The organism is Cytobacillus mangrovibacter, from assembly GCF_042865275.1.
Taxonomy (GTDB): Bacteria; Bacillota; Bacilli; order Bacillales; family Cytobacillaceae; genus Cytobacillus; species Cytobacillus mangrovibacter.
Map to the genome: position 1 here is coordinate 1 of NZ_JBIACJ010000012.1, position 57,671 is coordinate 57,671.

Below are 57,671 nucleotides of genomic sequence, written 5' to 3' on the forward strand. Positions count from 1 at the left end.
GCGTACCCATGTGTTGGAATAGATTCACATAATATGAAAGTAATGTTAGGAAGCGTGTCGAAAAATATTTTTTTGACACCCCACCAACGGGTCAAACCGTTGATAAATCAATATTTATAGAGGGAGGGAAAATAATGGATTTCGGTTTATGGTCTTATTAAGGGAGAACTCAGTTAAGAAGTATGCCCAATATCGTCAATCGTTAGAAAAAAGTTTAAGTGGAAATAAAAGTTACCAAGTTTCTCTTTATGATTCTTTTTACTTTGAAGAAAAAGATGGAGAGGTATATGTAAAGTTTAAAGACTATGGAAAGGTATTTCATGAAAATCAATTTGAGCGAGTCTACATTATTGATTTAGATAAAGATATTCTATTAATAAAGAATACTAATAATAGAACACAACAGGAAATAAAAAGAGCTTAGGGCAAAGCGGGACAAGTGTTTGAGGGAGATTGGGCAGAGAAGTGAGGAGATATCAACCTAAATTCGAACAGGTATATTAGGGGAATAAGGTTATAAGAAAGAGCGGTTGGAAAATGACTGATTTAAAGAAATAAGGTAAAATGTAAATAGTGTTGAAATATCAATCGTCAATACAATAATATGATCTCTCCTCGGAGAGAAGTTAGCACCATAGGGCAAAAATAAGTCATCTGATTGACGCTAATCATTCAAAGGAACTTATTGTAACTAACCAAAATTTCTCACCGACAACATAAAAAACCTTTCCGATTTCTCCTTCGAGTGAGAAAAAAGATTTCGTAAAAAAGCGTGAGAAAACCAGGCTTATCCCTTGCGGGATAAGCCTTTCTTCTTTTTGTAGACTCGGAAAACTTTCTTCTAATTGGAGTAAAAGAGTGAATAAAAGCGTGAAAAAAGAGCGGGGAATAATGAGAAAACGAGAAGAAAAGTGGGTAAAAGCGGGAGATTTCGGAAAACTTTATTATCACAGCGAACGAAGGAATGCGGGTTTGGGTGTGGTAAATCGGTGGGCTTTTTTAGCGAAGTACATAGTAGAACAGAAAAAAGAGAAAAAATTAAAGTTTTTCTCTTTTTTGCTAAGGAATAAGGGCTTAGGAAATACTTGGAATTATCATATGATCGGCCTATAATACAATTACAATTTAATTTTTTTGGAGTAAAAAAATGAACTTAGATAATAATGAAAAAGATACTATAATAAGTGCTTTAACCGAAAGCCATCCCATACTTAGGAAACAACTTGATTTAAGCCAGCAAGATTTAGCAAAAACTCTTTGATTGCAGAAGACCTGTTAAGAGATAATCCTATATTAAATGATATGTTAGCCTTGTTTTCATGTCATCAAAGAAAAAAATAATGAAGGTCAAGGAGGATATATTTTGGATAAAATAGTAAACTTAAAAGACATAAGGGATAAAAAAAAAGCCATAGATAAAAGAAAAATCCATTATCAAGGAACAGAGAATGATATGTTAGATTACTTAAAAGAAGAGTTTGACCTAACTTTATCAGAAATACAGAAACCAAAAAAAGGAGTGGATAAGAATGGGGTTACCAAATAAAGGTTTAAATCAAGGGCAACAACTACTTAAAGGAATGATAGAATTTGGAGAACATATTGTAAAACCTTTTATTTCTCTTGGAGGAAAGCAATTACAAAGAGGCGGTAAAGGCTCAAACGAACTAATGAAACTTAGTGTAGATACTTTAAAAGCATTAAAGAAGATGAAAGATGGGCTAAAATAATATCAAGTACATAATAGAGGTTACAAAATAACCCTCTTATTATTTGTCTTTTCTTATTACAAGTCACAGATTAATTTCTGTGGCTTTTCTTTTATGTGACAGTTGTTCGCAAATTGTTTATATATTGTAATTTACCCAAAATTCCCATAACTGAAATTACCGACTTTTACAAAATAATATCAACCTTAAATAATAAGAATATTGCTAAACCGAAGGTTTCCTGATTGATTTCAGTAGATCTTCGGCCTTTTTTTGCCTGAAAAAGATAGGAAGAAAAAGGCGAGAAAAGCAAGAGAAAGAACATGAAGAAAAGCGTGAGAAGGCAATGACATCATGGATTCACAAAGAAAAGGAAGGAGATTAAGCAGGAGCAAAAGTGGGAAAGAAAGATGGAAAACCAGTCTTCCATCCTTAAACCTTGATCCTATTATACTTGTTATTATTATGTCGATTTCAGTGAAAAATCGTTACACAAATGCTGAAAAAGGGTGAAAAAAGCGGGAACGTTATTAGTATTTAAGAAAGTGTAGAAGTAAGGTTTAAGGAGGAAGGGAGTGGGAAGGGTATTAAAATTTGGGGACATAGTAGAGGGTAAGTAATAAGGAATGTAAGATAAGTGGTAATTTTGCCCACCAATATAGATTGGCTAAACACTTTATTGAGTAACCAGATATAAATCATGAAAAGGTGTCACTTTATATGTTTAGAGGAGAGGTTATTTTCAAGAACTATGTCATAGACAACAGTAGGGGGATTAAAGAATGAAAGAGAATATATACTTTGTATCTATAGTTATAAAAAGATTAGATTTTTCATACGAAATTGAAACGCAATTTAAAGGATTATCTGGACACATTACACACGATGTTTATGTACTCCCAAAAGGAAAAAGACTGCTTTTAGAAGAGTTTGAGGAAAAAGTCGTTAGAGATCTTTATAATTCATTTCTTTGTACGATGTTCGATGGGCAAGAACGATACTTAGAAAATATTAATGAAAATATAATAGATAACTGGTTTGGGAGTGATGGAATACCCAAAATGGTCATGACAACAGAACAGTAAGAGAAGTTTTTGATCAAATTTGAATGTATAAGGAAGAATATAAAAAAATAAAAATGGAAGTTATTTCGGAATATGATCAGATACAAAAATCGTTTGAAAATGGTTTCAAGGATGCATTTTCAGTTGCCAAAACAATAACCATTCCTACTAAAGAAGAATATGAACAAAGTTTCGAAATGGGGATTGAACCATTAGAGTTTAAAATAAATCAAATAAATGATAAATGTATTTTACAAAAATACAATGAGCATTTTGCACAAAAGTCTTATTAAGTAGAAATTTGAAGGTAAATTCCAGGGTAAATATTGTGGAGCGATATTAATATCGACTCTTACACAATAACAACGTTCCTTAAATAAAAAGAACGTGTTCCCACCTAAAATTCTTTAGGATTAAAGAAAAAAGTCTGGTCAAGACTGAGGGGGACAGGGGCGATTATGTATCTCATTATTCAACCGAATCAGAATCGGGAACGTACCATTGATACGTCTCGGTTCTTTTTTATTTGAAAAAACGATGATTTGTCATGGTGGATGTGGGATGCATGTAAGGATAAGGAAAACTTTATTTATCTTGCTTTACATTTGGAGAGAGAAAATGTATGGGGAAAAGATGTTGATACTATTGAAAAGCTCTTTTCTGAGACGGAACAGGCATAAATGATTTGTATATTGACAGTTTAAAGAAGCAAGCAATCCTTCTGAAAAAGTTTACAAATTTTGAATTACAGTTAAAAGAGGAAGGAATTGAGCAGTTTGCTAAAATGGCCCATCTACTTAGTAGAGAATATTTGGAACATCATATGACATCAAAGGAAATTAATCAGTTCATTTCGTAATAGATTAGGAGTATCTAATTAGATGTTTATTGGAATCGTTAGGTATAATAAATATTTTTTCTATCTTAACATAGTGATATAATACCAATTAGGGGTAATTGTTACTTAATACCCAAAATTTATTATATTTATTTACAAGATAGGAGAAGAATACCATGAAGAAACTATCAGCAGTACTTCTTGTATTTTCGTTACTAATTAGTGCCTTTTTAGCAGTTCCAGTTGCCGAAGCACAATCCAAATTTAAGGATGTAACGGACAAACATTGGGCAGTAAAAGAAATTGAATTTTTATCAGGGAAAAAAGTTATTCAAGGATATCCAGACGGTACATTCAAGCCAAATGATAATTTAACCCGCATGCAAATCGCTTTAATGGTTTCAAGAGAAAAGAATTATAATTTAACAGACCGCTCGGATCCTAAATTGAAAGATATTAATAAGGGACAAACCAATTATAATGTCGTTTCTGCAGTTATGGCAGAAGGGATTTTTAAAGATGTTGTAAATAATAATCAGTTTAAGCCAAATGCGTATGTAACAAGAGCGGAAATGGCTTCTATTATGGCAAGAGCCTATAATTTAACTGGGGGATCATCCTATCAGTTTAAAGACGTAACATCGAAGCATTGGGCATACTCATATGTTCAGGCAGTAGCTACAAATCAAATTACTATTGGATATAATGATGGAACTTTTAAACCCGATAATTTATTAACCCGTTCACAATTTTCAGCAATGATGGCAAGGATTTTAGATAAATCTTTTCGTTCGCCATCAAAGATCAATAGAGAAACGGTTATCAATTCAATGGTAAGCAACTATGAATATGCAAAATTAAGCAATACAAGTGCAAGTTTTAACGCTTGGAATCCAGGTAGTATTCATAGTTATCAAGTATTAATGGATTTACAAAACCCTTCAAATATGGTATTTACTATCAAAGCATGGAGTGACCCAAGCGTACCAAACTCTGATCGAATTCCTACAAGCGTAAACAAAGCATTGCAAATGATGATTCCATCAGGTGCATCAACCATCTATGGAATTGTTAATAGCGTTGCGAAAACTGGTTCATCCAGTGATCTCAACAAAGACTATTCATTCGATGGATACAGCGTTAAGGTTAAGTTTAATGGATCAGCAATCTTGATATATTTCACCAATTAATCTATTAATTTAGAGATAGCTTTTCAGGCTATCTCTTTGTTTTTCTTCAAAAGGATTGAATAACGGCTAATTTTAAAGAAAGAAAGTCGAGAAAAGAGGGAATTTGTCGAAAGAAGGAAGTGAAACATAGGCATCCAATTATCAACAATCAGACAATATCGAGGGAAATTAATCAGTCCATTTCTTTTAGGATTAGAAGTGTCTAATTAGATTTATAGTTGAAATCATTAGATAGACAATAGATAGTGTTTTGTTAAAAGGTAACGCAAGATTATCTGTTAATCAATAATTTTATTGATGTTTATTAGATGGACTTGTTATTGTGTATATGCCGAAAATGCTTAGTGTTTGCGAATGTTTGTTTCTGTTGTTATCTTTCTCATTAACTTGGTGATCTACCAAAAACCACAAGTCAAGCTCTTCTAATTGTTTAATCTGCTTTGTTAGATCATTCCCCAAATCAAATCTTTGACCAATCTCAACCATATTCCAGATATCTAATATATCTGCAACTACTGTTAAAAATCCTTGGGTTGTTTCAATTTATGTCTTTCGGTATCCAAGTTCTCCCCTATGTAATTCAAGTTCGTACCAAATGTAAATAAATAGAATCCGAACGGAGAGAAAGCGGGGGCTGACAACTATGTATGTAGACTCCATAAGGATCGGGAAACATACCTGTTGGTATGTCTCGGTTCCTTTTTATTTGAACAAATATTGAATAGAAAGCAAAAAGTCCACCCCATATCTTCGTGCTATTTTTCTGATATTCCCTCCTCCTGCTCCTTTACTCCATATTCTTTTGCTCTGTTCAGTTCCCTTTTCTTCAAACATGAATCCAGAAACGTTTCAAAATCATCTTCTTCTGTTATTCAAACTTAGACTCTTACGTACCGTTTGGTACAAATTTAGTTATCAATGGCTAAGGAGGAATAAGGAGTAGCAGAAATAGTAAGTGAAAAATTGGTATAATGTTTAAAAAGGTGGGTGAGGAAATGAAAGCAGATAAAAAACTGATTAAGGAAATTGGGGGATTTGATACTGCCTTTGCTGATGGCATCTATGCTGTTCCTCCTAATCCGAAAGAACCGAGAGTAAAAGTAAGAGCTTTGTGGGATTACTGTAAACAAAAAGGAGTAGAACCCAAAGATTTAAGTCGAGAAGAAATAGAAGAATTTCTTGAATACTAAAAACGAGAGTGTATAAGCGTTATTGTCAACATTGGATCGGGTAGCGTACCATCGGTACGCCATTCGGTTCTTTTTTTGCATAATAAAAAAGTGTGAAAGGAAAAAGCGTGATAGGAAGGTTTGGGTTGAATGGGGAATAAGTTGTGAATAACGGAAATGAAGCGGGAAAAAGGGAATGGGAAAATGTGAGATATCAACAAGTTATACACAAAATAGGGCGATCAAAGAGAAAAAGCGGAAGAAAAGGCTGGACAAACTATATTCAATTACAAAGGATGGTAAAAGGGCGTGAGGATAAGCGGGAGAAGGGATGGAGTGGGGAAAGGGATTGCCCAAGGATTTTTATGGCAGAACAAAGTAGAAGGTAAGGGTGAAGGGAAAACATAATTGGTAATTTTATCTACATATTTAATAAACTAATCACTATAAAAATTCATCCGATATTAACAATAATAAAGAAAAATTTAATGTTGAATGAATGCAAAAATATTTAATCATTCCAAGAAAAAGACATTGAAATTTGGAAGCTCACTAAGTAAAAAGGAAGGATTTTTATGACAATAATAAATTTTAAAATACCATATAAAAAAACAATTCTTACCTTATTAGAAGAAAACCCTGAGTTATACCGAGCATTTAGGTGGACAATTGTTTATGGATTAGCAACACAGAAACACATTAAAGACTATATTATTAAGAATTATGAAGAAAATAGAGTAGCATTTTTTCAGTCTTATAAGGAAAGTGATTTCGGTTCAAAATCACACGACTTTTCATTTTTTACTTCTGAAACGCATGATATGATTATAAAAACCGCAGGCATATTGGCTTGGGCAGAAAAAAATAACCAGTATTCACTGGTATTATCCATGATTCAAAAGGGATATAAAGTGTCCTGGAATTATGTCAAACGTACTAAAGAAATAAATGTTATTAATTTTGATGCAGAATTAAGGAGTTCAAAATCAAAGCCTCTAACAGAAGATGAAATTAGAATGAGAATAGCCATGGGGTATTCGTTTGTATTAAGAGAAACCAGGATTGTTTTCTTCATGGAGAAAACATAAAGTATGTTCCTATGGATTATGTTTCGATTATTATTTCAAATTTTCTTGACTATATATCAAGAATTTATGATTTATTTCATTGGGAGAAACCAGAATTGGATATTTCACCTAATTCATCAAAAATAACGGAATTGAAGCAGAATTTGAAAGTACACAAGGGAACTCAAAGCAGTTTACGCCAACACATACTCTATATACAAACTTTAGAAATGGAAGAGATAGCAGGAAGGAATCCACCAGATAAATTTAATAAAGAAGAATATGAAAACTATGCGATAAGCAGATCAGATCAAATATTATTTAATGGAAAAACACGAACAACATTTCCTTTAAGGGAATGGTTAGAAGTATCGGGTATTGAATCAGATGATTTATTGGAGCAGTTTTGTCCTACCAATACTAACTATTTGAAATTGTTTAGTGCAGTGGATTATTATCTTGAAGAATCTTACATTAAAGATGAAGAAGTAGACCTATTAGTGAATACTTTGCTAATTATTTCTGCTTTAGCAGAGGAATATAAAAAAACTAAGGTTAAATACTTTTCAGAGCATAGTGAGGAATGGGAATATTTATTGCAAGAAAAGGAGAAGAACTGGAAGTTAGTTCTGCAACAAAAAGAAGTAGGGTGGAAGGAAAAGGAAATAAAGTTTAAACATCATCAGCAAAGAGTGGAAGAGGAATTAAATCGCTTTAAAAATGAACAAAAGGAGTTAGAATGGTTAAAACTCCAATTAGAAGATTGATTGAAAAACTTTCAGCAAAATAAAAAAGAGTTGGAAGCGTTAAGGACATTTGTAAATCATCAAAACATTGAGGCTGGTTCAGATAATTGCTCATTTGAAGAGAGAGTCCTATTCTTAAAGGAAAAAAATATAGTTATAATTGGTGGTCATCCAAACTGGCAAATAAAATTAAAGGAAATTTTCCCCAACTATATTATTGTAGACGTAGAAAATCTTAATCGGGATTTAAGTTTTATTGGTCATGCTGATGCCGTATTTATTAATACAAATTTCTTATCCCATTCACTATATTGGAAGGTAATGAACCAAATGAGTAAAAATGAAGTTCCGCTACATTTCATGGAACGCACGACAAATATCGAAAGGATTGTAATGCATTTATATGAAATGCTAAACCCAGTTGTCACTTCATATCGGAGCGTTTAAAATTAAGGACATCGCTTCCTTATACAAGAGTTGTAGTAATTCTAATGATATAATTCAACTTGAAATAAGATTTTAGTTTTATGGATATAAGTTGTACATATCTTATTTAATGACAATAAAAAGGAAAATGGTACAATAAAATAAAATAAAATAGTAGAGATGTTAAGTGCGGGTAACACTAACTATCTTTACATTGGTTTCTTCTCAGTAAGAAATCAGCACCAAGGGAACTAAGTCACCCAAAATGGGCCGCTCAGTAATGAGTGGTCTATTTTTTATTGGAGGATCGAATTTAAGAGCAAGGTGTAGAAATCAACAGAAAATCCACAGAAAACAAATATAGCCATATTGCTGAAATAATAACTGGTAAAAAATAATTTACATAGAAACCATATAAATTGGAAAAATAATAAGTTGGAAAATCGGGCATTCTAACAGTGCAGTAGTGGTACTACATTGCAAATGATTAGTTTAGGAGATGACATAAAATGCCTGAATCAAATCAAATAATTCGAATAGATGGAAAAGATGTGTTTTTGGAAGTGCTAAATAATGCATTCCAAATTGGAAAAATTCGAATTAATCTTTTTGAATATGACGTGACTAAGGATAAGGGTGAACGAATAAAGAAGGAAATTTCTGTTTACGTAAACATTGATAAGTTCTTGCTCCTTGCCAATGACACTTTAAATGGAAGAATTAATGCCTTAGCTACTAAGGCAAGGGAAGAACAGCAGAAAGGTAATTATAAATACTGTAAGGAAATTTAGAGTGATATGGGTGGCAGACCATCACATGTATTAAAAGAAAAAGGCGAGGAGCGACCTGATGGAAAAAGTCTATTTCGACAAATGAAAATAACTCCTGGTGATAAATTCCATGGATTGTTTCCACAGAATCAGGCCCAGGTGAGTTGACCGAAACAGGACTAATTGTGCCGAGATACACTGGAAATAAACCAGAAGTGGTGGTACGAGTACCAATGACAAACGATGACTTAAAAAGGATGGTTCTCATTGTAAAGGCTCATATAGAAGGTTATTTGGGTTCGCAATATTAATTAAAAGCATAGCATGTAACTTTATGATCCATTATATTATTGCCTTTTTCGCATATAACATAGAAATTCACAAAAGCAGGAGGAGATTTCTATGTTTATAGGTCAAGAACATAAGGGAAGGTTTGACTGTCTTTTAAAGCAAGATGGTACTTACCACATGGATGTTGAGAGAAAAGCAATGTTTCACATTTTTGCAGGGATTAGCGAATTGATGGACAAACTTGATTTTTTCTATGACTTCTCGGATAGAATGATTCGGATTGAGGGCTTTGATGAAGTAAGTCTGTCCAGTAGTGCAAAATCGTTAGTAAAATTGGGATTTAATCTATACAATAATTACCCTTGTGGTACGGTGGTTGATTTGTTTGGAAATTTGGATGAAAAGAATCGGAAGTTGGCATTAAATGCAATTCAACTTAGATTTAAAATGGAGTAACATGGTTTATTGACGTAATAGGAGAAGTTAGTTTATGATGAAATAAATACCAATTGTTAAATAGGAGAAAAATAATGGGGATATTAATTGAAATGCCTCACAATTTTATAAATGGAAAATTAAGGCTCAGACACAATCGTGTCTGAGCTTTTCTATTTTTTAATGATGTTATCTTGGCAACGATATTGCATTTTATGAAAGGGAGGATTCGATATGAAGAGGATTATTGCTAAATTAGACTCAAAGGAATATATGCAAAATATGGTGATAGGTATTTCCAGTAATATATTAATTTTAATTCTTGGGCTTGCTATTGGATACATATTTAAAAATTGTTTATTTTAATGTGACTAAAAGGAGGGGATTTCAAATGTTACTTTATCATCCATTACACAAGACTTTCGATGATTTTAAAGAGGTGTTTGAATATTATTTCGATAATGAAAGTGGTGAACTGATTGAAACCGATAAGGAACTTTTACCTGGGCATCTAATCTTTATTCGGGATATTGCAGACTACGCAATTATTGTTACAAAAGTATGGGAAGAAGATGGAAAAAGGTACTTTTCTCACGATACTGCTGAGAGACTTATAGTTCGAGCAAGAACGCCAAGGGGTCGATAGGTACTGAATGGCTTATAAAATTTCCCTTCTTAATGCTTACCGAAGGATATGTACGTTAGCCGTTTGTTTCCCAATCAGCATTTTTAGCCCTTTGAAAAAGAACATAAATCAAAATCATACAGGTGGAGGTGTGAGTTTGTGGATTCCTTGGATGGAAAATTCATGAAGGAGAAATGGGAAAGAGAAAACAAAGAATTTTATAAGGAGGTTTTGCTTGATTTTTTGCGGGAAGGTACAGAACTCGATTCTTCTTTTGTACATTACATTGTTCAAAAAGTGGAGTTTACACAAGAGGAAATCCATGACATTTGGAAAGAGGCTAATGTTGATATTACAGGAAAGAGTAGGAAAATTGACGGGCTTTTGTGTGATTACAAAGATTATATCACTGACCTCGAAGTGTCTGCATTCGAAACGATGGTTTTGTTTCATATTCGAACTTACTTGCAGAAATTTATGTATTTGCTGAATGAAGAACAAAAAATTGAGTTAGAGAAGTGTGACGAGATGCTAAAAGAAAACGCTGATCAATTAAGAGAACACGTAAGGGAAATTTATAATTTTTCCGAATCAAAAGAACCCGTTGATCAATGGTGGTGGCATCTCAATCGCTTTCGAAAAGGTGGAAAAAGTGCTAAGTGAATAAGGATATGGATATTTCTTTATTTGAACAAAAAGAAACAGAACAACAGTTCATTTTTACAATTAGTGATTCAATTGTGTTAGAGCAATTGTATGGGTTCTTGAAGTACCAGTTCTTACTTTATAATCAAGAAGAACCATATAAGGAATGCTTTGACTCTGTATTAAAGCGGATTTCTGAATGTGTCTCATTTAAAGATATAGAGGAAATAGCGGAAGAAAAAAGTTATCCATGTTTTCAAAGGAGTGTTATCGATGATGAAATAGAGGAAAATGATTGGCATTGGTTAAAGGTGGAATATTCGATATGGCTAATGTTTGCGGAAGGAAAGATATTTATGGAAGCCTACAATAATTTTTTAAGATTTATTGAACATCAAGTAAGAGTTTCAGGTTATAAGTGGTCAATCTCTGGGGCGTTTCGGTGCTTTATACATTAAATTTCAAGTTCCGTTCTTTATGTAAATCTAAACGGGGGGATGAATGTATATGAGAATATTATCGTTTTACACTACCAAAACCTTTAAGCTAATAATGGAATTTGATAATCAAGAATATCGATTATTAGACATGAAAGAATTATTGCATGACGAACAAGGTTTATTGAAAGACCTATGTAATGATATAAATTTGTTCTTGACGGCAGAACTGGATCAAGTATCGGGAAGTATTCGTTGGAAGAATGATGTGGACTTTGAGAGCAGTCTCTTGTATGAGGAAAGCCAGGATTTGGATGAAATGTTGATAAAAAATAGGAGACTCCCCAATCCAAGAAATCCTCGAAAAATTACAAGAGTCCCAGAAGATTTCCAAAGTAACATCTCAAAAGAGAACGAGAGACTAATCAAATTTTTAAAGGAAAACAAATGATACAAATGGTGAAATTGATTTTTAATTACACCCAGAGACAACAAAATAATAATCAAAACAAGATAATCCTCCCACATAGTTCAGGAGGATTTTTATTTATTAAGCATTTATTTAATATATTACACCAAAATTTTCACTGGCACAGCCATGGCAAGTATTTGGGTCAAAGCGGTGTTCAATTGCAATTTTTCCCCCGCAGTATTGGCACTTCCAATATTGCCTTTTTCGAGAACTGATTGTTTTCATTAGTAGATTGAGAATTGCTTCTTGTTGTTCCCCTTTGCTTAATTTTTCTAAATCCGCCCATTTCAATGTATGTTTTTTATACATATAAGGAAAAGGGGTATGCCCATCTAACCACTTGGTAGCTTCGAATCCAAATTCCAGACCTTCATGAGTTGCTCTAATATAAACCACTGGTTCATCAGCAAATCCTTCTAATTTAAAATATAGGGGGCAGTCCATTATTATCTTCTCTTTATCGTTTATTGAACATTGATCGTATAGGAGATAAATCCATTCATTAGCCTTAGTTTTCAATGGTTTCATATAGTTCAATCCTCTTATCGTGATCATCTCTGTTATTATAACATCCCCATATAATTATTTCCTTATGGATATTTATTCCTATCATAGTACAAGGGTTTTGTATATTCTTGTCGAATAACTTTAAAAGGATAGGTAGATTAGGACTTTAGGAGTTGTTATTTAGATGGCGAAACATGGAGACAGTGGCTTGGGTTATGAAATTGTAAAAGCCGTAATAAGTGGTGAAATAACGGAGCCAATTACATATGAGAAAATAAAACTTTTTTGCAAGAAAAATAACATAGATGCAACTGAAAAACATATGCGAGTAATTCTGCCTAATGCAAGTGAGAATAACCATAGTCCGACATACAAGAAATATTTTGAAAGAGTAGGGTGAGGGCAATACGTGGTTCTTCCTGAATTTAAAAGTCAAAGGCAATTCTATTGGCTAAATGTTGATTTAACAGGATATGAATGGACATTTTCGGATATCAAGGTTGGCAAGACCCAAACGTATTCAAATTTCAATCCTGATGGGAACAAACGCAAAAATCCAAGGTGCTTTTAAGAAATTAAAGAGGGAGATTTGGTAGTCGCCTATGAAACGGGTGAGGTAAGGGCAATTACTACTCTGTGCAAAGTGGCCGATAAGTACGAAGAGGAAGATGAAATCTTTGTAAAGTTTCAAAAAATAAGGGACTATGATAATTTTTTAGGATTGGATATTTTAAGAGAATCAGAGGCATTAGAAAACTGTGAAGTAATTCGGTTTCACAGAGGAACATTATCTCAGCTTGAAAAAGAGCATTATGAGATTATTGTACAAATGCTCGAAGAGTTAAACTCAACTGTAGATACTGAAGAAGAACTGTATCATGCAGTTAAAAAAGCAATGATGGATGACAAAAAAGAGAGAAAAGCACGTTTAGAAAGCAGGAACTCTATTTATCCAGATATTTTTGAGGTGAAAACTAAGGCTTTCAGACGTAATGCTGTTGTCATTGCTGAGGTTTTAATTCGAGCAAATGGAGTTTGTGAGAAATGTGGAAAGGAAGCCCCGTTTAAAAGGGCATCAGACGGTAGTCCATATTTAGAAGTTCATCATAAAGAAAGATTGGCAGATGGTGGGGAAGATACAGTTGAAAATGCAATGGCAGTCTGCCCAAATTGCCACCGAGAGTTACACTTCGGTTGAGACAAACACATGGTTTTTTATGATCAGAAAAGGTGGAGTTAAAATATGATTGGAATAGAGTTTTTCACAAAAATAAAGTTGCTTGGCATTGAATCGGGTGTTGTAGAATTCAGTTATGCTTCATCTGATTTTGTACCAGTCATTCTCATTGAATTTTATGATGAAGATACAGGTTTTAATTACGTTTTAGAATCAATTATTTTGGGAGAGTTTTGTCCTACTAAAGAATCCTATATAATAGGCGATTTTAATTTAAGTCGTATAAAAAATAGTGACGGAGCAAAAATGGCAAAAAAGCTACTTGTTGAAAAAGGAAAAACTATGGAAATTGAATTAGTATCTAAAGCAAAAAAATTTGCCCAAGAAATTAGAGAACGCTCAGGCATTCCTGTAGAGGTTATCCCTAAGCTAAAAGGAAGCCCAGAAGTTGCTACAGAGTACGACCAAAATATGTGTAATGCAGGTCAAGTCTTGGGAGGCATATTTGATGATTATTAATAGATTATATCGTGGGAGCTGATGAATTATGAACAGGGTAATAGGCAAGAAATACATCCCTCTACATAATTATTTAAAGAAGTCAGCATTAGAGCATATTGTATTGCCTTTCAGTGAGATTGAACATATTATAAATGCTCCATTACCCCAATCTGCATATAACTATTAAGCATGGTGGGTAAACAGTGAAAAGGCCCATTCCCATGCTTCGACGTGACTTGATTCGGGTTACTTGGTGAGAAGTGTTAAATTCGGTGATTATGTAGAGTTTATTCGAAAAGGAAATATAGTTGTGCAAATTCAAACGGAAGTCGAAAAAATTCAGATAGAAAACAGTAACGAATTATTTAATGAAGAGATAGATTATATCAAAAGTTTATCTAATAAATTAGAAAAAATCAGGGTATCTCTAACAGATGATATACCATCTGACTTTGCCAATAAAGGTGTAATTGAACAATTTGAGGCGATGAAAGGCTTTAGAAGAATCATAGGTAATATAGATAATGATTTGAGCTTTTTAGGTTGCTTGTTAATTAAAGGGTTTTTTATTCAAAGACATTCATGATCTGGTTTAAATATGGCAATGAAAGCCCAAGGTTCACCAGGATTGGATGTTGATGAAACAACAAGTGATGGAAAAAGTATAATTGGCGAATTGAAAACAACGTATCCTTATAAAGAAAGTGATCTCGGTGCTAATCAAAAAAACAATTTCATCAAGGATTTTGAGAAGTTAAAACAAAATGAAGCTGATTATAAATACTTTTTTGTAACTGAATCCAAGACATTTGAAATTGTTCGGAGTAAATATATTCAATACCTTAAAGGTGTCAATCTTGTTTTATTGCCACAAGCCCTTTCAAATGACGAGTTTGTTATCACTTACTCTTAATAAAGCAGATAATAGGTTGGAGATGGTGTTTCTACTATATATCCAACCTATTTTTGTGACCCATGTTTAGCTTGCTATGATTAGAAGCCACTGTTAGCCATTCAATTGCTAAATAATACTGCAAATTTTTCCTTTATAATAAGTATACATAGATTAAGAGGGAGAGATTACTCATGAAAATTGAGATAGGAGAATCATTAATGCTGTCGTGGCTACGTCATGTGAAAAAGTGTCAGTCTGTTCAATTGAATTGGAAGCCTTCTATTAATCATTGGGAATTATCAAACGAAAGAGAAATTGAATTAATTATGCAGACGGTTAATGCTCATTACGAGGAGAGGTATTCATTCAATGTTTTCAAGAACAATAAGTCCTATATGCAACTGCTTCAACAAGGAGAATTAGATGCCCTTGGTTTGCATATACAAAATGGTGTCATAAAGGATATATATGGGGTAGACGTGGCATTTCATGAAGCAGGATTAAATTATGGTAGCAAAATTGAAACGTTAGAAAGAGTTATAAAGAAGATTGTTCGAACAGCTATGCTTTTATTTGGTTACTTCAATATGAGAAAAGGAACAATTATTTTTGCATCACCGAAAATCAATAATGCTGTATATGAACCGTTACAATCCTCTGTAAAGGAATTGGAAGGACTTTTTAAGTCAATGGAGCTCGATTTTGAAATTGAGTTATTAGCAAATGTGAACTTTAAAAGTCAGGTATTAGATCCAGTGCTTCAACTATCTTCATCGGTAGCTGATACATCAGAATTATTTCTGAGAAGTATTCAAATGTACAATATGTTTTTAGCTTCTGAAACTACTTCACTTTCAGAAAATCATAACATTGTAAAACCAAATACGAAGGAATTTACGAATGGATCTAATGAAATTCCGATAGCTGTATTTGTTCGTGATACCTTCACAAAACTAATTAGTCAGAACAAACTGTCTAAAGAAAAGATCTATCATCTATGTGATACCCGATATAGTAAGGAAACTTTTATGCTTCCGTACCCATTGTTGAAAAAAGTGATGGATGGGACTGGAGTTTCGGCTCAACGGAAGATAAATGGGAGAGATCGCTATTATGCAAATCCAATAAAGATACATGAAGAAAAGTATCTGCTGTGTAATCATTGGGTTGAGAAAAGCAGGCAACCATATAAGTTATGGATTGATAAATTAAATTAACATATAAAGCTGTTCTTCATGTTGCCCGTATTATTAACAGATTAATAGAAAGCTAATGAGGTGACTTGAATGAGACAGTTTATCATCGATGGTTCATGCAAGGAAATTGCCATGGGAGCGAGAAGAGTAGAAGTTGATGGATTAGGGTTTATTAAAACTCATCAATACTTTTCATGTAAGAGCTGATTCTGTATTGGCTGAAATATATGCCTTTGACTGTACGTTGCAGTTGATTCAGGACAAGGGAAATACAGAACGTCATTTTGAAATATATATGGATAACCCGTTGGTTCATAAACTATTTGTTGAAGAATTGTATGATTCTGCTAATGATTTGTTTAAAGAAGCAAGCGATCCTTCTGAAAAAGTTCACAATGTTTGAATTACAGTTGATAGAGGAAGGAATTGAGCAGTTTGCTAAAATGGCCCATCTACTTAGTAGAGAATATTTGGATCATCATGCGACACCAAAGGTAATTAATCAGTCCATTTCGTTATAGATTAGGAGTATCTAATTAGGTGTTTATTGGAATCGGTAGGTATAATAAATATTTTTCCCATCTTAATATAGTGATATAATACCAATTAGGGGAATTGTTACTTAATACCCAAAATTTATTATATCTATTTACAAGATAAGGAGAAGAACACCATGAAGAAACTATCAGCAGTACTTCTTGTATTTTCGTTACTAATTAGTGCCTTTTTAGCTGTTCCAGTTGCCGATGCACAATCCAAATTTAAGGATGTAACGGACAAACATTGGGCAGTAAAAGAAATTGAATTTTTATCAGGAAAAAAGGTTATCCAAGGATATCCAGACGGTACATTCAAGCCAAATGATAATTTAACCCGCATGCAAATCGCTTTAATGGTTTCAAGAGAAAAGAATTATAATTTAACAGACCGAACAGATCCTAAATTGAAAGATATTAATAAGGGACAAACCAATTATAATGTTGTTTCTGCAGTTATGGCAGAAGGGATTTTTAAAGATGTTGTAAATAATAATCAGTTTAAGCCAAATGCGTTTGTAACAAGGGCGGAAATGGCTTCTATTATGGCAAGAGCCTATAATTTAACTGGGGGATCATCCTATCAGTTTAAAGACGTAACATTGAAGCATTGGGCATACTCATATGTTCAGGCAGTAGCTACAAATCAAATTACAATTGGATATAATGATGGAACTTTTAAACCCGATAATTTATTAACCCGTTCACAATTTTCAACCATGATGGCAAGAATATTAGATAAATCCTTCCAAGTATCATTAAAGCCTACTCCACAACCATCAGGTGTGGATAGAGAGGCAGTTATCAGTAGTCTTGCTTCCAATTACAGTTACTTGAAGATTAATAGCACAAGTGCAATCTATAACCCTTGGAATCCGCAAGATCGTAGTATGTATTCTGTAGCGGTGGACTTAAACAATCCAAACAGCATGAACTTTACGATTAAGGGATGGTCAGATTCTGCTTATCCACAAACGAATAATGTCGCTCCAAGTGTGAAATACGCATTGCAACAAATTATTCCATCTGGTGCTTCAACTATTTTTAATATAGTAAATGGAACAGCGATTAATGGTAGTCATAATGGATTAAACAAATCATACTCTTACAATGGTTACAATGTGAAAGTAACTTTTTCAGGAAGTGCAATTCGAGTGTTTTTCACAAAATAATAATTAGAACAAAGAGGTCGTCTTAAAGCGATCTCTTTGTTTTTCCACCTACATAGAACTTGTTCTTAATATAAATTCCATTTTTTTATATAAGATATAGAATTTGATTCATCCACCAAAGGATTGAATAACGGCTGAATTTTCAAGAAAGCAAGACGAGAACTGAGGGAATTTATCGAAAGAAGGAAGGGAAACACAGCCATCCAATTACTAACAACCAGACAATATCGATGGAAATTAATCAGTCCATTTATTTAAGGTTTAGAAGTGTCTAATTAGATTTATAGTTGAAATCATTAGATAGACAATAGGTAGTGTTTTGTTAAAAGGTAACGCATGTTTTTCTGTTAATCAATAAATTTATTGATGTTTATTAGATAGACTTGTTATTGTGTATATGCTGAAAATGCTTATTGTTTGCGAATGTTTGTTTCTGTTGTAAGATATAATAAAAATTTTCAATAGGAGAATCTACAATGAAAGTAGTGATTTCACTTAAGAAATGGGCAATTTCATATCATCAAAAAAGGCACTTAGCATCTAACCGATGTTGATGTGACTTTTTTAAATTCAGTTTTATAGACGACAGCATTAGAACAGATGAATAGGAGGAGGAAGCGAATACTAAGTATAAGCAAGTTACGCACGATAAAATATAGCAAAACGGTTCTATAGTGTTTAAGTACATAGTAAATCAAAAGGTGCAAAAATGAATGAGAAGAATCGCCTCCAAGTCCACTCGATCTATGTATTACTGAGTTGCCAATTACGCCAAAAAAGTTCACTACTCCCCGGTACATCCATCAATTATTTAAAGAAATTGTCCACTATCCCTTATATGTGAATTTGATATCATATATTTCATTTGTTGTCCAATAGACATTGTATAATTCTTTTTTCATCTCCCATTAGATATATGAGGTAAATAAAAAAATTTTAACTGACAACTTTTGCTGGTTATTGAAAAGCTGTCTGATATCATTCAAATCTTAATAGGAATAAGGTAATTGGTTTGATTATTGTCAACATATATATAATAGGTACATTAATCTGTAGATGATTGGTGAATTTCCGAGTATTAGAATAATTTAATAAGAAAGAGTCAATTACCACTATAAAAAGTGTGGAGCAACTTTAATAGGAGTTAAGAAATTATATGAACACTGTTTATTCAGGACTTACGCTGAGATCAAGCCTTTACAATCAATGAATAATTGAATTCATTTAAAGGATATTAGGCAGGTTACTATAAGAAAGTAGATGTGTTATTACCTACAGGAATAGCGTTCTAATTCTTAACTAATTCTCGTAATTCCCATTATTTAGTGATATTCTGAATTTATATGAATTATTGAGGATGATGAAAATGCCATTATTATATTTAAAAGTTGGTCAACCAGTATTCATCATTGAAGATAACAATATTTATGAAGCTAACATAACAAAAATTTTTGACAAGAAAAGAGTAGAGGTTATTGCTGATGACATCTATAAGACAATAAAAACTTATGATGTTGATTGGTTTTTAACACGTAAGAAAGCAGAAAAGGTTTTAGCAGGGATTTTGGAGATTGAACGAAGAAAAGAACGAGAAATGCAATTGGCAACACAAGAAGATAAAGACCCGTTTCATGATGATTTTTATGACTGTGATTTAAAGGAATTTACATGTGTTGATTGTGAATTTGGGGAGGAACTTGATTATAGCCAACAATTACAAACAGGTAAGCAATTGCTCTGTAGAAAGTATTGGAGACCTGTGATGGGAAATGAAAATAAAAATTGCACTTATTTTAAAGTGCAAGAACTTTTGCCAATTAAAATATATTATGGTGGCTCTTTTTCACCGAAATAACCATTCTAATTAACATTATATCCTATAACTAAAGAGTAAATTTAATATTAGAGGGTATTTCATCTTTCCTATACTTGAAATAATGATAGGATTTTCACTAAACGTTTCTGCAATAGGAGGTGGGAATGCTTTTTCACTAAAGTGAGCAGGTTAGTGGAACAAAGAGATTATAGGAAATGAAAGACATCTCCCTTATGTTTTCATGACTCTCATCTATTACTTGGTATAATTTCTTTGCATATCTTGGTTATAAACTTGAAAGGTTACCTCTGAATCAATATTTACTTTATATACAAGCCTTCCCCCCTGTACATTTTTATACTTAAATGGGAATATCACGATAGGATTATTTATGGATTGTTAAAAGAAGAATTGAACCCGAATATTTAATCCATCCTTATTCAACTTAAGCCCTGTAGTCGAATATAATACTTACCAAAACGAAATAGCATCGGAATTGTAGTCCAATGCTATTTCATGTTTTTTTAAATATAGCCAGTTTAATCTATACCAAACTCATAATTCTCTTCCTACTGTTCAAATTGCCTATAGGCCGCTGGAACAATTCCTCCACAGCCATTTTGAAAAGGCAAGATTCGAAAATGAGACAATAATCTTCTTCCTCCATTGCCTCCAAAGACTTCTCCATACTTTTCTCAATCATTTCAAAAGGATATTCCAAAAGTTTCTCCACAGTCATTTTTTGCAGTGTGTCTGGATGCATATTTATTAGTGAAACTTCTCGAACATTGATGATATCAAGGGCTTTCTTCTCATCCAATGCCTTTGTTAAGTTTGCACTTGTAATCTGCTTTTTGGTTGTAATTTTAAATCTTCTCAGACGTTTAGCAGTTTATTCAGCTTTTCTAAGAGTTTCATCATCGTAATGTGGAATTGTCATAAAGTTAATTAAGTGGTAGTGCTTTCTGTTACCTTGGATAGAATAGGAGATTTGTAGCAATTCCCCTTTATGTTGGATGGTTATAGAGGGGACTTTATGAAGGAAACCTAAAACAGAAAATAATCAGATTGTGGCCAAACGTGGAGTGATCCTTCTTTCCGATATTATATTTTTGTGTATTCTCTTCGCAAAGTTTACGAGTTGATATGAAGAATACAGCTTCCTTTTTAATAGCGTGTCGTCTTTCCATAATCTGCAGTGATGCGAATTCATGAAGCTCGACTAATACATATAGCTGACTAATTATGGCGAATAAGTTGGGATAAAGGGATTTCCATTCAAGTGCTTCGTCAATTTTTTCTTAGTTCCTTTGATATTTCACCTTCTGTTGTTTAACAAAATTAAAATCTCTATAGCTTAAGTTAAGAATCGTAGCAAGCCATTTTCGATCCGTTTGATATGTCAGTTTGGTTCCAATGTACTCACCTATGTGAGAAATTTCTATTAGATCGAGTAATGAAAATCCGTAGATGACTCCTGTTATCGAACTCTTAGAGCGGTAACGGTAATACCCATCTTTATCCTTAGTAATCCAACCTACGTTATTTTTAGTAAGGATGCAGGGTTGCCAATTACCTTCGTCAAATCTATTGAATTCTGGAAATATAGTGGAGAAGAGGTTTTGTTTGGAGATTTGGTTGGTGAACTGGATGTCGGTTTTAATGGATTGTGGAAGTTGATAGTGGATATTATCAGGAGTGCGGAATAGGGGAAGAAGGTTCTGTTCGAGGATGTGAGCATGAAAGACCTTGTTTTTATATTCTGCTCCTTCATAACCCGCCTCGATGAATTTGCCTTTCCTTTTCTCCAATTCTTTGTTCTTATACAGCTTTTTTTTTGCTTTAGATAATTTGGGTTTGAATAGTCTTGTAATGTCATAATCTTAACTCTTCTTTGATTGTAATTTTGAAAGGGGGAGCCTCTTTGTTCATATTTCCTTGTATTTAACCTCTTCCGTCCATGTCAAAGTGGTTCGACCAGGTTTGAGTGAGGGGGTAGCTAATGAACATGATTGCTACTGTCGATTATGTTTTCTGGGAAACTCTATTAAAAGTTATTCTGGAAGTTATCTTTCGCCTTCAACTGCTTATGATATAAGGATTTAAAATTAAAACAGGATTTTCACATTGGTGAAAAACACGAGGAGCTGGTAGGAAGTGAAAGAGGTACGTGCAGTCAACCCTTCATTCGGCAGTATGGTCAAATATTTAAGAGGTAAGAGAGGTTTGAGCTTGCGTGAAATGACAGAATTAACAGGAATTAGCGGAAGTTATATTAATAGAATCGAGAATGGCAGTCGTGAATGCCCATCGTACCCAATAATTGAGAAGATTTCTTCTGCTTTAGGTGTGGAACCCTCTGATTTATTAGAAGTAAGTTCTAATAAGAGAAGTCGTAGTGTAGTCCCTTTGGAAAGATTATTGTTTTCAAGTGAATTTACGGTGGATGGGGTAAAGTCTCTTAGTCCAGAAGCAGTGGAACTGTTACTGAATTTAATTGATGTTGTCAACGATGTTAGCTGGGAAAAAGAGACGTTAATCGTTGATATTTACGCAATTTGTGAAGCAGTAGACGAGTTGAAACAGGAATTAAATAATTAAGAAAGCATTGGAGAGGAAATTTGAGTTCCTCTCTATTTTTATAGGAGTGATCAAAATGGGGATTACAAAAGGTGATAGAGAAAATTATCTGAATTTGTATATTACATTATTAAATAAAGGAGCGATTGAAGATATAATCTCAGAAAATGTTGAGCAGTTAAAGTGGGAGTATTTTTATAAAGCAAAGAAAATTGATATTTATGGACAGACCAATTCAGGTAAGTCAGTATTCATAGAAAATCAAATTAACTTTGCCCATGACGATGATCGACACTTAAAATCGATAGGAAAAATTATGGAAAAGGCCCATCATAATAGTATAGTCATTTGGGGAGCAACAGGTTTTTCTGAGGAAATCTTGGATAAGGTTGCAAAAATGGTTCGTGAGGTAAAGGTCAAAATGATTGAGTTCATTGCCGTAGAAGTCAATTCGAATGTATTACCGATTTTGGATAGGCTGGATAACATGCATATACTGCACATCATGGACAACCTGAAACAGTTAAATGCAGTAGGTACTTACAACGACATATTTGATAAATATGTCAGTTCTTGTAAAATTATTGGAGATGAGAGAGAATACAAGTTTGAAAGAATAACAGAGCGAGAAAGAAACAACGCCTATATCATTAATGAATTGCGGAGTAGAGTGAAATACCCGAATATTTTCCGAGAAAAACGAACGATTGATATAAATAAAATTCGTTATGGATTCGGTAGAACAGGAATCGATATAGAACTTGTTTATAACAATCGCAATAATGAATCTTATGTAAGTTGTCAGTTCACAAATCAAACAGAAGACCTTTACCAAAGGATAGCAAAACGTAAGAATATCTTTGAAAATAAACTTGGAATTCAGGTAGAACGAGACGATCTCAATTTGAGGTTAGTGACGTTTGTAAAACGGTTTGAACACAAGTTCGAAAAGATCGATCAATTGGTCGAACTGATGGATAAGTATATCTACTATTTATCGAATTACACATTTTATTATGGTACATTCATTCAAGAACAGATGTGGGAAAAACACAAAGATGGATTGTTGGAAAATTAATATCAAAATTGCTGAGAGCGTGGGATAACTGCTCTCTCTTTTTTTACAAATATTTGCTATAAGAAGAAAGTAATAATAAAATAAGATTAGAATAATACCGATGTTATACATTATTTGAGGTGATTTTTTTTGCAAGTAAAACTTTTCTACAAGACACAAAGAGAGCTTGCGGTGTCTCTAAATGAAATCGTAGATGCCTACTGGAATAACGAGTTGAATGAAGAAACACTATTTAAAATGGTTCATGATGTGTATATAAATAATCCTAATAAAGTGCTGAAAGACAGCGAATTTACAACAGTACTAAAGCAACAGAGTGGAAAACGTAGACTCGAAGTGATTGAAAGAATCATTAAGATGGATATGAATAGCGTGCAGTAACCCATATGATGGAAGGATTTTGATACATGACTAAAGAATTAGAATATAGTGCAACACTCACAGGAGCTTCTTTTTTGCTGTATGAACTAAAGCAAGTGTTGAAGCTCAAAAAACAAGGTCTATCGGATGCTGAGATTAAAAAGAAAGTGATTGAGGAAAATATATTTGAATACAAATATACATCCAGTTTAAAGCGTAGCGTACCATCTGTAATAAGGCGAGCGGTGGTGTTAGATGAACAACTACAAGAGTGGGTTTTAAGCGGCCCATTAGATATAGGAAAAATCATAAACCTCTACGCTATTATGAAGACAGATCGACTTTTCTTTGAATTTATGAATGAAGTGTTGCGAGAAAAGTTGGAAGCGGATAATTACCTAATTGAAAAGAAGGATTTGAACGTCTTCTTTATCACGAAAGCAGAACAAGACGACAAAATGGCAAAGTGGACTGAGCTAACTATCAATAAGTTGAAGCAAGTTTATATGAAGTTGCTATATGAAGCAGGATTTTTAGAGGATAAAAAAACAGGCGAATTAAGCAGGGTGTTAATAGATGAAGAAATCAAACGTCATTTAACCTACATTGGCGATTCTGCTTATTTAAAAGCTATGGGTGAATGAAAGGAATTTACATATGGCGAATATTAACCGAAGACTTGATAAAATCATTCCCAAAATAAAAGAGGATAAGTTCATCGAAGGTCGAGGGCTTGGGAATGAAATTAGTTTTTACATTTTCGACTATGAACCGAATGAGGAATTAGTGGTTCGTGATTATGTCAAACATATTAAAAAGGAATTCAGTTATGAAGGTTCAGATCGTAAAGTAATTGAATTTGATTTATACAAAATGTTGTTGGAGATTGCCAAAGAAAAACGGATTTTTGATCGTCTGTTTCAAATGGAGGAAAAGCAAGGGAAGGATGCCCTATTTAAAGCATTAACAACCTTTGCTAAACCTGACATCTTTTTAAGTAAAATTAGAGAACAATTGGGTGATCACAATGTTGTTTTTATCACAGGTGTAGGGAAGGTTTATCCATTTGTTCGATCACATTCGATTTTAAATAATCTTCAAGAGGTAATTGATAAAATACCCGTCATTATGTTTTTCCCAGGGAGATATGATGGACAATCACTTCAACTATTTGGGAAATTCAAGGATGACAACTATTATCGAGCGTTTCCATTAGTGGATTAGAGAAAAGGGGGAATATATACGATGAACATTAAGGATATGTTTCAGAAGGATATAGAACGAGATATTAGAGGAGTAATCAAGGTAGCACAGACAGACGAGGACAATATATATCAAGAATTGGATGAATATGTTGTCACAAGAGAGTTAAATAAGCACCTGTCGAAGTTCTATGAGAATTATCAAAAAGGAATAGATGGCGTTACGGATAAAATGGGTGTTTGGATTTCTGGCTTCTTCGGTTCAGGTAAATCTCACTTTCTGAAAATCCTTGCATATCTACTCGAAAATAAACGAGTAAAAGACAAAAAGGCAATTGACTTTTTTCAAGATAAAATAGAAGATCCATTAATCTTAGCAAATATGAATCGAACGGCTGATGTAGAAACAGAGGTCATTCTTTTTAACATCGATTCGAAATCTTCTTTAGATAATAAATCAAAAGAGGATGCTATTTTACGAGTATTTATGAAAGTGTTTTACGAACATAGAGGTTATTACGGGGATATCCCTGGCGTAGCTGAGATGGAAAAATATTTGGATCAAAAGGGTGTATATGAAGAATTTAAAGCCGAGTTTAAATCACTTGCAGGTGAAGATTGGGTTGAACGCCGTAATACATTCTATTTTGATGCAGATTTCGTAATTGGAGCATTAACCAAAGTAACGGATATGTCAGAGGAATCGGCTCGTAATTGGTTTGAAAACGGTGTAAATAATTTTGAAATCAGTATTGAAAAGTTTGCGAAAGACGTGAAGGAATACATCGATCAAAAGGGGAAAAAGTTCCACCTTGTTTTCTTAGTGGATGAAATTGGTCAATATATTGGAGACAGTCGTAGCCTAATGCTTAACCTACAAACACTTGCTGAGGATTTAGGCACGCATTGCCAAGGGAAAGTATGGATTATGGTTACTTCCCAAGAGAGCATTGATAGCATTGTGAAAGTAAAAGGTGATGACTTCTCACGTATTCAGGGCCGCTTTGATACAAGACTTTCTTTGTCTTCAATATCTGTTGATGAAGTAATTAAGAAGCGTATTCTTTTAAAGAAAGACTTTGCAAATGACAAGCTCAAATTGATTTTTCCAGAGAAAAGTGCAATTTTAAAGAACTTAATCAGTTTCAAAGAAAGTACAGCAGACCTACGAGGATATGATAACCAACAAGAATTCGCAGACGTTTATCCATTTATTCCTTATCAATTTAAACTCCTACAAAATGTATTTGAGCAAGTAAGAAGACATGGTTCATCTGGTAAACATTTGTCCGAGGGTGAACGTTCGATGTTATCTGCATTTAAAGAGGCTGGATTACGTTTTAAGGATGCGGAAGAAGGCGTTCTAATTCCATTCTATGCCTTTTACGATACGATTAAAGAATTCCTTAATCCAACCATTTCAAGGGTAATTGAAGGAGCATATGAAAACCCTGCTCTAAAAGATGATGAATTTAATATAAACCTTTTGAAAGTGTTGTTCATGATTAAATACATTAAAGAGCTTCCTGCAAATCTTGATAATATTGCTACGCTCATGGTTACGAACATAGATGAAGATAAATTAGAACTGAAAGAAAAAATCAAAGCATCTATAAGAAAACTTATTTCTCAAACGCTTGTTCAGAAAAATGGTGATTTATTCATTTTCCTAACAGATGATGAACAAGACATCAACAGAGAAATTAAGATGATTAATGTCGATGAAGATGTCATCAAAAGGGAACTTGCCAACTATATCTTCCAAGATCTTTATGATGAGAAGAAATATCGTTATTCATCGGAATATTCGTTTTCTTATAATCAAAAAATGGATGAAAAGAATCATGGAAATCAAACATCAAGCATAGGTGTTACGATTCTCTCTCCACTGTCCGATCACTACGGTAAATCAGAGCAAGAATTGATGATGATGTCTTCTGGAACAGGTGAATGCATCATTAAACTTGGTGGCAATGAATCCTATGTTGAAGAAATGGAAGAAGTACTAAAAATTGAGGAATACCGCAAGAAAAAGAATATTACACAACTTCCTGAAAGCATTCAGAACATCTTAAACAATAAGCAGGCAGAAGTTCGTGAAAGAAGACGTAGAGTACGTGAATTGTTAGAAGATGCGATTAAAAGTGGACAATTCTTCATTAACGGAGATAACGCTACAATCAAAGGTTCAACGGTAAGAGAGAAAATTAATACTGCTCTACATGACTTAGTTGATAATGTATATACGAAGTTGGGATACGTTAAGAATTTCTTAGACACTGAAAGAGAGCTTCTTACGGTATTAAACTCCAAAGAAGAGCAAATGTCTTTCAGCACAGAGCAAGTACAAGCTCCTAATGAATTAGCGGTTAAAGAAATCTCAGACTTTATTACGCTTCAAGATTCTATAAATAAGCAAATTCGAGTCAAAATGATTGTAGATCGTTTCAACGATAAGCCTTATGGTTGGAGAGAGCTTGATATTCAGAGAATGGTTGCAGAACTGCTAAAGGATCAAAAAATTCGACTTCGCTACAACTCAGAATATTTAGAGCCAGAATCAGATGCAAGCAAAATCATAACAGTTCTAACGAAAACAAATGAAGCAGATAAAGGCATTGTCATTAAGCGTAAAAAGGTTGATGAAACATTAATTAAAGTAGCCAAGAAAGTATGTAAAGATGTTTTCAATAAAACAGATTTGCCTGATGATGAAGATGGTTTAGTGAAGGAAATTCAATCACTTATCGAAAAGCAAGAGGCTGAAATTAATGCGTATAAGGCTCGTTACGAGGGCCGCAGATATCCTGGGTTGAGCTTGCTGAATAAAGGTTTGGAGTATTTTGGTGAGTTCCATAAAGGGTTAGATAATGCTTCTTTCTTTACAAAGATGAAAGAATTACAAAAAGATCTTAGCTATTGGGAAGAGGACATGACATATGTAAAGAGTTTCTTTAGTACGGATCAAAAGGATATTTTTGATAAAGGACTATCAGCGATCAATAAGTATGAGGAAAATAAGGCGTATCTCATTGGGGATGAAGCAGATCAGTCTACAAAACAATTAACCGAGATTATAACTGATCCACTACCTTATGGGAAAATTAAGCAGATTCCTGAAATCATCAAGAAAATTGATGATCAAATTCAAAGTGTTTTAACAGAGAAGAAGGATAATGCCAAGGAAAAAGTTAAAGTTGACTATGATTACATGGCATTAAAAGCCAAGCAATATGGCGTTTCTGATAATACGAAAGAGCGAATTGAACATTACTATCCTGATTTATTAAACCAGGTTGATGGATTTGTTGATATCTATAAAGTGGATGCTACGATTTCTCAAAGTGCAAGTTTTAAGGAGAAATATGAACGGATCATTAATCAAGAAATTCATGAATGGCAGAATCGAAATGCGAAGAAGCCAGAAGTTGTAATTGATGGAGGAGAACCGCCAACTAATGGTGGACAAGTTGCTACGGTTCAAAAGCAAAAAATAAAAGCATCTGAACTTATTGTCGTAAAAGAATTACGTTCAGAAGAGGATGTAGACCAGTATATCAATACACTATCGAATAAGTTAAAGCAGATCATTAAATCGAATAAAGAAATTGAGTTCATTGATTAGTCGGGAGATGTCGGAATGAATAAATCAGCATTGAAGACCTTTGCCACAAGTGCCAGAAAAGAGCTACTGAAAAAAGTTGAAGCAAAGGCAATGAAGATTGGAATTACAGAAGAAACAATTAAAAAAGCGGATGTGGAAAGCTCGGATGCCATCTTTATAGATGGCAGACAGCTTTTGCAGGAAGAAAAAATTCAACGAGATAAATTAATTGCTCGTATCAATCAAATAGGGTTTAAACAAGTAATGGAGGAAGTCGCCTACACTTGGTTTAACCGTTTTACAGCATTACGTTTTATGGAAGTGAATGATTACCTTCCATCAGGTGTTAGGGTATTATCTTCTTCAAATCCAAATAGTGCCGATCCAGATATGTTAAATGAGGCATTGGAACTGGATTTAGAAGTCGAATTAGATAAAGAACATATCTATAATTTGAAATTAAACAATGAAACGGAAGAATTGTTCAAGTATCTAATTATCAAGCATTGTAATGACTTAAATCGGTTCTTACCATTTATGTTTGAAACTATTGATGATTATACAGAAATCCTTTTTCCAGAAGGATTGTTGGCAAAGGAATCTTTTATTCGTCATATGACTGATATAGAGTTTATTCCAGAAGATAATTGGAATAAAGTTGAAGTGATTGGATGGCTTTATCAATACTACATTGCGGAAGAGAAAGATCGTGTAATTCAAGCGAAGAAGAAATATAAAACAGAGGAAATTCCTTATGCGACACAACTGTTTACACCTGATTGGATTGTAAAATATATGGTACAAAACTCATTAGGTCGATATTGGGTGGAATCACATCCAGAGCATAGGGATCTATTAAGTAATTGGGAATTCTATCTGGAAAATACAAATCCAGAACCTAATTTAGAGGGAATATTGGCTCCCTATATCAATAAAGAACTAAAAGTAGAGGCCATTAAGTGTTTTGATCCTGCAATGGGTAGTGGACATATTCTTGTCTATATGTTCGATGTGCTGTATGAAATATACAGTAAATGTGGATATATGGAGAGAGAAATTCCAAAATTAATTATTGAGAACAACCTTTATGGATTAGACATAGATGATCGAGCGTATCAACTTGCTTGTTTTTCTGTTGTAATGAAGGCATTAGAATATAATAGTCGTTTCTTTAGAAGTATTGAAAGAGATTGTTTGAAAATGAACTTAGCATCTATTCATGAAACAAATAGTCTTACAGATGAAGATATTGCTTTTATATCGGGTGAAAGTAACGGTAAAAAATTTGAGAAGATGAAATTATTTCTTGATCAATTTAAGAACGCTAAAGCAGTTGGCTCATTAGTGAAATTAGAGTCTTTTGATGAAGAATTTATAGAAACGAGAATAAGGGAAATTAAGAACAATCCATATGAAGATTTATTTGAATATGAAATGAAAGATAGGAACTTAGATTTGATGAGGAAAATATTGTATCAAGCTACTATCATGGCAGAAAAATATGATGTTTTTATTACAAATCCGCCTTATGCAGGGAACAAATATTTAACAACAGAGGCATCAAATTATTTAACAAAATATTACCCAGATGTTAAATCAGATTTATACTCAGCTTTTATTGAATATAGCTTTTCAGCAACTAAAAGTAATGGTCAAATGGGGTTAATTACACCTTTTGGTTGGATGTTCATATCCTCATTTGAAAACCTTAGAAAGAAGATCGTTAATGAAAAAAACATCAGTACGTTAATTCAGCTTGAATATAACGGGTTTGAAGCGGCCATGGTTCCAGTTTGCTTATTTACAATGAGAAATTATAAAGTAAAACTAAATGGAGAGTATATAAAGCTATCAAATTTTAAAGGGATAGAGAATCAACCCTTAAAAACCTTAGAGGCTGTAAATAATCCAAAAGTATCATACCGTTATTCATTTGACCAAGAAAATTTGGTCACTATACCAGGAAGTCCAGTTGCTTATTGGAGTAGTAAAAAAGCAATCAGTAACTTTTTAGAACAAAGATTTAGTGATATTGCAAAAGCGAGAGCAGGAATGATAACAGGTGATAACGTCACCTTCACCAAATTATGGCATGAAGTTTCTTTTGCTAAAATAGGACTAAATTATTTTTCAAGGGAAAGTGCAAGAAAGTCTCAAAAAAAATGGTTCCCCTATAATAAGGGCGGTGGTTTTAGAAAATGGTATGGAAATAATGAAGTTGTTGTAGACTGGGAAAATGATGGATATAATCTTCAAAACACTAAGGATGAAAAAGGAAAAGTACCTGCTCATGCATTTAATTTCGATTACATTTTCAAGAAAGCAATAACATGGTCGTCAATAACATCTTCTAAATTCTCAGCTCGAAATTGTGAAGGGGGATCTTTATTTGATGCTGGGGGATCATTTGCAAAGGTAGATCAAAAACATGATTACATCTTAGGTTTTTTAAACTCTAAGGTCGCTGAATACTATTTGAATTTGATTAATCCTACATTAAACTTTCAAAAAGGAAATATTGAATCCCTGCCAATCATTGAAAGCCCACTTCTGGAAGAGAAAATAGAGGAAAGTGTATCAGAGAATATTGCAATTTCAAAGAATGATTGGGATTCTTTTGAATCTTCATGGGATTTTACTATCCATCCTTTATTAAAGCACAAGATAGGGACATCTACAATTGAAGAATCATTTTACTGTTGGAAGAATTATTCTGAACAACAGTTTAAGCAACTAAAAGAAAATGAAGAGGAAATTAATCGTATTTTTATAGAAATCTATAGTTTACAAGAAGAGTTATCACCCGAAGTGGATGAAAATGACGTAACTATCAAAAAAGCTGACTTAGAACGGGATATTAAAAGTTTTATCTCTTTTGCATTAGGTTGTATATTGGGTCGGTATTCATTAGATGAAGAAGGCTTGATTTATGGAGGAGGAGATTTTCAACCTGATAAATATCAAAAATTTAAGTTCGACAAAGACAATATTTTACCAATCCTTTCAGGAGCTTATTATGAAGACGATATAGTATCCAAATTTGTTGATTTTATTCAGGTTACATTTGGTGAAGAAAAATTAACGGAAAACCTTGATTTTATTGCTGATACACTTGGAAGGAAAAAAGGAGAAACAGCAAAAGAAACAATCAGACGCTATTTCTTAAATGATTTCTTTAAAGATCATGTACAAACGTACAAGAAGCGACCAATTTATTGGCTATTTACGTCTGGAAAACAAAAGGCTTTCAATTGCTTAATTTATATGCATCGCTATGATAAAACAACCTTATCCCGTATTCGCACTGATTATCTTCATGAATACCAAATCCGTCTTGATACAGAAAAGAAGGATTTGTTGAGCATTATTGAAGGTGATTACCCTGCCAAGGAAATTAGCAATGCTAAGAAGGAATTAAAAACATTGGATAAGAAAATTGAAGAGTTAAAAGAGTATGATGAACTGTTACACCATATGGCCGATATGCAAATTGAAATGGACTTGGATGAAGGTGTAGTGGTTAATTACGATAAGTTTAAAGGGCTTGTAGCTCCAATAAAGTAAATATAGAATGCAGTTGTCATTAATTAGTGACAACTGCTAACTTCTAAATTCAGTTGTTGTATTAGAGAAGTCTTTTAGGATGAGAGGATATCATTGTGTCTACTAAATTTGATAAAGAGAAATTTACAAAGATTTTAGAAAATGATAGTTGGTTGAATGCAATAGAGTATAAGGATGAATTTGTGCCTAAAACGTTGTATAAATATTTTCCCCTATTTGATGAACGTTTTGTTAAGTATGAAGAAGAGAATGAAAAACGATTTAATTCTTTAGAAGAAAGTAAGATCTGGGTATCAGGTTATGACCAACTAAATGATCCATTTGAATATAAAATGTTTACGATGGACAAAGAAAGACTCCGAGGAAGTGGTTGGGAAATAAAGGATATTGAATTTTTCTTTGAAAGAATTAGAAAAAGCATACTTACTACTTGCTTTTCGGGAGAAACTGAAAATAACATGCCGTTATGGGCCCATTATGCTAATAATCATGCAGGTTATTGTGTGAAATATAGAGTTAATAATCCAAAACCATTGTATCCTGTTTTTTATGAACCGAAGCGTGTTAAAACTGCTGTTATCCCTACAAATATTTATTCAGCATTAATTAGTGCGAGTACCAATGATGCACATATGCCATCTGAAAATTTCTATAAATATTCAACATATTTCAACATATCTCTTTGTTGTAAACATCAATTATGGGAATATGAAAATGAATATAGGCTGTTATACCCTACAATTAATTCTCCAAACGGACAATTAGTTTCTATAGATGAAATCGGTATGGAAATTGAAAGCATTTTTGTTGGCTTTAAAACAAAAGGCGAAAATAGGCAACGCCTTATTGAAATAGCTAAAAAACTAAATTGTAATATTTATGAAATGTATTTCAATGAATACTCGGAAGAATTTAAGTTGCAATCGAAAAGGATTCTTGGTGAAAATAACATGTTGGAGTAGGATATACCTAATATAATCGGTGTATCCTTGTTTTATGGAGATTATTGTAAGGAGGCGAAGAATTGAATTTAGATCAGGTAGTATCCACATTAACCGCAACGTTTAATGAACCACTTGACGATAGTGAGCAAAGAAAAATTGTATTTTGGGTGGATAAGGACAGAGAGTTTGTAGAAGAAATTGACCAAATCTCTATAGATCATGTAAAAGTGCATCAATTAACAGATCAAAATAATTTCTACACTAAATATTTACTTGAAGAAGAAGATCCGACCTCCCATTATCTCATTTATACTAATGATGATTTAAGTGTGGAAGAAAACTGGCTTATTGATACGGTTTACTATTCAAAAACGTTTTACGCAGACAAGATTTCTCTATTGTTAGGTGACTTAGGGATTGATCCTTCATTAAGATCGGTTGTGAAAAAATATGAGAAGTTTTTCAATAAAAAGCACACTCAGAAATTTAAGTCTTATGGGATTCAGGTCTTTTCGGAAGAGACGATTGAAATTGCAATAATGAGTGCTTTATGTAGTTTAAAAACACCTGACTTTGAAGAGGTACTAAAAGCGGTATTGAAGGAAAGTCTTTCTGAGGAAGAGAACAAGTACATTGTTTTAATGGAGAAGCATTTTGATCTACATGTTTTCTGGAAGTACGTTTCAAGTTTGTATGGCTACGACAGAGAAAATCGTTCGCTGAAAACCTTTTTTATGCATTTAACTGTAACGGCATTGAGCCATTCAATAGAAGAGTCAGCGATTTCTAATTTAAAGAGTTTTATCGCAGATAGAAACAAGTCCAATAGCTTAGTCTTTATCGATCATTGGATGCATCATAAGGTTGATTATCAGGTTTACAATGAGTTAGCTGAAATCGTAGAACAAGAGATACAATTGGCTGATATAGTTCGCCAATTACCAATCGAAGCCTTTAAAAACGCTGATACGTTCCCTTATTTTGATAAAGCAATCATCATTTATATTGCGAACAGCCTTGAAGCATCGCATGAAGATTACGAGGAATATACGAAGCTCATTAATTTAAGAAGAGTCAAACACTTCTATGAGAGATTCCAGACCGTCTATGAGGCGTTATTCTATACAGTAAGAATGTATGAGTTTTACAAGAAATACAATTTAGGAATTCCAAAATCAACTGCGATTGATATGTGGAAGAATTACGTCAATGAGTATCATGCAATGGATACATACTATCGCAAATTTTATGTGGCATTTGATCAAGAACCAAATAGTGAAATTTTGAAAAAGTTGAAAGCAATGGTGGAAAATCTTTATACAAATTGGTACATGGGTGATTTAAGCTCTCATTGGTCAATGGCTGTAGAAACAGATATGAAAGACAATTGGGTTCTTCCTGGCATTACGAATCAACAAGATTTTTATAAGCAGTATGTTGCTCCAAAAGTGTATAAGGGAGAACGAATATTTGTCATTATATCGGATGCACTGCGATATGAGGTCGGGGTTGAAATAGCCGAAAGGCTTAATGCCGAAACGTTAGGTGCTTGTGAGATTGAACCAATCCTTAGTGTTGTACCTTCTGTTACAAAGCTCGGTATGGCTTCATTACTACCTCATAAGGTTATAGATGTTAATGAAAATGCGAGAGTATTGGTTGATGGCAAGTCTTCGAGTGGAATCGAAAATCGTAAGGATATCATTGAATCAACTGTGGCAGATAGTGTAGCAGTTCATGCAACAGAAGTTTTTGCAATGAACAAAGCAGGCAGAAGAGAATACTTTAAAGGGAAAAAGCTCGTTTACATTTACCACGATACGATTGATGCTATGGGTGATAAGGCTTCTACTGAAATCTATACTTTTGATGCGGTTGAGAAGGCAATTGATGAAATTTCTACGTTAATCAAAATTATTCGGGATGATTTATCTGGAACGAATATTTTGGTTACAGCAGATCATGGATTTGTCTATCAACGAGATGCATTAGTGGAGAGCGATAAGATTGAAAAAGAGGATATTAAGACAATTGAAGTGAAAAGAAGATATATGATATCGAAAGAAAAACGAGAAATGGATGGTATTCTAAATATTAATTTAGATTCCGTCATTCAAAACAAGAACCAATTGAATGTGTACGTTCCAAAAGCAACAATTCGATTCAAGATACAAGGATCTGGTGTAAATTTTGTCCATGGGGGAGCCAGTCTTCAAGAAATTGTTGTGCCTTTAATCAAGTACAAAAATATCCGAAGAGGACAAGCCAATAGTAAAGAAATTGTTAAAGTGGATATCAAACTGACGAGTTCAACACGTAAAATAACAAATAGTTTATTCCACCTGTCGTTCTTCCAAACAGAAAGAGTAGAAGATAAGGTTGTTCCGAGAACTGTATTAATTTATATGGCAGATGAAGAGGGTAGTGTCATTTCCAATGAAGAAACAATTATCGGTGATCGCACATCAGAAAATCCAGAAGAACGTACATTTAAGTTACGTTTTGCCTTAAAAACGGTTACGTATGATAAAAACAAACATTATTATCTGACTGTAAAAGATGTTGAAACAGGTGTCATCTTAGAAAAAATTCCATTTAACATTAACTTGGGAATTGTTAGCGATTTTGATTTCTAACATAGGGGAGGGAAATGACGTTGACCGAGAATGAAGTAAATACGCTTGAATTAGATAAAAAATTGAATAGTGTCTTTGCAGGGCGTGTCGTTCGAAAAGACTTAACCAAGCTGATTAAAGAAGGGGCAAACGTACCAGTCTATGTACTTGAATATTTGTTAGGAATGTATGCGGCCACAGATGATGATGATAGTATTCAAGAAGGAGTAGCGAGAGTAAAGAAAATTCTTTCCGAGAATTTTGTACGACCTGATGAAGCGGAAAAGATTAAGAGTAAAATAAGAGAAATCGGTCAATACTCTGTCATCGATAAAGTAACCGTTCGTTTAAATCCGAAGAAAGATATTTATGAAGCAGAGTTTTCAAACTTAGGATTAAAAGACGTTCCAATCTCTCCGAATTACGTGAAGGAGTTTGATAAGTTACTATCAGGCGGTATCTGGTGTATGTTAAAACTCGATTACTTCTATGATGAAGAGCAGAGGAATATGAGTCCATTTAGCATTAGCAATCTTAAACCAATCCAAATGCCGAACATGGATTTGAATGAAATTATTGAGGGAAGAAAAGCATTTACCAAAGATGAATGGATTGACATACTTGTTCGTTCTACGGGAATGGAGCCAACCCAACTCGATAATCGAGTTAAGTGGCATTTGCTTCTTCGTCTCGTACCTCTTGTGGAAAATAATTACAATATGTGTGAACTCGGCCCAAGAGGAACGGGAAAGAGCCATGTATATAAAGAAATTTCGCCAAATTCCATTTTGGTTTCAGGCGGACAAACAACCGTAGCCAACCTTTTCTACAATATGTCTTCAAGAACAGTTGGTTTGGTTGGAATGTGGGATGTTGTAGCTTTTGATGAAGTTGCGGGCATTAAGTTTAAAGATAAAGACGGCATTCAGATTATGAAGGATTATATGGCGAGTGGTTCCTTTGCCAGAGGAAAAGAAGAAAAAGCGGCCTCAGCTTCCATGGTTTTTGTCGGAAATATCAATCAAAGTGTTGATTCTTTAATCAAAACTTCACACTTATTTGCACCATTTCCCGAAGAAATGGCAAACGACTCTGCGTTCTTTGATCGAATGCACTATTACCTTCCTGGATGGGAAATTCCGAAAATGAGACCCGATTTCTTCACAGATCGTTATGGTTTCATAGTAGATTATTTAGCTGAGTATTTTAGGGAAATGAGAAAACGGTCATTCAGTGATTCAGTTGATCGATACTTTAAGCTCGGCAATAATCTAAATCAACGTGATGTAAATGGTGTAAGAAGAACGGTATCAGGGCTTATGAAGCTATTATATCCTCATGAGGAATATACGAAAGAGGATGTAGAGGAAGTTCTTCAATATGCCTTAGAAGGGCGTAGACGAGTAAAAGAACAACTTAAAAAAATTGGCGGAATGGAATTCTACGATGTGATGTTCTCCTACATCGATAAAGAATCGTTGCAGGAAGAATATGTTTCTGTCCCAGAACAGGGTGGAGGTAAACTTATACCAGAGGGCATGGGGAAACCAGGGCATGTGTATTCTGTTGGAGTCGGTGAATCTGGTATGATTGGTGTTTTTAAACTCGAAAATCAGGTTGTTTCAGGTTCAGGTAAATTTGAAAAATCAGGTGTTGGATCAAACCGAGCTGTGAAGGAAAGTTTAGATACTGCTTACCGTTATTTTACTGCGAACAGCAAAAGCATTAGTGGCTCAATAGTAATTAAAACAAAAGATTATCTAATGCACATTGCTGATCTGCAAGGGATTGGCTTAACTCCTCAATTAGCTGTTGCGGAATTAATCGGTCTATGTTCAGGGGCATTAGAAAAGCCTGTACAAGAAAGTACCGTTGTCTTAGGGAACATGACTGTAGGGGGAACGATTGAAAAGGTAGAGGAGCTGGCTAACGTCTTACAAGTGTGCGTGGATGCGGGGGCTAAAAAGGTTCTAATTCCTGCATCATCTGTAGTAGACTTCCAAACTGTTCCATCTGATTTATTAATAAAAGTTCAACCTATCTTCTATGCAGATCCGATTGATGCTGTGTTTAAAGCATTGGGAGTAAGTTAATTAGAGCGTTATGTAAAATGAGAGGTGTTATACTACATGGTAACGTCTCTCATTTTGCATTTATAGCATTAAAACAGTTGATTTAAAAGGTCAATATCTTCATCGGAGAGTTTCTGATTGGAGATTGTAAAAGAATGGCTTGGAGAGGTGGTTTGCGAGAGATTGTTAGCTTGCAATATATCGAAGACTATCTTCCGTATTTCTTCTAAGGATTGAAAGTTATCGCTATTGTTCATATCCTTCTCGACTAATTTACATATATAATCGCTAACGTTTTCTTTGTTGTCCTTTAATTGTTGCAGATAATGATAAACATGTAGGTACTTTACCTTAAAGGAGATAGATAATTTACGATTTGCCATTATCTTTCGCCTCTAAAACTTGATAGAAGGAGAGGACATTGGCAAACTGTGCATCTGGTACAATTTTTGCAGATGGAAATTTATTGAGGAGATATTCTTTTAGTAAAATAGCTCCACCACCACATAAGATGACATTAGTATTGGCAAAGGTGATTTTTCTGCTTTTAGCATAATTAAAAATACGCATTACATGATCGGTTATTACCGTTTCAATAATATTATAGCTCTCTTTTTGCTTTTCACCATATAAATATAGATACTTCTCTCGTAAAACTTGTTCGGTATCGTCATCAGAGATAGTGATTCCGTAATGGCTTGAAAGACTTTCTGCAAGAGTAGAACGAAGGATATTGATTCCCAATGTGCTTACCACCATTCGATCAAACTGAGGAACCAGCCTATTAAATTCCAAAATACTTGTATTTAATGAACCAACATCTATAACCAAAACTCGATTTCCTCGATATTCACTCATATTCTTGTATATTGGCCCCATTGCTTCGGGCAATAATAGGATTGAATTTATAGAAAAAGAGTAAGGTACTTGGTTTACTGCAATCCCAATGACTTTTCCTTCATTTCTTATAAATTCTTCAAACTCCTTTTTCTTTACCTCATTTTTGTAAAGACTAAGTGGGATGTTTACAGCTAAATCAATTTTTGCTAAGGCATGTGATTGTATTGATTTCTCCAATAGTTTTGTAATTGCCAGATAGATACATATTAAATGATCATTTGTTTGTTTAGTAAAATCATAGTTTGATCGATCCTCACTCAGCATGTCTCCTATGAGATAAGTTTTTCCATCATATTCAACTAAATAACTATCGGATTGTGATAATACCTCAACCCCCATACCACCACTAACCTCAGCTACTTTTGTACGAAATAGAACTTTATCGATTATCCCATCTCCATTTCTGATTACTCCTTTTGTGTAAGCCTTGCCACTATCAATACTAATTAAAAATTTGTTATTCATTCTATAAGACCTCCTTGATTTAATATATTTTTTACTATGTTATCTTATATGCATTAGGGGCGAAATTATAAGAAAAAATCGCATATTTTTGTTTTATTAGGTCGGATAAAGGGCGAATTTATGGATTCCTCAGTTAGAAGAGTTATTAAGGACTCGAACAAGGTAGAACCAGTATAGTATTTTAAATTTCTTCGTCTCCAATTACCATAAGTGAGTGAAAACTAACTTATTTAGGAGGAAGTAATGAAATGACAGAAAAACTGAACTACTTTGACGAATTACGAGAGCAGGTAATGAATAAGGAAAAATGGGACAGGAATCGCTTTCATGTATTCGATTATGAGGCTGGGACTGGAAAGAGTAGAAACAGCCATCAATATATCGGCGAAATGACTAAAGTATATTCTTCTTATCGTGTCCTGTATGTTCAACGTTTTATTCGAGATGATGAACTAAATCATACAGTTGCTTCAATTAATGAACATGCAGGTATGCAGGTTGCTGTTGCTTTTACTGGCAAGGATACTAAGAGCAAGAAGCGAAAGAATCAGGCAAAGGAAGCACAAGTTCTTTGTATTACACACAGAATGTATAGCGAAATTTGTAGGGGTAGCCATCCCGAGCTTATGGATAACAGAAATACGCTAATCATAGACGAGTATCCAGATTTATTGGAAAAAATCGCTGTATCCGAACAAGATATTGGTTATTTATGGTTTGTGCAATACAAATATCGAAACGAAACAATCGAAAACTTATCACAAATGCTCAGAGATAAGTTTTCAGAGTGCAATAAAAAAACGAATCATGACAAGGCGAATCAAATGGTTTATATCGATTTTCATGAACCAGAGTATGTTGTAATAAAATCAAAATTACCTGATATTATCGAAAGTATTAGTGATAAGTCAGATAAAATCTTGCTTTCAAGGATGTTGCAAATAGTAACCAATGGATGCTTTCTCTATGAGGAAAATCTTTACACATTTGATAATCAATTTAGGTTTAAAATGTTGGACAATAATATCATTTTAGATGCCAACGGCTTTGATTTTCGTTATTCCCTCTCAAATAAATTCCACATCAGACATCAACCTAAATCCTATGAATACTCCTCCTCCACTTTTTATCATTATGAAGTAAAAACAAGCAAGAAGGAATTATCCCGCCAAATCAATCTTCACGAACAAGCACTTGAAATAATATCTCTCAATTCAAAAGAAAGAACATTGTTCATTACAGATAAAGATAATCAAGCCCAACTTGAAGAAAAGTTAGGGGATTTTTTGTCTTCTACAGGTATGGATGATGAAGAAATCACAACTGCCATAAACGAAAACTTCAAGGTTGATTACTTTGGCAATATAATTGGAGTGAATTCTTACAGAGAATTTGAAAACGTAGTAGTTCTAAAGACACCCAATTTTGATTATCTAACCTATGCATTAACCTATCTATTTTACAGAAGAATTGACAATAAGCCTGTTGAAGATGTATGCGTATTCCGCCATGAAGAAGTAGAGAGTATTCGAAAATCAGCCGTAGCTGGAGAAATCTATCAAGGGATTAAAAGGATTAACCGAGATAATAGCAAGCAAGCCAAGATGTATGTATTTACAACTAACCAGGATGCGGTAGATTTGATTTTGCAACAACTACCAGGAGTTCAGTATAAAAAAGAAATAATGAATGTTAATAAAAGGAAAACCGAAACAAATAAGAAGAAAACAAAATTTGAGGAACAAGTAGAGATTGTAAAAGCTACTATTAATGTAGCTTTAAGTGAAGGAAGGGAGTCTATACAAAAGAAGGAAATAAGAGATAAATTTGGGGAAATCGACAAGGGGAATTTTTCAAGGATCATTAAGGCATGCCAGTCCTTTATTGAGTCACAAGGATTTAAAAACGAGTGGCAAAGAATCATTTTAAAATAAACCAATGTTAATGGAATATCTTGCTGAAGCCAACTTTTTATGTTGGCTTTTTATTTTGTAACTTTCACCCAATAATGGTATTTGAATTTTGCCAAAGAAGTCGCCTTACAAGTAATGAACATTGGTGGAGTGGACTGTTAATCAACTTGTTGTATCTGCTGTTCGTCTGGCGTAATTAAAGAAAAAGTATTTGCCACCAAATTACAACTACTAATTTAAAGAAGATGGCTAACGGTTAATTGAGTGTCCTTAGAAAGAAGGGACTATCAATTTGGAGCTACTGCAATTCCCTATGTGGATTGATGCTAAACTAATTAGTTTACTGCTTCGATTATGGATATAAGTATTCCGCAATTAGACGTTTTGCGGACTCAAATAGAATTCATGAGAGGAATACGGCATTTAATAAACAAAAAAGTGAAATCCAATAAGCATCTCTCGACAGATGGAAGCAAACATAATGTTCTAACCAACATCAGTCAAATTTTCAAGATACTCTATTGGAAAGGTTTTGGTATTCCAACCCTATGCAATTGCTGATCATCACATTAAAATCCAATTTGGAATACGAGATAAATTTAATTTTTTCCTGATAGAAGTGGATATTATCATAATGTAGAAGGCGATGAAAAGATTCCATCCCATGTTATAACGAAAGCCATGTATTGAGTTAATGGAATATCTTTGGATACTGCAATTCAATTGGATTAATGGAAAATATTCGTTTAACCTTCGATATTGATTGAATTCTGAATATCACATTAAAAGTTGTATGATTCATAAAATGCTTCTTTATACAGATAGATAAATTTACAACTTTAATTAGGATTGCCTACTCCTATTGCAGTTTTTCAAACGAACGACTATTACAACATTTGCGGCCGCTGATAACACCGCAATTGGGTACCATGATTTGTTGTGTCATTCAATAGGATGAACTATGGAAAGGCAGTAATGGGAGTATTCCTTTGGGGAGTTACAGATACATCCATGAATTTCCGAGCGTTAGCGACTATTAAATGTTACCCCTTATGGGAAACTTCGATAGACCCATATGAGTCCGCAATTGATTGAGAGCTACAATTTGTAGGTGGTGGTCTCAATCAACAAGCGTCAGCTTGTAAGATAACAGTTATGTCTTTTTCCTTTGATATGGAAAGAATCTTATAGAAATTGAAAAGGGGAAATTGCAGAATGCCAACGAATTTCGCAATTTGAAACTGCTAATGAAGTTTTTTTACTGCGTAATATAGGGTTATGTTTTGACCAGGTTGAATTTTAGCTCAACAGTGTATTAAGTGCTAATCTTGAAATAGTTACGATTCATGATAGTTTTTGTTATTCTATGTGTAAGATTGAAATTGGTTTAATCTTAATTATTGAGAGGAGGGATTTGAAATGAGCGAAAATAAGTTTGGTTTTGGTTTGATTGTAAAGCGGTCACGTACCGAGCAAAATCTTACGCTAAGTGAGCTTTCAGAAAAAACAAATGGCTTAATCACTGCATCATACATAAATAGATTAGAGAATGGACAGAAGACCAAACCAAGTTTCGATGTTGTTGCAGAACTATCCAAGGCACTAAACCTGGACATGCGTGAGGTCTTTCTTTCGTTTGGCTACGAAAGCCTTATCAACGTTCAGGAGCAAGAGGGATATTCGATTGAAGATGTTTTTCGTTTAACTAATATAAAACTGCCAGGGGTGTTTAATGAAAGGCTAATAAATAGAGAAGAGCAAGAAGCGTTGATTCGAATAATCAATGCGACTTTTGAGTATTCATTTGCTGAGGAAGCAAATGCCATTGATAAACTAACAGTTGTTATTAAACAAATTCATTCTTTGCGGGAATTAGAACACAAGCAATTTTTGTTAATCAAGACTATCGAAATCCCAAGCATGGATATTACATATACGATAGAATTTGACCATAAAATAATGCAGGAATTTTCTGATTTAAAAGATTGGAAAGAAGCAGTAAAGATTGCTGTAGCCAAATATGAAAATTTCATTAGGGATTATCAAGGTGGGATCTTATCTTTACCTATTGGGAGTCAAGAGTGGATTGTTGCAAAGGAAGGAACCACCCTTAAATTGTTGTTTAAAAAGTCTGATTTAGTTTCTCTATAAACTGGATTAAAGAGGGTTTGAAAGTGGGCATTAGAATAGAATATATTTGGGTAGATGATAGAATTAAGGTAGGTACGAAAGAAATTGAGGAAAAATGGTTGTTTTTCTTTAAAAAGGTGGTAAAGGTAGACCAATATAAACCTGAATCCCTAAAAATTAGAATGATAATAGATGAAAAATTTATTGTAAATGTTGAAAAGTCATGTTACACAGGTTCTTCCTATTCGAAAATAGATCCTGAGAAATTAAGTTATTATAAAATAAGTTGGGGAATTACACACCATAGTGTCAAATTTACAAATCCAACATACTCAGAAAAAGAGGAAATTGAACAACTGATCATCAATATATATGACGATAGAGGCATAGAATTACGATATCCGTTTAAATGGTTTCGAGAAGAAGTATTGAATTATGGTTGGAAAACCTATAAGGAAATTGACAAGTTTGGATTTGATTATTCCTAACCAAGTATATCCATATAATCTGCAAATAATGTTAAGAGAAAATATGGTTAGTTATTGAATGAAGTGTTTATACATTATAAAGTTGTTATAAAAACGCCAATTGTGTTATTCTGTTGTGAAGAATGCTTCAATATTGAAGATTACTTTTTTCGTTTCACCGCCACAAAATTTTTGTGGATATGAAAGTCTTGTCAGTGATAATTAAATAGGTGAATTGGTGGTTTATATTAGAATTCCTAAAGATAAAAGAAAAATTTAAGCCGAGTTCTTCGACTAACGGTACAGTTTCAATACAAGAGATCATCTGCTATGATGGTCTTTTTTAATTGTTTAAACAGTTTCTAATAATGTTCTCATGGCAACTAAATAAAAGGAGAACATAAATCTCGGAATTTTACCTTTGGGGAATATTAAAAATATTATTGACTATGGGTAACTTGTGTATTATTATAATAACTGTAAGCAATGCCCATAGAAAAGCAATGTGGTAGTTAATGACTATCAATTTGTTTTATAAGATGACATTCAAAATGAAAGGGGTGAGAAAGATGCTCTATATAGACGCTTGAATTGTTCGATAATCAACCTTCATCTTTATCCTCAAACTATCTAAACGATAGTCTACCCAACGCTTTCCACTTAAAGCCTCTACAGACAAAACACTTAACAAATTCCAATGAGCCATTTGAGACAGACTCCTAAATTGCTATCAAACTATGAATTAGTTGAAGCATCCAAATCATTCATTAATGATCGTTCTTCAATGCTCAACAAATTTCTTGGTGTATTATCGAGGCTGTGAAACAATCAACTTATTTTCGAATATGAATTACTCTATTTAAAACCCACAACTAATTATGAACAGGAGAATTTAAAATGACAAACACTATTAACCAATTGGTAATACAAATCAATCAAACAAAGAAGGAGATTGCAGTAATGGATCAAAATATCTATGAAATTGAAATGGGCAAGCTCATTGAAATTATTAAAGTTGCTAAACAAGAACTACTCTTTGAGCCAGTGTATGAAACTGCTTCTGGGCAGGATGCGGGTTATTACGATGAAGAAGAATATTTTAGGAACACTGGTGGAGAAATCCTCAATGGCACTTTAGTGTATTTTTCAGGTGAATTCTATGAAGAAACAGAGGATGGAGATAGTGAAATCAGTACTGAAATCTTCTTATTCGAAGATGGTAGTTTAAAGGTATTTCATACTTTTACTGAGTCTCACTATTGTGAGGATTGCGAGGAAGTACATGTGAATTCACACCGCATTAATTGTGAAAATCAATCTCTGGATAGATTTGATATTGGAGTTATTATTAACAACATTACTGCCAATCTAAAAATGAAAGTTTCCTTTTTAGAGGAAATAAAAAGTGAACGGATGGCAAAATTGGAAGGTTTAAAGTTAGCTCAATAATCCCCTCTAATCCCTCCTCTTCGCAAGCAATATCCTTTGTCTTTTAAAGATTATGAGTATGAAGCAGATCAGTAGTTGGATTAAAACAGCCTCCGACATAAACAACGTTGTAGGAGGCCCATACATCAAATAGAATATAAATATAGGGAAGGAGGAATTGAACATGAACATCTTAGTTGATAGAACCCGAATGAAGTATCGAAATGCAAGAGAAAGAGATTGCTATAATATCATGGATATTGAGTATCACCTGAAAGCACTGGCTTGGGAAGGTTTAATTTGGTGTTTGCAGGAAATGCCAGATAAGAGCAAAGCAGAGGGAATTCTTATAAAATATTATCTCAATGAATATAGGGAAAATCAGGTATATGATGATATTAGTAGTCCTCTTTACTCCTCCCAATGAAATTATCCTCTAAATGTTTAATATCCTGTTTTCATCTAATAGATGAAAATAATAGCTGAAAAAACGAATAAAAACCCCATTAATTAATAATTTCCAATAAAAATACAAATTGAAAGAAGGAAAATTAAGCAATGAAGTCTTTTAATGAAATAATTACAAAAGAGCTGATTGAAAGAATCGTAGAGAAGCTAACAGAAGAGGCAAGGTTAATAGATCAAATAGAAAGAAATTCGATTATATACGATGATTACAATGAAATTGAACCCCTTGTTATTGCTGATATTTCAAATTATTATTTTCAGATTCCTTTACTTGAATTAGAGGAATGAATAACATAGGTTTCCCCATATGTTAATAAGTTAGGAGTTAAAATCCATCCAAATGTGGAATGCAATTATTCTGATTCAAACCAGATAGCAAGAACCTCGGTTACACACCTGTTTACAAACAGCAATTTAGATTCCCTTCCTGATAATGGATACAACGAATTTAAATTTTTAAGTGAATTACAAGAGTTTTATGATGATTTAAGAATTGACATAAAGGTTGAATTTGAAAGTATTGACCATAAGGAAGACGGTGATCAATGTTTGAGAGTAATTGAAATATATGAAGGCAAATCCAAGAAAATACCGTTGACAGACGATGTATTTGAACAGGCATATGATTATGAAGAAGTTCTATATGCAAACACTGTTGCGGTTACTAATGGTGCTGAACTTTTCGTTGAAACATGGAATGAAAGTTCTGAATGTTATATGCCGTTGCAGGAATTGCCTAATTACATCGACTTAGTTAATGTGAATAATCATAAATACATCATATCATTACAAAGCTAAACAAAAAAAAGGAGCGGATCATTTATATAATCCATTCCTTTTTCAATTTACCAAACCTCAACAATGGAGTTTTTCTCCAAAATTCCATTTGAACAAAAAACCATATTATTATCGACTAAGTATTGTTGAATCTTTTCATTAATTAATATAAAATTTTGGTTTGTGTGAATCTGAAGGTGTTGTTCAATTCTCTGAAGAGTAATTCCTGGATGGTTAGAATCAATTGGTTTCTTATTGATTTCAATGAGAGGATATGTTTCGTTAGGAGTTGTAATAAAAATTGATGCATCCCCTTTTGCTGATTGCAAACAATGATTAATAAATATTAAACTGATGTCCTCGAAAAGAGGAAAACCATTTCCTTCGTTTTTGCTCGAAATTAAAGAAGCATTCGAATAACAAGCAGTTAATAAGTCGTCATCATTTAATTTTGTTTCATAGGATAATAATGTTAATTCCTTTACTTCCTTTGCTAATTCTTGGTTTGAAACAGAATCCATAATCTTTAAAGATATTTTTAAATCTTTAATCTTCTTATTATTCATTTTCCCACCTCAATCTCAATTTGATAATACCCTACTATACGTATAAAAATAAAGAAAGTTTCAAACTTATATCTACTTTACAAAATCGGGGAGAGTCAAGGTCGAAATCCCTCTAAATCAACAATCTTCTAATTTAAAAAATCTGCCCGTTGGTTGTACTTTCCAAAATAGGCCTGATATAATTATAGAGTAAAGAAATTATAAGGTAGGTGATATTCTATTAATGTAGTAAGCCCAATTCGTGAGAAGAAACAATTAGAAGCTGTAAAAGGATATTTAAGAGGGAAAAATAAAAGGGATTATTTGTTATTTATGGTTGGTATCTCATCAGCATTGCGAATTAGTGATATTTTGAGATTGAAAGTAAAAAATGTATGGAACGGAAAAAAGCCTGTTGAATACGTTGAACTTAATGAAAAGAAAACAGGAAAATATAAACGCTTTCCAGTTACTCCTAATTTAAACAAGGCCATCAAAGAATATATGTCCGAGTATAATGGTCAACCTGAACAATACCTGTTCGTAAGTAGAGTAGGTCACAATAAGCCAATTACACGACAGTATGCAAATATGATGTTAAATAATGCTTGTGATATGGTTGGTATAACTGAACCATTTGGGAGCCACGGAATGAGGAAATCGTGGGGCTACTGGGCTTTTAAGCAAGGTATCTCTTTGGATTATATATCTTTAGCTCTTAATCATCGTTCTATCGCTGAAACAAAAAGATATTTAGGATTATTACAGGAGGATTTAGATAATATTTATCTTCAAGTCAATTTATGACGAGTTTCTTCTATAAATATAGTTTATTTGCAATCGAAAGGAGAATAGAAGAGTTGAATGAAAATTTGAATATCTTAAAACAAGCCACGATTTCTTAGGGCATTACCTCAAAAAAAACTTTGGGTATTGTCTAAAAAGAATCGTGGTTTTTATTTTGCCTAAAGTTAATGAGGTGGAGTAAATGAGTGGAAGCTGGAAGAATAATACGAAAATTAAGCGTTTAATGGCAGAAGGTCGAGGACAAGGTGTCGGATCAGATTATATTCCTTGGATAAAAACTAACGAATTTTCATCTAAGGGAAGAGCAACAAGGATTTTCGGGGTTAAAACTGGAAGATTACACCATTTGAATTCTGATAATCAGTACCGAGCATTTTTAACCTTTGAGTTTGCAAATCAAGTTTTAGATCTCAGGGAATCATATCCTCTCCTGGATGTTATGGAAGTAATTGATGAAAAAGATGACTTACGTTTTGATAAATTCCAGGATAAAGAAACAAGGGAAGGTTATGTGATTACGACCAATTTTTTGTTGACAGTTAAAGAGCCAGGTGGAAATGAAAAGTTTGTAGCAAGAACCGTAAAAAATACTTCTGAATTAAAAAGAAAAATAACATGGGAGAAGCTCGAAATAGAGAGACGATACTGGTTAAATCGTCAAGTGGACTGGAAAGTCCTTACGGAGAAACAGTTACCAAGGCAACTGGCTAAGAATATTGAATGGGTAAGAGAGACTCTATTAGGTAGCGAAGGGAATTTGGATAAAGAGCAGTTATCTATTACCCTACTGAAGTATTTTTTGGAAAATGATGAATTCCCTTTGAAGGAAGTTTTAAAATCCTTTGATAAACAAGAAGGTTTACAAAAGGGATCAGGCTTATTCCTGTTTCGATATTTATTAGCAAAAAAGGAAATACGAGTTGATATGAGTAAGACCATTGATTTATCTACAAACGTTAAAAATCTTTTATTGTAAATGGGCGGTGATGGAATGGAACTTTTAGAAAATATGCTACTTCAGTTTAAAGACGGAAGAACCATTAGGGTTGTGTATAACAACCGACTTTCTTCTATTGTACGTGTAATAGACATGGAAGGTAACCGATGGGCTTATGAAATGGAAAAGGATTCAATTTTTTCTCTATTCGAGCTTAACGAGATTAGTAAATTAACAGAAGATTATTTCTATCGTCATGTTGTTGAAGAAGATCTAAGCAATGCTGAAAAAACAAGAAGGGATCGTGCATGGGAAATTGTAACCTATGTTTATGCTCAATTGGAAAATGAAGAGCAAATGTTCATGACTAAATACAGAGATCAGGCAATGAAAAGAGCAGTTGCAGTTTATCAAATTAATTATCGAACGGTGAAAAGTTATCTAATTGCATACTGGAAATATGGAAAGATTCGAAATGCCTTGTTACCATCCTTTCATATGTGCGGGGCAAGGGGACAAGAGAAAAAGGGTGGTGAACGAAAAAGAGGGCGACCAAGTTCAATTTCTTCCCAACAAGGAGTAAATGTCGATGAAAAAATAAAAAAGTATTTTAGAACAGGTTTAAATCGTTACTACTATAACGACAAACAAAATACTTTAAAAGTTTCCTATGAATTGACCATTAGAGACTTCTTTACGGAAAAGGAACAAGATCATAATGGAAATACTATTTCTATATTAAAAGACACTTCAAAAATTCCAAGTTATCACCAGTTTTTATATTGGTTCAGGAAATTCAATGATCCAAAGAAGGAAGTGTCTATGAGAAATGGCTCGAGGGTATATCATCAAAAGTACCGAGGTATAATTGGGAATTCAACACAAGATGCAGGGTCAGGGCCAGCCACACTATGGCAGACAGATAGTACCCCACTTGATGTTCATTGCGTTTCAATTAATAGAAACATTCTGGTGGGGAAACCATTATTCCATCTGGTTATAGATGTTTATAGTCGCTTAATAGTAGGATTTAGTTTGAGCTTCGAATCATTGAATTCATATAGCGGGGCAATGATGGCTTTATTAAATAGCATGACTCCTAAAAAAGAGTTTTGTAAACGGTATGGTATTGAGATAAAGGATGAATGGGATGTGGATTGTGTTCCACAAAGAATTTTTACTGATCGAGGTGAACTTAACGGTAAACAAATAGAAGGGGCTATAGAGGGTTTGGGTATCTCCGTACAGAATAGTCCTCCATATTTTCCGCAGGCGAAAGGAATTGTAGAAACAATGTTTAATCAGATTCATTCCAGAATCAAGCCACATATAGATGGAGCTGTTATAAATGGAAATAGAGTTAGAGAAAGAGGAGAAAAGGATTTTAGATTAAAAGCTAATTTAACGATTGATGAAGTTACTGCAATTCTAATTAAGTGTATTGTTTTTTACAATAACCATCATGTGATCGAAGGGTATCCATTAACCGAAGAAATGATTGCTGAGGGTGTAGAAAAAATACCGAGAAAAATATGGGAGTTTGGATTAAAGCATCAGAAGGGTCAGCTACGTGTTTTACCTGAAGAAGTAATTCGAATGCATCTTCTTCCCACACAAGCGGGTTCAATTACGGCTAAAGGTGTGAAGTTTAAGCAATTGCTCTATGCATCTGAATACAGTTTAAAGAATAACTGGTTTCAAAGAGCAAGAATCAATGGAAGTTCAAAAATAAAGATTTGGTATGATCCCAGAAACTTAACGCATATCTACACTGCAAATGAAGAGAATAATGGGTTTCATAAATTTACCCTTTTAGATCACCTTACTAAGTTTAAAAATAAAGGAATCGAAGAAGTTGATCAAATTATTAAGCACGAACGATCAATCGATAGTAAAGGAAAAGAAAGAGAATTAAAGGAAAAAGTAAAGCTATTTGATGATATAGAGAAGATTGTGACAACAGGAAAACAAAAAACAGAAGAACAGAAAGATAATAGCATAAGCAAAACGCAGAAATTGAAGGGGATAAAAGAGAATCAAAGAAAGGAAAGGCAACACCAACGGGATTTACTAACAAAGGAGAACGATAATTTGTTAAAGCAAGAAGAGATTGCCAGGGAAAATATTGTTGATGAATTAGACTTGTTTAGAAGCCTGCAGGGAGTAGATGAAAATGAATAACTTATTTTTTTTACAAAACGGCATGGAAGCTGTGGAGGCAGAATATCATCAGTTTCCTTTAGAGGAGTACAATAGCAATCCATTAATACAAGCATTACCACCACTAATGGATAAGGAATCCATCATAAAGAAATTGAAATCACCTATATCTTTTAAGGAAGAAGAAAGGAATATGGATAGTGCATATAGACTTCATATGATATATAGGCTATATAAGCTCTATCAGCCAATGCCGATTCATCTCAATATTTGGAAAACTATTTTTACACTCATATATCAGGGATACATAGCCAGAAATCCATTTGATAAGGAATACAGGAGGTATATAAATCAAACTGGCAAGAAAATTATTAATCGAACATTTGATATTAATACCAGAGCTGATTTTAGAACTACTGCAAGTTGTGCAACGCTTATTGGTTATTCAGGTATTGGCAAAACAAGCTGTGTCAGTCGAGTGATAAGCAATATACCTCAAATCATAGTTCATAATCAGTACGATAATCAACATTTTAACCAAATTCAAATTTCGCATCTCACGTTGCAAACTCCAAGTAATTCGTCGTTGAAAGCATTAACTCTGCAATTCTTTATGAAGGTTGACGAACTAATTGGAACTAATACATTTCAAAAACATGTATCTCGTAATCTATCTACAGATGCAATGTTGCCATTAGTGGGACAGGTTGCCCAAAATTTGGCAATTGGCACATTAATCATAGATGAGATACAGCATTTACAGAATCGTGGAATTCAACAAATGATGAACTACTTTGTTACCTTAATGAATTCTTTTGGCGTTCCTATACTTTTTATCGGAACCCCAGCAAGTTACTCAATCTTTCAAAATGAATTCCGAATTGCAAGACGTGTTTCGGGGAATGGTGAAATCATTTGGAACAACATGGAGAATAACAATGAATTTCGCTTTTTTTTAGAATCTATCTGGAAGTATCAGTGGAATCGGATTTTCACTCCTCTTAGTGAAGAAATGATAAAAGTGTTTTATGAGGAAACCCAAGGGGTATCCGATTTAATTATTAAATTATTTATAAACGTACAGGAAGTGTGCATCTCGATTGGGAAAGAAGAATTTACTGTTGAAATGATACAGAAGGTTGCAAAAGAGAAGTTTAAGTTGATGAAACCAATGATTGATGCGATAAAATCAAAAAATATTTATAAAATGGCTCAATTTGAGGATTTGAGAAAAATTGAGATTTCTGATGTTCCAATCTCAAATAAAGAGAAACTAATTCAAAGTCCTGCAAAAATTAAAAACGTTCAGCAGGAAGTAAGTCTAAATGCTAAAAAAACAAGTGAACCTAAAGTGCAAAAGGGTAAGAAGGTTGCAAATTATAAAGAAGGAGATTTAAGAGGGGTGCTAAAAAACTCAAACAAGGGGGAAAAGTCGCCTTTTCAACTTATGTTAGAGAATGGATTTATTGATGATATGAGTTTTTGGCTGGAAGCTGCAGTAAAATGATTAACTTTCTGCCTTTAATTTACCAAGATGAATTGCTATTTAGTGTTATTTCCAGATACAAGCAAATGTGCGGTATGGAAAGTAAGCGTGCTTTAGAGATGGACTTATTTAGAATATATAAAAGGATGGGCAGGAAGTCTGTATTGTTTCCACAAAACTTACGTACATTCGTATCAAACCTTCCCCCAACTTCAAAACTTTCAAGCAAGGAAATTATTATAAATCACACAATGTACCCATTTTACACAGCCTTTTTATCCGAGAAGAAATCACGATTAGTATTTAAAAGTATGGAAGATGGATGCGGTAGAAATATTGAAAGTATGGCAGGTATGGCAGGAAGTAAAGTGAAATCAAGTAATTATCTACGCTATTGTCCTATATGTTTTAAACAAGATATAGAGCAATTAGGGGAGAGTTATTGGCGTAGGCTTCCGCAAGTACCTGGAGCTTTGTACTGTCCAGTGCATCAGGTTCTCTATAAGGAAAGTAATGTAGTAATAACGGATAGTAGGAATGATTTTTTATGTGCAGATGAAGATACTTGTTCTGCTGATTTAGCTACAGATAATTACCCAAAGGATATAAAAGAGACGAATTTGAATTACGTTGAAAATGCTTCATATATATTATTCCATAATCAAAATAGAAAGGATTTATCCTTTATTATCGCTTTTTATATTGATAAATTACGGGAGAGAGGTTGTGCTTCTCATGGTGGAACACTATATATTGATAGATTTATAGAGGATTTTTTGCACCATTATCCATCGAAATATTTAGGACTGATGCAAAGTAGTGTAGACATTGATCAAGAAGCAAACTGGCTAAGGCTCTTTGTTCGAAACAATAACAAGAATAGAAGTCCGCTGAGGCATCTTCTCTTTCTTCAATTCTTAGAGGTTAATGCCTCGGAACTTTTTAGTGCTAATACTACAATTGGAAAACAAACTATAAATCCCAACCGTATTCCTCTTTATGATATCAAGGACAGAAGGAAAAAGTGGCTAAAAATAATTGAAGACAATCCTGGTGCTAATCGAACTGAACTTAAGCAGGTAGGAAAAGGGCTACATACATGGATATATGTGAATGATCGTGAATGGTATGAAGAAGTTACACCAAGCGTTAAAACCAGAAAGAAAAGATCAAGTGACATTGATTGGGAAAAGCGAGACGAAAAGTGTTTAGAACTCGCTAAAAATGCAGTGGAAACTTTATTGAAGGAAAAGGGAAAACCAATTAGGATTATTCCAAGTACCATTAGAAGGGCAATTGGAGCGAGTAGATGGTTTAACCATCCAAAACTTGTGAAAACTCGTCAATACATAAAAGATGTGACAGAAGATATTGAAAGCTACCGAGTGCGAAAAATAAAATGGGCAATTGAAGAGATGATTAAGAAAGGCGAAAAGCTAACAACATATAAAATCCAATTATTTGTAGGATTCGGCGGGTCAAATAAAGAGGTTAAAGAGCAAATCAATAGTATAGTAAGTAATTATGAATAAGTATTTAGTGAGAATAGAAAACTGCTGTGACTTTCTGTCATGGCAGTTTCTTCATATTGCCATATAAAATAAAAAGTTTATAAAGTTACTAATGCGTTGTGAATAGAGGTTCCTATTCTTCCTATAGCAAATATAGTAGTTTTAGATACACAATGTTACACGTTGACACATAATGTAACATTGTGTATCTTTAATATAAAGGTATTCACAAAGGAGTAAAACATGAGTAATTACAAAACAGTGAGAATCGATAATGAATCTATGAAGAAACTTGAAGAAATAGCGGAAACTATGGAAGCACAACTCAATTTTAAAATTTCTAAAGCATCAGCCATAGAACATGTTATCAATGAGCAATATGAGCAAATTGTTGTCAGTCAAAAAAGATTCATATTAAATCTGATTAATGAGTCTTCACAAGAGAAGAAATTAGAATTTCAGAAAATGTTAGATGATATAAAAGAAAAAGGGCATGAGCCTGAATTTGTTATGGATGAAAAGGGTAATTTTATATGGATTAGAAGATAAGAATAGATAACTTTTCATAAAAAATATGAGGTGTGGATAATATGAGCCAATTAGGGCTTTTTGACGAGGATCAACTATCAATATTTGAAGATTTATCCGATGAAGAAATTGGAGGTGTAAATAAAACGTTCTTAAATATTGTGAAGGACAATCAAGTAGTTCATATGGATATTGATGAATTGTTTGATACTACAATATATAGTGAATTAAAAGCAGTATCATTTGTTGCATCACCGAATTTCTTTTTTACCACAACGAAGAACTTCACAAATATCACACTAATTTTAGGTATAGAGGATGGGGCAGTAGCCAACTCCTTTGTAACTGGAATTGCCCCCCTACTTGACGTAACCGAAAGACTAAAATTCTATAATTCCTTGTCAAACGATGTGAAAGAGAATATTCGTTCCAATAAATACTCCATTAGATACCCACACCAAGGCAATCCCATACATTCAAAGATATATTTACTAAAAGGTAAAAATGCATCAAGGGTTATCATTGGCTCGGCTAACTTTACTGAGACTGCCTTTAACAATAGAAAACAATTTGAAGAAATACTGGTATTTGACAACTCTCCTTTATATGAAATTTATGAAAATAGATTTAAAGATATTTTTAAACAAACTGTTGACTACATACCTGAAATAATAAAGAAGCAATATGACTCTGAGAAAGTTTGGGTTGCAGATCCGGAAATTATGAAAGACATATTAATAGATGATTTGACACGACAAAAGGTAATAGTCCAATTCAGTGAAGAGGAAATGGAGGAAATAAAATTATTGCCTGACAAGATGGAAGTTGAGAAAGAAGATGCTATACAATTTAAGCAAATTGTTGAAGTTATTACTAAAAAGGATAAAAAGTCTAATAGTTTTAATTTACTTCCCGTTGCAAGTTTAAAGCAAAAATCAGTTGCAATTAAGAGCATTCTTTCATGGACAAGCAAAAAGTCCGAAGAAATTGACCATAGATTCCAACTTGTTTATAACAATGGTAATAATATGTTGCTAACCACGAATCATGGGTTAGAAAATAAGGATGAAGAAAATGAGCTTATACTATTTTCGAAGCCGATAACTGATATTGATATATTAAGAGAAAATCTGACTCTAATTAATAGATTTGTTGATGCCTATGAACTTTTTACTGCCAGAACAGACTTAAAGAATCAGTCGAGAATCTTTGAAATCATTCTTTATGCTTTTATGTCAACCTACATATGGAATATGAGAGACCATTATGCAAGTGAGGAGGGAAGGGAAAGTGTTCGCCGTCATTTTCCTCCATTTATGATTATTGCAGGAAGGTCAATGTCAGGTAAGACCTCTGCTTTAGAGTTCATTGGAATGTTGTTGGGGAATACAAACCCCTACTTTGCTTATGAACAAGTGAAAGACTCTTCGGTGATATGGGATTACTTCCATTCGACTAATGTGAACCCAATCTTAATTGATGAAATTGAACCGAAGTTCTTCACAAGTTCTGCGGCCAAGAAAGGTGAACGGTTAATCAAATATATTAGCAATGAAATCAAGGGTCAACACCCTGTAATGATAGGTACAACAAATGCTACTGGTTTTGATGTAACTGCACAGACATCCATGCGGATTTATTACCTACAAATAGATAATACTTTCCAGAAGGAGGCTATGGCTGAATCAGGCAGATACCTAAGTGAGATTATGTCGAAAATAAATTCGAGCTTGTTCCAAGACTTTACATATCGAATTGGAAAACGCCTTCAAGATGGAAATGAGTTCTATAAGACTGATGATTTTCTTGCAATAGCAAGAGAGGTATTTATTCAATATTACAAGGAGTGTGAAATGGAGACTCCCAAATGGTTCCCTTTAAAAAAGTTTAACGACTATGATGAACGAGGGAAATTTATATGGAGAGAATTATATCGGAGTCATAAACAAGCGTTTGATATTAGAGATGACAATACGATCCTCATAAAAATTGAAGAGTTTGGGGATAGGACTAATAGAGAAAGGACAAACAAAATTAACTTCTTACCACCAGAGTGCATTATTGAGGACAGTCCTGTTTTGGTAATCAATAAAGAGATTTTCTTTAAATTTATTGAGATGTCAGAGAATGAAGAGAAAACTTTTATTGGAAAAATAAAAGCACTTTTTAGTAAAAAAGAGATGAACGGAAAATCTAAATAAGAAAGCGAATAACATTCTCTCCATAGGCATCTGGTAATTAATAAGATGTGACAATTGGAGAGTAAAACTAAATAGACTACTAAATTATTATTAAGCAAACGTAATCACAGGAATGTATTAGACATACTGGAGGGTTTAGTAATGTCTGTAAGTAAAAGTAATAGTTTGAAACCCCTTATACCCAAAGGCAATGATACGTTGGAAAAGGAATCGTTTGAGTCCTATAAAGGAAGAGTAAGTTCATCGGCTTCTAATATACCTGACTGTGTGCTTGAAAATTGGATATACAGACACTATTTATGCGTAGTTTCAGATTATTCCTTTTTGAATTTTAACAAGATGCAATTTATCAAGGAACATAGGTCTAAAGAGGATATATACCTTCTTATTAAGTCCTATGATGATAGTTGGATTAATAATTTGGGATACCAGCTTTACAAACGCAACAATAAGAGTTGGTTGCAAGATTATATGTTGAAAAATATGACCTGGCCAGTTCCAATTATAGTTCTTGAAAATAAGGAAGCGTCTTATTTGAATGACAGAGGAATGAAAATGGGTGTCCCATTTCATTTGTTGGAAGGTCATCTAAGATTGAATTATTTTAGGGAGATATATCGAACTGAAAATGAAATGCTTAAAGATACGCATTTAATTTGGAAAGTAAACATGTGAAATTGAAGGAAATATGGAGGTGTAAGGTGAAATTAGATTTTCTGGAATCAGGTATATTGGAGGACTTCAAGCAAGCAATTAGTGATCATGATGATTTCTTGATACATAAATACAGTAATTTTGGCGGTAAGAATAAAATGAATGTTATCTTCTCAGCAAGAGACTGGATTCACATAGTAGTAAACGGGATGCCTAATGTGAATATTTATCACGAAAATGATGACATTCAATCAATAAATGTGATGCAGTTCATTCATTTAATAGATTTGCTAACAGAATCTATACAACAAATCTATAGAGTCCTCTATAACCAAAAAAACTATAATCTTATCAAAGATACAAGTATCTTTAAAAAGGGTATTTCTGACGATAAGTATTTTTCACACCTTCGAGCTTCGTTTGCGGCCCATCCTGTAAATCTCACCAGTGTCGATGGAAGTGAATCAGAATTTAAGTATTTTGCTTCATGGTCAACTAAGCATGGTACAGGCGATCTTAGTGTTTACCTATACAGTAATAAACCCGGAGAACCAGACAGGGAACTGTCGATTTCTTTCGAACTACTTGTCA

The 57,671-nt window shown here is 33.5% G+C and carries 60 protein-coding genes (1 of these 60 running past the window's edge); 55 read left to right on the forward strand and 5 right to left on the reverse strand.

What is annotated here, in order from left to right:
- Positions 1 to 148 precede the first annotated feature (148 nt).
- From ACFYKT_RS18115 to ACFYKT_RS18205, 19 genes are all read left to right on the forward strand, one after another.
- Positions 149 to 424: a hypothetical protein gene (locus tag ACFYKT_RS18115; RefSeq protein ID WP_389222444.1), complete on the forward strand. Its 276-nt coding sequence runs from the start codon at positions 149 to 151 to the stop codon at positions 422 to 424.
- A gap of 939 nt (positions 425 to 1,363) precedes the next feature.
- Positions 1,364 to 1,546, forward strand: a complete 183-nt coding sequence (locus tag ACFYKT_RS18120) for a hypothetical protein (RefSeq protein ID WP_389222446.1) — start codon at positions 1,364 to 1,366, stop codon at positions 1,544 to 1,546.
- Positions 1,530 to 1,730 (forward strand): hypothetical protein, encoded by a 201-nt coding sequence (locus ACFYKT_RS18125; RefSeq protein WP_389222448.1) that lies wholly within the window; start codon positions 1,530 to 1,532, stop codon positions 1,728 to 1,730. Before ACFYKT_RS18120 ends, ACFYKT_RS18125 begins: the two co-directional genes overlap by 17 nt.
- A gap of 333 nt (positions 1,731 to 2,063) precedes the next feature.
- Positions 2,064 to 2,222, forward strand: a complete 159-nt coding sequence (locus ACFYKT_RS18130) for a hypothetical protein (protein ID WP_389222450.1) — start codon at positions 2,064 to 2,066, stop codon at positions 2,220 to 2,222.
- Between the two features lie 269 nt (positions 2,223 to 2,491).
- The gene (locus ACFYKT_RS18135) at positions 2,492 to 2,794 is read left to right on the forward strand and encodes a hypothetical protein (protein ID WP_389222452.1); all 303 of its coding nucleotides are present in this window, start codon (positions 2,492 to 2,494) and stop codon (positions 2,792 to 2,794) included.
- 23 nt (positions 2,795 to 2,817) lie between these two features.
- Positions 2,818 to 3,066 carry a hypothetical protein gene (locus ACFYKT_RS18140; protein WP_389222454.1) on the forward strand — a complete coding sequence of 83 codons (249 nt, stop codon included), beginning with the start codon at positions 2,818 to 2,820 and terminating at the stop codon, positions 3,064 to 3,066.
- Between the two features lie 392 nt (positions 3,067 to 3,458).
- The gene (locus ACFYKT_RS18145; protein ID WP_389222456.1) at positions 3,459 to 3,632 is read left to right on the forward strand and encodes a hypothetical protein; all 174 of its coding nucleotides are present in this window, start codon (positions 3,459 to 3,461) and stop codon (positions 3,630 to 3,632) included.
- A 155-nt stretch (positions 3,633 to 3,787) separates the two neighbouring features.
- Positions 3,788 to 4,801: an S-layer homology domain-containing protein gene (locus ACFYKT_RS18150; RefSeq protein ID WP_389222457.1), complete on the forward strand. Its 1,014-nt coding sequence runs from the start codon at positions 3,788 to 3,790 to the stop codon at positions 4,799 to 4,801.
- Between the two features lie 995 nt (positions 4,802 to 5,796).
- Complete coding sequence (locus ACFYKT_RS18155) at positions 5,797 to 5,991, forward strand: hypothetical protein (protein ID WP_389222459.1); 195 nt, start codon at positions 5,797 to 5,799, stop codon at positions 5,989 to 5,991.
- Positions 5,992 to 6,134: 143 nt separating this feature from the next.
- Positions 6,135 to 6,359, forward strand: a complete 225-nt coding sequence (locus tag ACFYKT_RS18160; RefSeq protein ID WP_389222461.1) for a hypothetical protein — start codon at positions 6,135 to 6,137, stop codon at positions 6,357 to 6,359.
- A gap of 186 nt (positions 6,360 to 6,545) precedes the next feature.
- Complete coding sequence (locus ACFYKT_RS18165; protein ID WP_389222463.1) at positions 6,546 to 7,058, forward strand: hypothetical protein; 513 nt, start codon at positions 6,546 to 6,548, stop codon at positions 7,056 to 7,058.
- A gap of 95 nt (positions 7,059 to 7,153) precedes the next feature.
- Positions 7,154 to 7,804 carry a hypothetical protein gene (locus ACFYKT_RS18170; RefSeq protein WP_389222465.1) on the forward strand — a complete coding sequence of 217 codons (651 nt, stop codon included), beginning with the start codon at positions 7,154 to 7,156 and terminating at the stop codon, positions 7,802 to 7,804.
- Positions 7,805 to 8,230, forward strand: a complete 426-nt coding sequence (locus ACFYKT_RS18175) for a hypothetical protein (protein ID WP_389222467.1) — start codon at positions 7,805 to 7,807, stop codon at positions 8,228 to 8,230.
- A gap of 488 nt (positions 8,231 to 8,718) precedes the next feature.
- Positions 8,719 to 9,000, forward strand: coding sequence for a hypothetical protein (locus ACFYKT_RS18180; RefSeq protein ID WP_389222469.1), 282 nt, complete (start codon positions 8,719 to 8,721; stop codon positions 8,998 to 9,000).
- A gap of 381 nt (positions 9,001 to 9,381) precedes the next feature.
- Positions 9,382 to 9,726: a DUF6075 family protein gene (locus tag ACFYKT_RS18185; protein WP_389222471.1), complete on the forward strand. Its 345-nt coding sequence runs from the start codon at positions 9,382 to 9,384 to the stop codon at positions 9,724 to 9,726.
- A 370-nt stretch (positions 9,727 to 10,096) separates the two neighbouring features.
- Complete coding sequence (locus ACFYKT_RS18190) at positions 10,097 to 10,351, forward strand: hypothetical protein (protein ID WP_389222473.1); 255 nt, start codon at positions 10,097 to 10,099, stop codon at positions 10,349 to 10,351.
- Positions 10,352 to 10,513: 162 nt separating this feature from the next.
- On the forward strand, positions 10,514 to 10,993 hold the full coding sequence (locus tag ACFYKT_RS18195; protein ID WP_389222475.1) for a hypothetical protein: 480 nt from the start codon (positions 10,514 to 10,516) through the stop codon (positions 10,991 to 10,993).
- Positions 10,990 to 11,433, forward strand: a complete 444-nt coding sequence (locus ACFYKT_RS18200) for a hypothetical protein (protein WP_389222477.1) — start codon at positions 10,990 to 10,992, stop codon at positions 11,431 to 11,433. The genes ACFYKT_RS18195 and ACFYKT_RS18200 overlap by 4 nt, the downstream gene beginning before the upstream one ends.
- 49 nt (positions 11,434 to 11,482) lie before the next feature.
- Entirely contained in the window at positions 11,483 to 11,863 is a 381-nt protein-coding gene (locus ACFYKT_RS18205; RefSeq protein WP_389222479.1) for a DUF2442 domain-containing protein, read from the forward strand.
- 111 nt (positions 11,864 to 11,974) lie between these two features.
- On the opposite strand, the gene ACFYKT_RS18210 is transcribed toward ACFYKT_RS18205, so the two are convergent.
- On the reverse strand, positions 11,975 to 12,412 hold the full coding sequence (locus ACFYKT_RS18210) for a hypothetical protein (RefSeq protein ID WP_389222481.1): 438 nt from the start codon (positions 12,410 to 12,412) through the stop codon (positions 11,975 to 11,977).
- Between the two features lie 163 nt (positions 12,413 to 12,575).
- On the opposite strand from ACFYKT_RS18210, the gene ACFYKT_RS18215 reads away from it, so the two are divergent.
- From ACFYKT_RS18215 to ACFYKT_RS18260, 10 genes are all read left to right on the forward strand, one after another.
- A complete protein-coding gene (locus tag ACFYKT_RS18215; protein WP_389222483.1) occupies positions 12,576 to 12,791 on the forward strand; it encodes a hypothetical protein in 216 nt (71 codons plus the stop codon).
- A 174-nt stretch (positions 12,792 to 12,965) separates the two neighbouring features.
- Entirely contained in the window at positions 12,966 to 13,589 is a 624-nt protein-coding gene (locus tag ACFYKT_RS18220; protein ID WP_389222578.1) for an HNH endonuclease, read from the forward strand.
- 45 nt (positions 13,590 to 13,634) lie between these two features.
- A complete protein-coding gene (locus tag ACFYKT_RS18225) occupies positions 13,635 to 14,087 on the forward strand; it encodes a hypothetical protein (RefSeq protein ID WP_389222485.1) in 453 nt (150 codons plus the stop codon).
- A 28-nt stretch (positions 14,088 to 14,115) separates the two neighbouring features.
- Positions 14,116 to 14,256 (forward strand): hypothetical protein, encoded by a 141-nt coding sequence (locus ACFYKT_RS18230; protein ID WP_389222487.1) that lies wholly within the window; start codon positions 14,116 to 14,118, stop codon positions 14,254 to 14,256.
- Positions 14,257 to 14,379: 123 nt separating this feature from the next.
- Positions 14,380 to 14,655, forward strand: coding sequence for a hypothetical protein (locus ACFYKT_RS18235; protein ID WP_389222489.1), 276 nt, complete (start codon positions 14,380 to 14,382; stop codon positions 14,653 to 14,655).
- Positions 14,656 to 14,667: 12 nt separating this feature from the next.
- On the forward strand, positions 14,668 to 14,982 hold the full coding sequence (locus ACFYKT_RS18240) for a hypothetical protein (RefSeq protein ID WP_389222491.1): 315 nt from the start codon (positions 14,668 to 14,670) through the stop codon (positions 14,980 to 14,982).
- A 173-nt stretch (positions 14,983 to 15,155) separates the two neighbouring features.
- Positions 15,156 to 16,181 (forward strand): hypothetical protein, encoded by a 1,026-nt coding sequence (locus ACFYKT_RS18245; RefSeq protein ID WP_389222493.1) that lies wholly within the window; start codon positions 15,156 to 15,158, stop codon positions 16,179 to 16,181.
- Between the two features lie 317 nt (positions 16,182 to 16,498).
- Positions 16,499 to 16,681, forward strand: coding sequence for a hypothetical protein (locus ACFYKT_RS18250; RefSeq protein ID WP_389222495.1), 183 nt, complete (start codon positions 16,499 to 16,501; stop codon positions 16,679 to 16,681).
- 152 nt (positions 16,682 to 16,833) lie between these two features.
- The gene (locus tag ACFYKT_RS18255) at positions 16,834 to 17,868 is read left to right on the forward strand and encodes an S-layer homology domain-containing protein (protein WP_389222497.1); all 1,035 of its coding nucleotides are present in this window, start codon (positions 16,834 to 16,836) and stop codon (positions 17,866 to 17,868) included.
- A 1,366-nt stretch (positions 17,869 to 19,234) separates the two neighbouring features.
- Positions 19,235 to 19,723 carry a hypothetical protein gene (locus ACFYKT_RS18260; protein ID WP_389222499.1) on the forward strand — a complete coding sequence of 163 codons (489 nt, stop codon included), beginning with the start codon at positions 19,235 to 19,237 and terminating at the stop codon, positions 19,721 to 19,723.
- Between the two features lie 1,262 nt (positions 19,724 to 20,985).
- Here ACFYKT_RS18260 and ACFYKT_RS18265 read toward each other — a convergent pair.
- Positions 20,986 to 21,495: a hypothetical protein gene (locus ACFYKT_RS18265; RefSeq protein ID WP_389222501.1), complete on the reverse strand. Its 510-nt coding sequence runs from the start codon at positions 21,493 to 21,495 to the stop codon at positions 20,986 to 20,988.
- A 346-nt stretch (positions 21,496 to 21,841) separates the two neighbouring features.
- Here ACFYKT_RS18265 and ACFYKT_RS18270 point away from each other — a divergent pair, with 346 nt between their 5' ends.
- The 10 genes from ACFYKT_RS18270 to brxL all read left to right on the forward strand — a co-directional run bounded on the left by ACFYKT_RS18270 (position 21,842) and on the right by brxL (position 37,724).
- The gene (locus tag ACFYKT_RS18270; RefSeq protein ID WP_389222503.1) at positions 21,842 to 22,285 is read left to right on the forward strand and encodes a helix-turn-helix domain-containing protein; all 444 of its coding nucleotides are present in this window, start codon (positions 21,842 to 21,844) and stop codon (positions 22,283 to 22,285) included.
- A 55-nt stretch (positions 22,286 to 22,340) separates the two neighbouring features.
- Entirely contained in the window at positions 22,341 to 23,342 is a 1,002-nt protein-coding gene (locus ACFYKT_RS18275; protein WP_389222505.1) for a hypothetical protein, read from the forward strand.
- 129 nt (positions 23,343 to 23,471) lie between these two features.
- Complete coding sequence (locus ACFYKT_RS18280) at positions 23,472 to 23,723, forward strand: TIGR04540 family protein (RefSeq protein ID WP_389222507.1); 252 nt, start codon at positions 23,472 to 23,474, stop codon at positions 23,721 to 23,723.
- A gap of 26 nt (positions 23,724 to 23,749) precedes the next feature.
- Complete coding sequence (locus ACFYKT_RS18285; RefSeq protein ID WP_389222509.1) at positions 23,750 to 24,346, forward strand: DUF1819 family protein; 597 nt, start codon at positions 23,750 to 23,752, stop codon at positions 24,344 to 24,346.
- A 13-nt stretch (positions 24,347 to 24,359) separates the two neighbouring features.
- A complete protein-coding gene (locus tag ACFYKT_RS18290; RefSeq protein WP_389222511.1) occupies positions 24,360 to 24,926 on the forward strand; it encodes a DUF1788 domain-containing protein in 567 nt (188 codons plus the stop codon).
- Positions 24,927 to 24,947: 21 nt separating this feature from the next.
- The gene (gene brxC / locus ACFYKT_RS18295; protein ID WP_389222513.1) at positions 24,948 to 28,529 is read left to right on the forward strand and encodes a BREX system P-loop protein BrxC; all 3,582 of its coding nucleotides are present in this window, start codon (positions 24,948 to 24,950) and stop codon (positions 28,527 to 28,529) included.
- Positions 28,530 to 28,544: 15 nt separating this feature from the next.
- Positions 28,545 to 32,072, forward strand: coding sequence for a BREX-1 system adenine-specific DNA-methyltransferase PglX (gene pglX / locus ACFYKT_RS18300; protein ID WP_389222515.1), 3,528 nt, complete (start codon positions 28,545 to 28,547; stop codon positions 32,070 to 32,072).
- 95 nt (positions 32,073 to 32,167) lie between these two features.
- Complete coding sequence (locus ACFYKT_RS18305) at positions 32,168 to 33,034, forward strand: DUF2971 domain-containing protein (protein ID WP_389222517.1); 867 nt, start codon at positions 32,168 to 32,170, stop codon at positions 33,032 to 33,034.
- 62 nt (positions 33,035 to 33,096) lie between these two features.
- Entirely contained in the window at positions 33,097 to 35,652 is a 2,556-nt protein-coding gene (gene pglZ / locus ACFYKT_RS18310) for a BREX-1 system phosphatase PglZ type A (RefSeq protein ID WP_389222519.1), read from the forward strand.
- A gap of 20 nt (positions 35,653 to 35,672) precedes the next feature.
- Entirely contained in the window at positions 35,673 to 37,724 is a 2,052-nt protein-coding gene (brxL, locus tag ACFYKT_RS18315; protein ID WP_389222520.1) for a protease Lon-related BREX system protein BrxL, read from the forward strand.
- 348 nt (positions 37,725 to 38,072) lie between these two features.
- Here brxL and ACFYKT_RS18320 read toward each other — a convergent pair whose 3' ends face one another.
- The gene (locus ACFYKT_RS18320) at positions 38,073 to 39,068 is read right to left on the reverse strand and encodes a ParM/StbA family protein (protein WP_389222522.1); all 996 of its coding nucleotides are present in this window, start codon (positions 39,066 to 39,068) and stop codon (positions 38,073 to 38,075) included.
- 248 nt (positions 39,069 to 39,316) lie between these two features.
- Here ACFYKT_RS18320 and ACFYKT_RS18325 point away from each other — a divergent pair, with 248 nt between their 5' ends.
- From ACFYKT_RS18325 to ACFYKT_RS18335, 3 genes are all read left to right on the forward strand, one after another.
- The gene (locus ACFYKT_RS18325; RefSeq protein WP_389222524.1) at positions 39,317 to 41,002 is read left to right on the forward strand and encodes a hypothetical protein; all 1,686 of its coding nucleotides are present in this window, start codon (positions 39,317 to 39,319) and stop codon (positions 41,000 to 41,002) included.
- Between the two features lie 1,398 nt (positions 41,003 to 42,400).
- Complete coding sequence (locus tag ACFYKT_RS18330) at positions 42,401 to 43,132, forward strand: helix-turn-helix domain-containing protein (protein ID WP_389222526.1); 732 nt, start codon at positions 42,401 to 42,403, stop codon at positions 43,130 to 43,132.
- Between the two features lie 23 nt (positions 43,133 to 43,155).
- The gene (locus ACFYKT_RS18335) at positions 43,156 to 43,599 is read left to right on the forward strand and encodes a hypothetical protein (protein WP_389222528.1); all 444 of its coding nucleotides are present in this window, start codon (positions 43,156 to 43,158) and stop codon (positions 43,597 to 43,599) included.
- A gap of 553 nt (positions 43,600 to 44,152) precedes the next feature.
- Here ACFYKT_RS18335 and ACFYKT_RS18340 read toward each other — a convergent pair.
- Complete coding sequence (locus tag ACFYKT_RS18340) at positions 44,153 to 44,284, reverse strand: hypothetical protein (RefSeq protein WP_389222530.1); 132 nt, start codon at positions 44,282 to 44,284, stop codon at positions 44,153 to 44,155.
- Between the two features lie 191 nt (positions 44,285 to 44,475).
- Here ACFYKT_RS18340 and ACFYKT_RS18345 point away from each other — a divergent pair, with 191 nt between their 5' ends.
- From ACFYKT_RS18345 to ACFYKT_RS18360, 4 genes are all read left to right on the forward strand, one after another.
- Positions 44,476 to 45,027: a hypothetical protein gene (locus tag ACFYKT_RS18345; protein WP_389222532.1), complete on the forward strand. Its 552-nt coding sequence runs from the start codon at positions 44,476 to 44,478 to the stop codon at positions 45,025 to 45,027.
- A gap of 163 nt (positions 45,028 to 45,190) precedes the next feature.
- Positions 45,191 to 45,433: a hypothetical protein gene (locus ACFYKT_RS18350; protein WP_389222533.1), complete on the forward strand. Its 243-nt coding sequence runs from the start codon at positions 45,191 to 45,193 to the stop codon at positions 45,431 to 45,433.
- A gap of 131 nt (positions 45,434 to 45,564) precedes the next feature.
- Positions 45,565 to 45,762 (forward strand): hypothetical protein, encoded by a 198-nt coding sequence (locus ACFYKT_RS18355; protein WP_389222535.1) that lies wholly within the window; start codon positions 45,565 to 45,567, stop codon positions 45,760 to 45,762.
- Between the two features lie 54 nt (positions 45,763 to 45,816).
- Entirely contained in the window at positions 45,817 to 46,272 is a 456-nt protein-coding gene (locus ACFYKT_RS18360; protein ID WP_389222537.1) for a type I restriction enzyme HsdR N-terminal domain-containing protein, read from the forward strand.
- A gap of 47 nt (positions 46,273 to 46,319) precedes the next feature.
- Here ACFYKT_RS18360 and ACFYKT_RS18365 read toward each other — a convergent pair whose 3' ends face one another.
- Positions 46,320 to 46,817, reverse strand: coding sequence for a hypothetical protein (locus ACFYKT_RS18365; protein WP_389222539.1), 498 nt, complete (start codon positions 46,815 to 46,817; stop codon positions 46,320 to 46,322).
- 237 nt (positions 46,818 to 47,054) lie between these two features.
- Here ACFYKT_RS18365 and ACFYKT_RS18370 point away from each other — a divergent pair, with 237 nt between their 5' ends.
- From ACFYKT_RS18370 to ACFYKT_RS18410, 9 genes are all read left to right on the forward strand, one after another.
- On the forward strand, positions 47,055 to 47,603 hold the full coding sequence (locus ACFYKT_RS18370) for a tyrosine-type recombinase/integrase (RefSeq protein WP_389222580.1): 549 nt from the start codon (positions 47,055 to 47,057) through the stop codon (positions 47,601 to 47,603).
- A gap of 181 nt (positions 47,604 to 47,784) precedes the next feature.
- Complete coding sequence (locus ACFYKT_RS18375; protein WP_389222541.1) at positions 47,785 to 48,579, forward strand: TnsA endonuclease C-terminal domain-containing protein; 795 nt, start codon at positions 47,785 to 47,787, stop codon at positions 48,577 to 48,579.
- Positions 48,580 to 48,594: 15 nt separating this feature from the next.
- The gene (locus ACFYKT_RS18380; RefSeq protein WP_389222543.1) at positions 48,595 to 50,721 is read left to right on the forward strand and encodes a Mu transposase C-terminal domain-containing protein; all 2,127 of its coding nucleotides are present in this window, start codon (positions 48,595 to 48,597) and stop codon (positions 50,719 to 50,721) included.
- Positions 50,714 to 52,207 carry an ATP-binding protein gene (locus ACFYKT_RS18385; protein ID WP_389222544.1) on the forward strand — a complete coding sequence of 498 codons (1,494 nt, stop codon included), beginning with the start codon at positions 50,714 to 50,716 and terminating at the stop codon, positions 52,205 to 52,207. Before ACFYKT_RS18380 ends, ACFYKT_RS18385 begins: the two co-directional genes overlap by 8 nt.
- Positions 52,204 to 53,718 carry a TnsD family Tn7-like transposition protein gene (locus ACFYKT_RS18390; protein ID WP_389222546.1) on the forward strand — a complete coding sequence of 505 codons (1,515 nt, stop codon included), beginning with the start codon at positions 52,204 to 52,206 and terminating at the stop codon, positions 53,716 to 53,718. Before ACFYKT_RS18385 ends, ACFYKT_RS18390 begins: the two co-directional genes overlap by 4 nt.
- A gap of 222 nt (positions 53,719 to 53,940) precedes the next feature.
- The gene (locus ACFYKT_RS18395) at positions 53,941 to 54,246 is read left to right on the forward strand and encodes a hypothetical protein (RefSeq protein WP_389222548.1); all 306 of its coding nucleotides are present in this window, start codon (positions 53,941 to 53,943) and stop codon (positions 54,244 to 54,246) included.
- 164 nt (positions 54,247 to 54,410) lie between these two features.
- Positions 54,411 to 56,426, forward strand: a complete 2,016-nt coding sequence (locus ACFYKT_RS18400) for a phospholipase D family protein (protein WP_389222549.1) — start codon at positions 54,411 to 54,413, stop codon at positions 56,424 to 56,426.
- Between the two features lie 141 nt (positions 56,427 to 56,567).
- Complete coding sequence (locus ACFYKT_RS18405; protein WP_389222551.1) at positions 56,568 to 57,101, forward strand: hypothetical protein; 534 nt, start codon at positions 56,568 to 56,570, stop codon at positions 57,099 to 57,101.
- A gap of 26 nt (positions 57,102 to 57,127) precedes the next feature.
- A protein-coding gene (locus ACFYKT_RS18410; RefSeq protein WP_389222553.1) for a hypothetical protein crosses the window boundary here: on the forward strand, positions 57,128 to 57,671 show its 5' portion. Its footprint extends 641 nt past the window's final position; 544 of the gene's 1,185 nt are visible here — the first part of the coding sequence; the start codon lies at positions 57,128 to 57,130; its stop codon lies beyond the right edge, outside the window.

Coding starts and splice junctions, on each gene's coding strand:
- ACFYKT_RS18185 (WP_389222471.1), top strand. CDS start 9,382: ATGTTTATAGGTCAAGAACATAAGGGAAGGTTTGACTGTCTTTTAAAG.
- ACFYKT_RS18275 (WP_389222505.1), top strand. CDS start 22,341: ATGGGGATTACAAAAGGTGATAGAGAAAATTATCTGAATTTGTATATT.
- ACFYKT_RS18240 (WP_389222491.1), top strand. CDS start 14,668: ATGGCAATGAAAGCCCAAGGTTCACCAGGATTGGATGTTGATGAAACA.
- ACFYKT_RS18405 (WP_389222551.1), top strand. CDS start 56,568: ATGTCTGTAAGTAAAAGTAATAGTTTGAAACCCCTTATACCCAAAGGC.
- ACFYKT_RS18340 (WP_389222530.1), bottom strand. CDS start 44,284: ATGGCTCATTGGAATTTGTTAAGTGTTTTGTCTGTAGAGGCTTTAAGT.
- ACFYKT_RS18210 (WP_389222481.1), bottom strand. CDS start 12,412: ATGAAACCATTGAAAACTAAGGCTAATGAATGGATTTATCTCCTATAC.
- ACFYKT_RS18245 (WP_389222493.1), top strand. CDS start 15,156: ATGAAAATTGAGATAGGAGAATCATTAATGCTGTCGTGGCTACGTCAT.
- ACFYKT_RS18205 (WP_389222479.1), top strand. CDS start 11,483: ATGAGAATATTATCGTTTTACACTACCAAAACCTTTAAGCTAATAATG.
- ACFYKT_RS18140 (WP_389222454.1), top strand. CDS start 2,818: ATGTATAAGGAAGAATATAAAAAAATAAAAATGGAAGTTATTTCGGAA.
- ACFYKT_RS18250 (WP_389222495.1), top strand. CDS start 16,499: ATGATTCTGCTAATGATTTGTTTAAAGAAGCAAGCGATCCTTCTGAAA.
- ACFYKT_RS18365 (WP_389222539.1), bottom strand. CDS start 46,817: ATGAATAATAAGAAGATTAAAGATTTAAAAATATCTTTAAAGATTATG.
- ACFYKT_RS18320 (WP_389222522.1), bottom strand. CDS start 39,068: ATGAATAACAAATTTTTAATTAGTATTGATAGTGGCAAGGCTTACACA.
- ACFYKT_RS18285 (WP_389222509.1), top strand. CDS start 23,750: ATGACTAAAGAATTAGAATATAGTGCAACACTCACAGGAGCTTCTTTT.
- ACFYKT_RS18260 (WP_389222499.1), top strand. CDS start 19,235: ATGCCATTATTATATTTAAAAGTTGGTCAACCAGTATTCATCATTGAA.
- ACFYKT_RS18290 (WP_389222511.1), top strand. CDS start 24,360: ATGGCGAATATTAACCGAAGACTTGATAAAATCATTCCCAAAATAAAA.
- ACFYKT_RS18400 (WP_389222549.1), top strand. CDS start 54,411: ATGGATATTGATGAATTGTTTGATACTACAATATATAGTGAATTAAAA.
- ACFYKT_RS18355 (WP_389222535.1), top strand. CDS start 45,565: ATGAAGTCTTTTAATGAAATAATTACAAAAGAGCTGATTGAAAGAATC.
- ACFYKT_RS18390 (WP_389222546.1), top strand. CDS start 52,204: ATGATTAACTTTCTGCCTTTAATTTACCAAGATGAATTGCTATTTAGT.
- ACFYKT_RS18165 (WP_389222463.1), top strand. CDS start 6,546: ATGACAATAATAAATTTTAAAATACCATATAAAAAAACAATTCTTACC.
- pglX (WP_389222515.1), top strand. CDS start 28,545: ATGAATAAATCAGCATTGAAGACCTTTGCCACAAGTGCCAGAAAAGAG.
- ACFYKT_RS18215 (WP_389222483.1), top strand. CDS start 12,576: ATGGCGAAACATGGAGACAGTGGCTTGGGTTATGAAATTGTAAAAGCC.
- ACFYKT_RS18135 (WP_389222452.1), top strand. CDS start 2,492: ATGAAAGAGAATATATACTTTGTATCTATAGTTATAAAAAGATTAGAT.
- ACFYKT_RS18195 (WP_389222475.1), top strand. CDS start 10,514: ATGAAGGAGAAATGGGAAAGAGAAAACAAAGAATTTTATAAGGAGGTT.
- ACFYKT_RS18130 (WP_389222450.1), top strand. CDS start 2,064: ATGGATTCACAAAGAAAAGGAAGGAGATTAAGCAGGAGCAAAAGTGGG.
- ACFYKT_RS18375 (WP_389222541.1), top strand. CDS start 47,785: ATGAGTGGAAGCTGGAAGAATAATACGAAAATTAAGCGTTTAATGGCA.
- ACFYKT_RS18350 (WP_389222533.1), top strand. CDS start 45,191: ATGAACATCTTAGTTGATAGAACCCGAATGAAGTATCGAAATGCAAGA.
- brxC (WP_389222513.1), top strand. CDS start 24,948: ATGAACATTAAGGATATGTTTCAGAAGGATATAGAACGAGATATTAGA.
- ACFYKT_RS18255 (WP_389222497.1), top strand. CDS start 16,834: ATGAAGAAACTATCAGCAGTACTTCTTGTATTTTCGTTACTAATTAGT.
- ACFYKT_RS18330 (WP_389222526.1), top strand. CDS start 42,401: ATGAGCGAAAATAAGTTTGGTTTTGGTTTGATTGTAAAGCGGTCACGT.
- ACFYKT_RS18155 (WP_389222459.1), top strand. CDS start 5,797: ATGAAAGCAGATAAAAAACTGATTAAGGAAATTGGGGGATTTGATACT.
- ACFYKT_RS18345 (WP_389222532.1), top strand. CDS start 44,476: ATGACAAACACTATTAACCAATTGGTAATACAAATCAATCAAACAAAG.
- ACFYKT_RS18125 (WP_389222448.1), top strand. CDS start 1,530: ATGGGGTTACCAAATAAAGGTTTAAATCAAGGGCAACAACTACTTAAA.
- ACFYKT_RS18150 (WP_389222457.1), top strand. CDS start 3,788: ATGAAGAAACTATCAGCAGTACTTCTTGTATTTTCGTTACTAATTAGT.
- ACFYKT_RS18190 (WP_389222473.1), top strand. CDS start 10,097: ATGTTACTTTATCATCCATTACACAAGACTTTCGATGATTTTAAAGAG.
- ACFYKT_RS18380 (WP_389222543.1), top strand. CDS start 48,595: ATGGAACTTTTAGAAAATATGCTACTTCAGTTTAAAGACGGAAGAACC.
- ACFYKT_RS18115 (WP_389222444.1), top strand. CDS start 149: ATGGTCTTATTAAGGGAGAACTCAGTTAAGAAGTATGCCCAATATCGT.
- ACFYKT_RS18180 (WP_389222469.1), top strand. CDS start 8,719: ATGCCTGAATCAAATCAAATAATTCGAATAGATGGAAAAGATGTGTTT.
- ACFYKT_RS18395 (WP_389222548.1), top strand. CDS start 53,941: ATGAGTAATTACAAAACAGTGAGAATCGATAATGAATCTATGAAGAAA.
- ACFYKT_RS18325 (WP_389222524.1), top strand. CDS start 39,317: ATGACAGAAAAACTGAACTACTTTGACGAATTACGAGAGCAGGTAATG.
- ACFYKT_RS18225 (WP_389222485.1), top strand. CDS start 13,635: ATGATTGGAATAGAGTTTTTCACAAAAATAAAGTTGCTTGGCATTGAA.
- ACFYKT_RS18385 (WP_389222544.1), top strand. CDS start 50,714: ATGAATAACTTATTTTTTTTACAAAACGGCATGGAAGCTGTGGAGGCA.
- ACFYKT_RS18230 (WP_389222487.1), top strand. CDS start 14,116: ATGAACAGGGTAATAGGCAAGAAATACATCCCTCTACATAATTATTTA.